At 73.4% G+C, this 49,894-nt stretch carries 51 protein-coding genes, 1 other RNA gene and 2 pseudogenes; 19 read left to right on the plus strand and 35 right to left on the minus strand.

The features are described 5' to 3' along the window. Both C1I92_RS18890 and C1I92_RS18895 read right to left on the minus strand, forming a co-directional pair. Nucleotides 1-365, minus strand: a 365-nt coding sequence (locus tag C1I92_RS18890) for an Ig-like domain-containing protein (RefSeq protein WP_146605196.1), incomplete at its 3' end; no start/stop codon positions are given. A gap of 91 nt (nt 366-456) precedes the next feature. Then, complete coding sequence (locus C1I92_RS18895) at nt 457-645, minus strand: hypothetical protein (protein ID WP_111256205.1); 189 nt, start codon at nt 643-645, stop codon at nt 457-459. 76 nt (nt 646-721) lie between these two features. Between C1I92_RS18895 and map the strand changes: the two genes are divergently transcribed. The 5 genes from map (at nt 722) to C1I92_RS18920 (ending at nt 3,562) form a co-directional block, all read left to right on the plus strand. Next, entirely contained in the window at nt 722-1,570 is an 849-nt protein-coding gene (gene map, locus C1I92_RS18900) for a type I methionyl aminopeptidase (RefSeq protein WP_111256206.1), read from the plus strand. A gap of 47 nt (nt 1,571-1,617) precedes the next feature. Next, complete coding sequence (gene ppgK, locus C1I92_RS18905) at nt 1,618-2,373, plus strand: polyphosphate--glucose phosphotransferase (protein WP_199521361.1); 756 nt, start codon at nt 1,618-1,620, stop codon at nt 2,371-2,373. 23 nt (nt 2,374-2,396) lie between these two features. Further along, an RNA gene (rnpB, locus tag C1I92_RS18910) (RNase P RNA component class A) lies at nt 2,397-2,770 on the plus strand. A gap of 52 nt (nt 2,771-2,822) precedes the next feature. Further along, nucleotides 2,823-3,248 carry a helix-turn-helix domain-containing protein gene (locus C1I92_RS18915; RefSeq protein ID WP_158564199.1) on the plus strand — a complete coding sequence of 142 codons (426 nt, stop codon included), beginning with the start codon at nt 2,823-2,825 and terminating at the stop codon, nt 3,246-3,248. A gap of 41 nt (nt 3,249-3,289) precedes the next feature. Next, nucleotides 3,290-3,562, plus strand: a complete 273-nt coding sequence (locus C1I92_RS18920; protein ID WP_111256209.1) for a SinR family protein — start codon at nt 3,290-3,292, stop codon at nt 3,560-3,562. A gap of 61 nt (nt 3,563-3,623) precedes the next feature. Here the strand turns inward: C1I92_RS18920 and C1I92_RS18925 are convergent, their stop codons facing one another. Further along, nucleotides 3,624-4,403, minus strand: coding sequence for an LPXTG cell wall anchor domain-containing protein (locus C1I92_RS18925; protein WP_146605197.1), 780 nt, complete (start codon nt 4,401-4,403; stop codon nt 3,624-3,626). A gap of 66 nt (nt 4,404-4,469) precedes the next feature. Between C1I92_RS18925 and C1I92_RS18930 the strand changes: the two genes are divergently transcribed. Further along, nucleotides 4,470-5,099 carry a class I SAM-dependent methyltransferase gene (locus C1I92_RS18930; RefSeq protein ID WP_111256211.1) on the plus strand — a complete coding sequence of 210 codons (630 nt, stop codon included), beginning with the start codon at nt 4,470-4,472 and terminating at the stop codon, nt 5,097-5,099. On the opposite strand, the gene C1I92_RS18935 is transcribed toward C1I92_RS18930, so the two are convergent. Both C1I92_RS18935 and C1I92_RS34520 read right to left on the minus strand, forming a co-directional pair. Continuing rightward, nucleotides 5,100-5,963 carry a cation diffusion facilitator family transporter gene (locus tag C1I92_RS18935; RefSeq protein ID WP_199521362.1) on the minus strand — a complete coding sequence of 288 codons (864 nt, stop codon included), beginning with the start codon at nt 5,961-5,963 and terminating at the stop codon, nt 5,100-5,102. Between the two features lie 92 nt (nt 5,964-6,055). After that, nucleotides 6,056-6,337, minus strand: coding sequence for a hypothetical protein (locus C1I92_RS34520; RefSeq protein WP_199521363.1), 282 nt, complete (start codon nt 6,335-6,337; stop codon nt 6,056-6,058). A 120-nt stretch (nt 6,338-6,457) separates the two neighbouring features. Between C1I92_RS34520 and C1I92_RS18940 the strand changes: the two genes are divergently transcribed. Continuing rightward, entirely contained in the window at nt 6,458-6,832 is a 375-nt protein-coding gene (locus C1I92_RS18940; RefSeq protein ID WP_111256212.1) for an ArsR/SmtB family transcription factor, read from the plus strand. Here C1I92_RS18940 and C1I92_RS18945 read toward each other — a convergent pair. Beyond that, nucleotides 6,829-7,881: an iron-siderophore ABC transporter substrate-binding protein gene (locus C1I92_RS18945; RefSeq protein ID WP_111256213.1), complete on the minus strand. Its 1,053-nt coding sequence runs from the start codon at nt 7,879-7,881 to the stop codon at nt 6,829-6,831. The genes C1I92_RS18940 and C1I92_RS18945 overlap by 4 nt on opposite strands. 60 nt (nt 7,882-7,941) lie before the next feature. On the opposite strand from C1I92_RS18945, the gene C1I92_RS18950 reads away from it, so the two are divergent. Beyond that, a complete protein-coding gene (locus tag C1I92_RS18950) occupies nt 7,942-8,790 on the plus strand; it encodes an MBL fold metallo-hydrolase (RefSeq protein WP_111256214.1) in 849 nt (282 codons plus the stop codon). Nucleotides 8,791-9,056: 266 nt separating this feature from the next. Here the strand turns inward: C1I92_RS18950 and C1I92_RS18955 are convergent, their stop codons facing one another. Both C1I92_RS18955 and C1I92_RS18960 read right to left on the minus strand, forming a co-directional pair. Further along, complete coding sequence (locus C1I92_RS18955) at nt 9,057-12,062, minus strand: glycine--tRNA ligase (protein ID WP_111256252.1); 3,006 nt, start codon at nt 12,060-12,062, stop codon at nt 9,057-9,059. Between the two features lie 18 nt (nt 12,063-12,080). Continuing rightward, a complete protein-coding gene (locus tag C1I92_RS18960; protein ID WP_111256215.1) occupies nt 12,081-12,905 on the minus strand; it encodes a methyltransferase domain-containing protein in 825 nt (274 codons plus the stop codon). Between the two features lie 40 nt (nt 12,906-12,945). Between C1I92_RS18960 and yaaA the strand changes: the two genes are divergently transcribed. After that, on the plus strand, nt 12,946-13,740 hold the full coding sequence (gene yaaA / locus C1I92_RS18965) for a peroxide stress protein YaaA (protein WP_111256216.1): 795 nt from the start codon (nt 12,946-12,948) through the stop codon (nt 13,738-13,740). Between the two features lie 253 nt (nt 13,741-13,993). Here the strand turns inward: yaaA and C1I92_RS18970 are convergent, their stop codons facing one another. From C1I92_RS18970 to C1I92_RS18980, 3 genes are read right to left on the minus strand one after another with little or no spacing between them, the layout of a single operon-like run. After that, nucleotides 13,994-15,079 carry a bifunctional RNase H/acid phosphatase gene (locus tag C1I92_RS18970; protein ID WP_111256217.1) on the minus strand — a complete coding sequence of 362 codons (1,086 nt, stop codon included), beginning with the start codon at nt 15,077-15,079 and terminating at the stop codon, nt 13,994-13,996. Then, nucleotides 15,076-15,819 carry a zinc ribbon domain-containing protein gene (locus C1I92_RS18975; protein ID WP_111256218.1) on the minus strand — a complete coding sequence of 248 codons (744 nt, stop codon included), beginning with the start codon at nt 15,817-15,819 and terminating at the stop codon, nt 15,076-15,078. Before C1I92_RS18975 ends, C1I92_RS18970 begins: the two co-directional genes overlap by 4 nt. Then, nucleotides 15,809-16,669 carry a Nif3-like dinuclear metal center hexameric protein gene (locus C1I92_RS18980; RefSeq protein ID WP_111256219.1) on the minus strand — a complete coding sequence of 287 codons (861 nt, stop codon included), beginning with the start codon at nt 16,667-16,669 and terminating at the stop codon, nt 15,809-15,811. Before C1I92_RS18980 ends, C1I92_RS18975 begins: the two co-directional genes overlap by 11 nt. A gap of 699 nt (nt 16,670-17,368) precedes the next feature. Here C1I92_RS18980 and C1I92_RS18985 point away from each other — a divergent pair. The 3 genes from C1I92_RS18985 (at nt 17,369) to C1I92_RS18995 (ending at nt 20,086) form a co-directional block, all read left to right on the plus strand. Beyond that, nucleotides 17,369-17,920 (plus strand): hypothetical protein, encoded by a 552-nt coding sequence (locus C1I92_RS18985; RefSeq protein ID WP_111256220.1) that lies wholly within the window; start codon nt 17,369-17,371, stop codon nt 17,918-17,920. Further along, nucleotides 17,920-18,195, plus strand: coding sequence for a hypothetical protein (locus C1I92_RS18990; protein ID WP_111256221.1), 276 nt, complete (start codon nt 17,920-17,922; stop codon nt 18,193-18,195). Before C1I92_RS18985 ends, C1I92_RS18990 begins: the two co-directional genes overlap by 1 nt. Nucleotides 18,196-18,364: 169 nt before the next feature. Beyond that, nucleotides 18,365-20,086: a PHP domain-containing protein gene (locus tag C1I92_RS18995; RefSeq protein WP_111256222.1), complete on the plus strand. Its 1,722-nt coding sequence runs from the start codon at nt 18,365-18,367 to the stop codon at nt 20,084-20,086. A gap of 520 nt (nt 20,087-20,606) precedes the next feature. On the opposite strand, the gene C1I92_RS19000 is transcribed toward C1I92_RS18995, so the two are convergent. Further along, nucleotides 20,607-20,903: a hypothetical protein gene (locus C1I92_RS19000; RefSeq protein WP_111256223.1), complete on the minus strand. Its 297-nt coding sequence runs from the start codon at nt 20,901-20,903 to the stop codon at nt 20,607-20,609. 403 nt (nt 20,904-21,306) lie between these two features. Between C1I92_RS19000 and C1I92_RS19005 the strand changes: the two genes are divergently transcribed. From C1I92_RS19005 to C1I92_RS19015, 3 genes and pseudogenes are all read left to right on the plus strand, one after another. Continuing rightward, complete coding sequence (locus C1I92_RS19005) at nt 21,307-22,062, plus strand: SDR family oxidoreductase (protein ID WP_111256224.1); 756 nt, start codon at nt 21,307-21,309, stop codon at nt 22,060-22,062. 22 nt (nt 22,063-22,084) lie between these two features. Beyond that, the gene (gene sigJ, locus C1I92_RS19010; protein ID WP_199521365.1) at nt 22,085-22,948 is read left to right on the plus strand and encodes an RNA polymerase sigma factor SigJ; all 864 of its coding nucleotides are present in this window, start codon (nt 22,085-22,087) and stop codon (nt 22,946-22,948) included. 106 nt (nt 22,949-23,054) lie between these two features. Beyond that, nucleotides 23,055-23,700 (plus strand): annotated as a pseudogene (locus C1I92_RS19015) (helix-turn-helix domain-containing protein); the annotation flags it as partial. A gap of 141 nt (nt 23,701-23,841) precedes the next feature. Here C1I92_RS19015 and C1I92_RS19020 read toward each other — a convergent pair. The 10 genes from C1I92_RS19020 to C1I92_RS19060 all read right to left on the minus strand — a co-directional run bounded on the left by C1I92_RS19020 (nt 23,842) and on the right by C1I92_RS19060 (nt 34,034). After that, on the minus strand, nt 23,842-24,351 hold the full coding sequence (locus C1I92_RS19020) for a PadR family transcriptional regulator (RefSeq protein WP_199521367.1): 510 nt from the start codon (nt 24,349-24,351) through the stop codon (nt 23,842-23,844). A gap of 104 nt (nt 24,352-24,455) precedes the next feature. Continuing rightward, nucleotides 24,456-25,307, minus strand: coding sequence for a PHP domain-containing protein (locus C1I92_RS19025; RefSeq protein WP_111256227.1), 852 nt, complete (start codon nt 25,305-25,307; stop codon nt 24,456-24,458). After that, a complete protein-coding gene (locus C1I92_RS19030; protein WP_158564200.1) occupies nt 25,297-26,832 on the minus strand; it encodes a metallophosphoesterase in 1,536 nt (511 codons plus the stop codon). Before C1I92_RS19030 ends, C1I92_RS19025 begins: the two co-directional genes overlap by 11 nt. Next, the gene (locus C1I92_RS34525; RefSeq protein ID WP_233507086.1) at nt 26,829-27,647 is read right to left on the minus strand and encodes an ATP-binding cassette domain-containing protein; all 819 of its coding nucleotides are present in this window, start codon (nt 27,645-27,647) and stop codon (nt 26,829-26,831) included. The genes C1I92_RS19030 and C1I92_RS34525 overlap by 4 nt, the downstream gene beginning before the upstream one ends. Further along, on the minus strand, nt 27,644-28,501 hold the full coding sequence (locus C1I92_RS34530; protein ID WP_233507091.1) for an ABC transporter ATP-binding protein: 858 nt from the start codon (nt 28,499-28,501) through the stop codon (nt 27,644-27,646). Before C1I92_RS34530 ends, C1I92_RS34525 begins: the two co-directional genes overlap by 4 nt. Next, nucleotides 28,501-29,370 (minus strand): ABC transporter permease, encoded by an 870-nt coding sequence (locus C1I92_RS19040; RefSeq protein ID WP_111256229.1) that lies wholly within the window; start codon nt 29,368-29,370, stop codon nt 28,501-28,503. Before C1I92_RS19040 ends, C1I92_RS34530 begins: the two co-directional genes overlap by 1 nt. Next, nucleotides 29,367-30,374, minus strand: coding sequence for an ABC transporter permease (locus tag C1I92_RS19045; protein WP_111256230.1), 1,008 nt, complete (start codon nt 30,372-30,374; stop codon nt 29,367-29,369). Before C1I92_RS19045 ends, C1I92_RS19040 begins: the two co-directional genes overlap by 4 nt. Before the next feature lie 7 nt (nt 30,375-30,381). Further along, on the minus strand, nt 30,382-32,025 hold the full coding sequence (locus tag C1I92_RS19050; protein ID WP_111256231.1) for an ABC transporter substrate-binding protein: 1,644 nt from the start codon (nt 32,023-32,025) through the stop codon (nt 30,382-30,384). A gap of 232 nt (nt 32,026-32,257) precedes the next feature. Further along, complete coding sequence (locus C1I92_RS19055; protein ID WP_111256232.1) at nt 32,258-32,947, minus strand: MgtC/SapB family protein; 690 nt, start codon at nt 32,945-32,947, stop codon at nt 32,258-32,260. Nucleotide 32,948: 1 nt separating this feature from the next. Beyond that, entirely contained in the window at nt 32,949-34,034 is a 1,086-nt protein-coding gene (locus C1I92_RS19060; RefSeq protein WP_111256233.1) for an ROK family transcriptional regulator, read from the minus strand. A gap of 51 nt (nt 34,035-34,085) precedes the next feature. Between C1I92_RS19060 and C1I92_RS19065 the strand changes: the two genes are divergently transcribed. Next, nucleotides 34,086-35,132: an iron-containing alcohol dehydrogenase gene (locus tag C1I92_RS19065; protein ID WP_111256234.1), complete on the plus strand. Its 1,047-nt coding sequence runs from the start codon at nt 34,086-34,088 to the stop codon at nt 35,130-35,132. After that, nucleotides 35,125-36,030, plus strand: coding sequence for an ROK family protein (locus tag C1I92_RS19070; protein ID WP_111256235.1), 906 nt, complete (start codon nt 35,125-35,127; stop codon nt 36,028-36,030). The genes C1I92_RS19065 and C1I92_RS19070 overlap by 8 nt, the downstream gene beginning before the upstream one ends. Here the strand turns inward: C1I92_RS19070 and C1I92_RS19075 are convergent, their stop codons facing one another. From C1I92_RS19075 to C1I92_RS19125, 11 genes are all read right to left on the minus strand, one after another. After that, nucleotides 36,031-37,179 carry an ROK family transcriptional regulator gene (locus C1I92_RS19075; protein ID WP_111256236.1) on the minus strand — a complete coding sequence of 383 codons (1,149 nt, stop codon included), beginning with the start codon at nt 37,177-37,179 and terminating at the stop codon, nt 36,031-36,033. Between the two features lie 37 nt (nt 37,180-37,216). After that, the gene (locus C1I92_RS19080) at nt 37,217-38,260 is read right to left on the minus strand and encodes an ROK family transcriptional regulator (RefSeq protein WP_111256237.1); all 1,044 of its coding nucleotides are present in this window, start codon (nt 38,258-38,260) and stop codon (nt 37,217-37,219) included. A gap of 74 nt (nt 38,261-38,334) precedes the next feature. Continuing rightward, on the minus strand, nt 38,335-39,456 hold the full coding sequence (locus tag C1I92_RS19085; protein WP_111256238.1) for a C45 family autoproteolytic acyltransferase/hydrolase: 1,122 nt from the start codon (nt 39,454-39,456) through the stop codon (nt 38,335-38,337). Further along, a complete protein-coding gene (locus C1I92_RS19090) occupies nt 39,453-40,250 on the minus strand; it encodes an amino acid ABC transporter permease (RefSeq protein WP_111256239.1) in 798 nt (265 codons plus the stop codon). Before C1I92_RS19090 ends, C1I92_RS19085 begins: the two co-directional genes overlap by 4 nt. Further along, a complete protein-coding gene (locus tag C1I92_RS19095; RefSeq protein ID WP_111256240.1) occupies nt 40,247-40,891 on the minus strand; it encodes an amino acid ABC transporter permease in 645 nt (214 codons plus the stop codon). Before C1I92_RS19095 ends, C1I92_RS19090 begins: the two co-directional genes overlap by 4 nt. Nucleotides 40,892-40,904: 13 nt before the next feature. Further along, on the minus strand, nt 40,905-41,822 hold the full coding sequence (locus C1I92_RS19100; protein ID WP_111256241.1) for a transporter substrate-binding domain-containing protein: 918 nt from the start codon (nt 41,820-41,822) through the stop codon (nt 40,905-40,907). 16 nt (nt 41,823-41,838) lie between these two features. Then, nucleotides 41,839-42,585, minus strand: a complete 747-nt coding sequence (locus tag C1I92_RS19105) for an amino acid ABC transporter ATP-binding protein (RefSeq protein WP_111256242.1) — start codon at nt 42,583-42,585, stop codon at nt 41,839-41,841. Further along, nucleotides 42,582-43,730 (minus strand): C45 family autoproteolytic acyltransferase/hydrolase, encoded by a 1,149-nt coding sequence (locus C1I92_RS19110; RefSeq protein ID WP_146605198.1) that lies wholly within the window; start codon nt 43,728-43,730, stop codon nt 42,582-42,584. Before C1I92_RS19110 ends, C1I92_RS19105 begins: the two co-directional genes overlap by 4 nt. Continuing rightward, entirely contained in the window at nt 43,727-44,938 is a 1,212-nt protein-coding gene (locus C1I92_RS19115) for an ROK family transcriptional regulator (protein WP_111256244.1), read from the minus strand. Before C1I92_RS19115 ends, C1I92_RS19110 begins: the two co-directional genes overlap by 4 nt. A 95-nt stretch (nt 44,939-45,033) precedes the next feature. Then, nucleotides 45,034-46,191: a sensor histidine kinase gene (locus tag C1I92_RS19120; protein ID WP_111256245.1), complete on the minus strand. Its 1,158-nt coding sequence runs from the start codon at nt 46,189-46,191 to the stop codon at nt 45,034-45,036. After that, nucleotides 46,188-46,853 (minus strand): response regulator transcription factor, encoded by a 666-nt coding sequence (locus tag C1I92_RS19125; RefSeq protein WP_111256246.1) that lies wholly within the window; start codon nt 46,851-46,853, stop codon nt 46,188-46,190. The genes C1I92_RS19120 and C1I92_RS19125 overlap by 4 nt, the downstream gene beginning before the upstream one ends. 159 nt (nt 46,854-47,012) lie before the next feature. Here C1I92_RS19125 and C1I92_RS19130 point away from each other — a divergent pair, with 159 nt between their 5' ends. Together C1I92_RS19130 and C1I92_RS19135 are read left to right on the plus strand one after the other, a co-directional pair. Further along, complete coding sequence (locus C1I92_RS19130) at nt 47,013-47,354, plus strand: hypothetical protein (RefSeq protein ID WP_146605199.1); 342 nt, start codon at nt 47,013-47,015, stop codon at nt 47,352-47,354. Then, nucleotides 47,351-48,586 (plus strand): serine hydrolase domain-containing protein, encoded by a 1,236-nt coding sequence (locus C1I92_RS19135; protein ID WP_111256248.1) that lies wholly within the window; start codon nt 47,351-47,353, stop codon nt 48,584-48,586. Before C1I92_RS19130 ends, C1I92_RS19135 begins: the two co-directional genes overlap by 4 nt. A 4-nt stretch (nt 48,587-48,590) precedes the next feature. Here the strand turns inward: C1I92_RS19135 and C1I92_RS19140 are convergent, their stop codons facing one another. Both C1I92_RS19140 and C1I92_RS19145 read right to left on the minus strand, forming a co-directional pair. Beyond that, on the minus strand, nt 48,591-49,493 hold the full coding sequence (locus C1I92_RS19140) for a dihydrodipicolinate synthase family protein (protein WP_111256249.1): 903 nt from the start codon (nt 49,491-49,493) through the stop codon (nt 48,591-48,593). A gap of 53 nt (nt 49,494-49,546) precedes the next feature. Beyond that, nucleotides 49,547-49,894: pseudogene (locus C1I92_RS19145) on the minus strand (hypothetical protein); the annotation flags it as partial.

A 49,894-nucleotide genomic window follows, 5' to 3' on the forward strand; every position in this document is an offset into this window, starting at 1 on the left:
GTCGCCAGGTTCGAGATGCACCGCGCCGCCGGCGTGCCAGGCAGGTCGAGGATGCAGTACTGGAACGACGCCGTACCCGACGCGTCGACCGGCACCTCGTAGTCGATGCCGCCATCGGCGCGCAACGTCAAACCCTCAGGCGGCGTCGTCTGCCACTGCACCACCGCACCAGGAGCGATGTTCTCGTCGTTCACCAGCACCCCAGGAGCCGGCAACTCGAACGTCGTCCCCGCCACCACCTCGATGCTGTCATCCACCACCACAGGCGGATCGGCGGTCGTACCCGACCATGCGGGCGCGGCGACGACGAGCGCGAGTACGGCGATACTGGCCGTTCCAGCCACAACAGGGCGCAATACGCGCATGTTCGGTGGTCCTGTCTCGGAAGGTGCCGGGCGACGACCGCACAGATGGTACAGCGAGCGGCGGAGGTGTGGTGGTGGTCCGGCCGGCCGGCTAGTCCTGGTCCTCGTCCCAGGCCTTGTCGCGGGCGTCCTCCTGGGCGGTCCGCTCGCGCGCCCGCGCCAGCGCGTCCTCGGCCTCGGCGCGCGTCTCGTACGGACCGAGACGGCGGTCGTTGGGGCAGCCGTCCACCGGCTCGACCCGCGCGTGATCCAGGCACCAGTACCAGGGTCCGTCGGCCACGATGACTCCCTTCGCCGCTGCCGCACACTCCCCAGGCTTCGGCGGGGAAGCGTGGCTCAGCCTAGACTTTCACACCATGTCGCCCGTCGTACCCGGCATCGTGTCGCCCGAGCGCCCCGTCCCGCCGTCGATCCCCCGCCCGGAGTACGTGGGCAAGGCCCGGCCTGCCCCGTTCAGCGGCTCCGAGGTGAAGGACGCCGCCACCATCGAGCGGATCCGCGTCGCCGCCCAGCTGGCCGCGCAGGCGCTGGCCGAGGTCGGCAAGCACGTCACGCCCGGCATCACGACCGACGAACTGGACGCCATCGGGCACGAGTTCCTCGTCGAGCGCGGCGCGTACCCGTCGACGCTGGGCTACCGGGGCTTCCCGAAGTCGCTGTGCACCAGCGTCAACGAGGTCATCTGCCACGGCATCCCCGACTCCACCGTCGTCCGCGACGGCGACATCGTCAACATCGACATCACCGCCTACATCGACGGCGTGCACGGCGACAACAACGCGACGTTCCTGGCCGGCGACGTCGACGAGGAGACGCGGCTGCTCGTCGAGCGGACGCAGGAGGCGCTGAACCGCGCGATCAAGGCGGTCAAGCCGGGCCGCGCGATCAACGTCATCGGGCGGGTCATCGAGTCCTACGCGAAGCGGTTCGGCTACGGCGTCGTGCGCGAGTTCACCGGCCACGGCGTCGGCGAGGCGTTCCACTCCGGCCTGGTCGTCCCACACTACGACGACCCTGGGTCGACGACGCTGATCGAGCCGGGCATGGTGTTCACCATCGAGCCGATGCTGAACCTCGGCACCCACGAGTGGACCATGTGGGACGACGGCTGGACGGTCGTCACCGCCGACGGCCGCCGCTCGGCCCAGTTCGAGCACACGCTGCTGGTCACCGACGCCGGCGCGGAGATCCTGACGCTGCCCTGAACCACGCCCGGCTGGCCGCGGCGGGCGTCATGAGCCAAGCTTGGGACGTGACCTCGACGACGCAGGGCTTCGGCATCGACATCGGCGGCAGCGGCATCAAGGGAGCACCGGTCGACCTCGGCAGAGGCGAGTTCGCCGCCGAGCGCGTCCGCCTCGAGACCCCCGAGGAGTCCACCCCGGACAACGTGATCGCGGTGGTGCTGGAGGTGCTCGAGCAGTTCGGCTGGGACGGCCCGTTCGGCTGTACGTTCCCCGGCATCGTCCGGCGCGGCGTGATCGGTTCGGCCGCGAACGTCGACAAGTCGTGGATCGGCGTCGACCTGGAGAAGGAGCTCACCGAGCGCACCGGTCACCCCGTCAGCATCGTCAACGACGCCGACGCGGCCGGGGTCGCCGAGGACCGCTACGGCGCCGCCGCCGACGTCGACGGCGTCGTCATCGTCACCACCCTCGGCACCGGCATCGGCAGCGCCGTCCTGCACGACGGCAGGCTGCTCCCCAACACCGAGTTCGGCCACCTCTACCTGGAGCACCACCACGAGGCGGAGAAGTACGCGGCCGCATCCGTCCGCGAGGAGAAGGAGCTGAGCTGGGAGGACTGGGCCGAGCGGCTGCAGGTGTTCTACGCCCACCTCGAGTTCATCTTCTCCCCCGACCTGTTCGTCGTCGGCGGCGGCGTGAGCAAGAAGGCCGACCGGTTCCTGCCGCTGCTCGACCTCAGGACGCCGATCGTGCCGGCCGGGCTGCGCAACGACGGCGGGATCATCGGCGCGGCGCTGCTGGCCGCCGAACGCGCAGCGTAGGCGGTATCCTGGTCGACGGAGGACGAGTCGGCCGGGCGGCCGCGTCGGGTCCGTCAGGTCCCGCCGAGGAAGGTCCGGACTCCACAGGGCAGGGTGGTGGGTAACGCCCACCCGGGGTGACCCGCGGGACAGTGCCACAGAAAACAGACCGCCGTCCGCGCTCGCGCGGGCGGTAAGGGTGAAACGGTGGTGTAAGAGACCACCAGCGCCCCAGGTGACTGGGGCGGCTCGGTAAACCCCACCCGGAGCAAGGTCAGACAGGGAGCGTTCGAGGGCGGCCCGCCCGAGCTCCCGGGTAGACCGCTGGAGGCCGCCGGCAACGGCGGTCGTAGATGGATGGTCGCCGGTCCCGGTCCGCCGGGAACCACAGAATCCGGCCTACAGGCCGGCTCGTCCCCCGCCACCGCCGCCCTTGTCCCAAACGCGTCGCGTTACTAGTGTCTCTTCTCGTGGAGAATACCGGCCGGGAGGTCCTGCTCTCGTTCGGACGCACGGTGCGGCAGCTGCGCGAGGCGCACGAGTGGACGCAGGAGCAGCTCGCCAACCGGATGAGCACCGCCGGCTACCCCATGCACCAGGTCACCGTCGGCAAGCTGGAGACCGGCCGGCGGCCGACCTCCGTCGGCGAGGTGGTCGCGCTGGCGGCGATCTTCGAGGTCGATCCCGGCGAGCTGATCCGCTTCCCCTCAGCCGGTGACGGCGACGACGCGGCGATGGCGCGCATGCGGGCCCAGCAGGAGCTGCGCGAGCTCGACCACCGGATCGACCGCATGAACGTCGAACTCGACCTGCTCCAGGAGCGACGTGCGGAGGCCGCGGCCCAGCTCGCCCGCGCCGAGGCCGCCGAGGCCCGTTCTGTCCGTCCGGCGGGATAGCTTCGCCGCCTTGCCCCCGATCCTGTGGAGGACCGCCTGACATGGCGATGATCCTGGTCAGCTACGACGCGAACACGGCCGGCCACGACTACGACCGGCTGCTCGACGCGCTGGAGGGGTTCGGGGCGTACTGGCACTGCCTGGAGTCGACGTGGCTGGTCGAGACGAGGATGAGCATCGCCCAGGTCCGCGACTCGCTCTGGCTGCACATGCACCCTGACGACGAGCTCCTGGTCATGGACGTGACGAACGCACCGGCCTCGTGGGTCGGCTTCGGCCGCGAGTGTGGCGACTGGCTGCGCGACAACCTCTGACCCGCCCGGTGCGACGAGTGGTCCGGCGCCGCTGTGGCTGCGCCGGACCGCCCGTCCCCTGCTACCGCTGGGCCGCCGTCCGGCGGATCACCAGCAGCGCACCGGCGGCCAGAAAGGCCAGAGCCGCGAGCCAGAGCGGCCCCAGGTCGCCGGAGCCCGTGTTCGGCAGCGCCTCACCGTCGCCGCCGGTCCCGGCAGCGTCGTCATCGCCGGCAGTGCCGTTGTTGGACGGGTCCTCGTCGCCTTCCGCGTCGGCCTCGCAGCCGACACCGTCGACGTCGTCGTCCAGGTAGAACGGGTCGTCCTGCGCGTCGACCAGGTCCACCGGCCGGTGGGCGTCGTCGATGTCGCCGCAGTCGTAGTCGTCGACGCCGTCGGCACACCACGCCGCGGAGTCCACGTACGCCTCGCACGAGCCGGAGCTCTCCGCCGGCGGTTCCTCGGCGGGTGGTTCCTCGGCCGGCGGCTCCTCGGGTGGCGCGCCACCCGCGTCGCCACCCGAGGGGACCTCACATCCCTCGCCGTCATTGTTGTCGTCCAGGTCGAACGGGTCGGCACCGGGTACCGGAACCGGCTTCACACTGTCCGGGATCTCGGGGCAGTCGTAGTCCCCGTGTCCCGGGTCGCACCAGGCCTCCGAGCCCGGATAGGCGTCGCAGTCGCTTGCCTTGGTTTCCTGGACCTCTGCCACGGCGGGCATGGCGCCGCCGAACAGTAAGGCCAGGCCGGCCAGAATCGCTATGGTGACCTTTCGCAAGGTCGCCCCCCTTCGGGGCTTTGCTACATAGGCCGTAGGTACGGCCCGCTTCAAAGCCCCGGACGGTAGCGCGATCTTCGTCACGCCGGAAGCGGTTTCGCCCGGATCGCCGCGATTCTCATGAAGATCGACGGAGTAGCGTGACCGATCATGACCGGCAGCCGTGACAGCGACCCCAAGGAGATCGTCCGCCGCGGCTACGACGCCGTGTCGCACCGCTACCGCGCCGACGACGCCGACCCGGAGACGCACCGGCCGTGGGTCGCCGAACTGACCGAGCGGCTGCCGGCCGGCGCCGACGTGCTGGACCTGGGCTGTGGCAACGGCGTCCCGGTGGCCCGCGACCTGACCGCCGCAGGGCTCACCGTCACCGGCGTGGACCTCAGCGAGGTGCAGATCGCCCGCGCCCGCACGCTCGTGCCGGGTGCGACGTTCCTCGTGGCCGACGCCACCGCCGTCGACCTCCCGGCCGGCAGCTTCGACGCCGTCGTGTGCCTGTACGCGCTGATCCACATCCCGCTGGCGGAGCAGCCGCCGCTGCTGGCCCGGATCGCCGGCTGGCTGCGTCCGGGCGGGCTGTTCGTGGCCACCACCGGCCACGACGCGGTGACCGGCGCCGAGGACGACTGGCTCGGCGGCGGCGCGCCGATGTGGTGGAGCCAGGCCGACGCCGCGACGTACCGGGAGTGGCTCACGGCCGCCGGGCTCGCCGTCGAGCGGCAGGAGTTCGTCCCGGAGGGCGACGGCGGGCACGAGCTGTTCTGGGCGCGTACCGCCTGATCAGCCGGCCGCGTGATGCGCGGTCAGCTCGTGCGCGTGGTCGGGCACGACGCCGTCGTAGGCGGGGTTGACGTGGACGACGACGTGGCCGAGGTGGCGGACGCGGTGCAGCAGGGCGTGGTGGACGACCTCGGCGATGCGGTGTCCCTCGGCGACGGTGGCGGCGCCGTCCACGTTGACGTCGACGTCGGCCTCGAGGCGGTGCCCGGTCCACCGCGCGCGCACCCGGCCGACGCCGCGAACCCCGTCGATCCGGGCGACGACCGCCTCGATCGCCTCGACCGTGCCGTCGTCGACGCCGTCCATGAGCCGGCGGAAGATCGTCCGGCAGGAGCTGACCAGGAGCCACAGGATCGCCACGCCTACCACCAGGCCGACGACGGCGTCCGCCTGCGGGAAGCCGAGCCACGCGCCGGCGACGCCGACCACCACGACGAGCGAGGTGAGGCCGTCGGCGCGGGCGTGGTGACCCTCGGCGACCAGCGCGGCCGAGCCGATCCGGCGGCCGATCCGGATCCGGTACACGGCGACCGCCTCGTTGCCCGCGGCGCCGATCAGCGCGGCCGCCAGCACCCAGCCGAGGTTCGTCAGCTCGCGCGGCTCGACCAGCGCCCGCACCGCCTCGACGATGATCAGCGCCGCAGACACCGCGATGACCAGCGCGATCAGCACGCCGGAGAGGTCCTCGGCACGACGGAAACCGTACGGGTAGCGGCGGGTCGGCGCCCGGCGGCCGAGGCGGAACGCGATCAGCAGCGGGATCGTGGTGATCGCGTGGCCGAGATTGTGCACGGTGTCGGCCAGCAGCCCGACCGACCCACTCACCGCGACGATGACCAACTGCAGAGCGGCGGTCGCCATCATGCCGGCCAGCCCGATCCAGGCGGCCCGGATGCCGGCGCCGCTGGCCTGCTCCGCGCTCTGGATCGCCTCCGTCGCGTCGTGCGAATGCGGCGTCAGGGCGTGGCGCAGGCGCCCGATCCAGCCGCCGGCGCGCGGCTGATGCCCGTGGCCATGCCCATGACCGTGGCCGTGCCCGTGGTCATGGCCGTGCCCGGTTCCGGCGACGGGACGACCAGCCGGGCCGGCGGCGTGCTCGGGTTCGGCGCCGCCGGCCGACGGATGCCGGCCCAGCGCCTCATCGCCGCGCCCAGGCTCGGCTCGCCGGCAGGACCCGGACCCACTCTCACGTCCAGGCCCGGGTCCGCTCGCCCGGCGGCGCCCATGGCCGTTCCCATCGTCGTGGCCGTGACTGTGATCGTGGCCGTCGCCGGTTCCGTGTTGCTCCGCACTCCCCACAGCATCAGCATATCTGCGCACCTACGCAGGTATGCAAGTGCGCGGAGTAGACTCCCCTCGTGCACGAGACCATCGACGGCTTCGAGATGCCGGGCGCGGAGCAGGTCGAACGGGCCGCGGGCGCGCTGCGGATGCTCTCCGACCCGACCCGGCTCAAGCTGATGTGGGCGCTGCTGCAGGGCGAGTCGTCGGTGAACCACCTGGCCGAGCTGGTCGACGCGAGCCCGAGCGCCGTCAGCCAGCACCTCGCCAAGCTACGGCTGTCCGGCCTGGTGCGCAGCCGCCGCGACGGCACCTTCGTCTACTACCACGCGGCGGACACGCACGTCCGTCAGGTCCTGGAGCAGGCGCTCTTCCACGCCGACCACGCCCGCGGCGAGCACCCGCGCGAGGACGACCCGCACCACGTCCATGCGATCGGCGGCGCCTCCTAGCCGACGACCTCCGCCAGCTCCGGCACCAGGTGCTCCAGCGCGTACGGCAGGCTGAGCACCGTCGCCCACGTCAGGGCGCCCGACACCAGCGGGTCCTCGATGAACAGCACCCGGCCGTCCTGCACGACCTGCAGCTGGTCGTAGAGCGGCTTGGCCTCGATCTGCTCGCGCAGGCTGTCATCGTGGCCGACGTTCCAGATGAGCAGGTCGCGGTCGAGCTGGGTCATCAGCTCGTCGCTGATCGGCGCGCCGTCCAGGTCACCGGCCAGCTCGGCGATGTCGGCGGGCAGCACGAAGCCGAGCTGCGTCATGAAGACGGTGCGCGGGTCGGTGGCGCTGCGGGCGAACGACGAGCCGGGCTCGAACTGCTCGGCGACGACCATCTCGACGCCCTCGAACTCCGGGTGGGCCGCGGCGGCTTCGGCGAACTGCTGGTCGATCGCGGCGATGAGCTCCTCGGCGCGGTCGGCCTGGCCGAGGATCTGGCCGACCATCCGGGTGGTCTCCTGCCACGGCATGCCGTACTCGGGGTAGTCCGGCGACGACGCGACGGTCGGCGCGATGACCGACAGCGTGTCGTACTCCTCCTGCGTCATGCCGGTGTAGAGGCCGACGATGAGGTCGGGCTCCAGCTCGGCGATGGTCTCGTAGTCGAAGTCCTGCATGCCGGTGAAGGCGCCCTCGTTGAGCACGACCGGCTCGGCGTCGCCCAGCTCGTCCTGCGCCCACGGCCAGGTCGCGTGCGGGTGCTCGCCGTACCAGTCGGTGACGGCGACCGGCGCGATGCCGAAGGCCAGCACGGCGTCCTGGTCGCTGAAGCCGAGCGTGACGATCCGCTCCGGCGCCTCGGTCAGCTCGGTGGTGCCGTAGCGGTGCTCGACGGAGGCGGGGAACTCCCCGCTCGCCGCGCCGTCCGCGCCGTCCGCCGTCGCCGACGGGTCGCCGGTGGTCGCGCCGTCGCCGTCGTCGTCACCACCGCAGGCGGCGAGGAGCAGGAGCGGGACGGTCAGGACGAGGGCGAGCCGGCGGCGGGCGACGCGAAAGGACATGAGGGAAAGGATAGGCTCCCCTTATCGTCGCATCGCGGGCGGCCCCGATACGGTCGGCGGATGGCCGGCCTCGTCGAGGTGACCGGGGACGTCCTGGTCGCCACCCACGCGTTCTGCACCACCACGACGACCGTCGTGACCAGCGGCGACGGCGGCTGCCTGGTCTTCGACCCAGGTGTCACCCCGGCCGAGCTGGACGCACTGGCCGCCGAGCTGGCCGATCGGCGGTTGCGCGTCGCCGCCGGGTTCGCGACCCATCCGCACTGGGATCACGTCCTGTGGAGCCGCGCCCTCGGCGACGCGCCTCGGTACGCGACGGCGGCCGCGACGGTGGCAGCTTCGGCTGAGCGGGATGACGGGCTGGCGGCCGCTCTGGCGGAGGCGCCGGGCACCGACGGCGCGCTGTTCGGCCGGCTGACGGCGTTGCCTGACAGTGCCGGCGTTGGAGCAGGAGCGGATGCCGGCGCGGCCGCGGATGGGGCTGCCGGCGCGGCCGCGGGTGCAGGCGTCTCGTTGCCGTGGGCCGGGCCGCGGGTGGACGTCGTCGAGCATCGGGCGCACGCGCCCGGGCATGCGGCGCTGGTGGTGGCCGACGCAGGCGTGCTGGTCGCCGGGGACATGTGCTCGGACCTGGAGGTGCCGCTGCTGGACCTCGACGCCGCCGACCCGCTGGGCGACTATCACCGCGCACTGGACCTGTTCGAGGCGTTGGCGGCCGGCATCCGGTACGTCGTGCCCGGTCACGGCCACGTCGGTGACGGCGCGGAGCTGCGCCGCCGCCTCGCCGCCGACCGTCGCTACCTCGACGAACTGGCCGCCGGTCGCGGCGACGACGATCCCCGGCTCACCGCCGACTGGCTGATCCGCGACCACCGCGCCCAGCAAGCCGCCGTCAGCCGATCGCGGTAGTGACGAACGCCGGCATGACCCGCCCCTCTAGGGAGGGTGCCCACCCTACGGGCGGGCACCGACAACGTCGGCCGAACACCGCGCCGACCGAAACGATCAGGTGACGAACTCACCGCTTTTCCGGGGCGCTTCGTCACCTGATCGTTTGCGTCCGCATGCTGGAAACGATCAGGTGACCCAACGGCCCGCCCAGCGGCCGGTACGTCACCTGATCATCTCCGCGAAGATGATCAGGTGACCAAGCCGACGGGTGGCCCGGGGAAACCTCAGCCGAGGGCGGTGTCGAGGGCGGCCCAGTCCACCGCGGAAGGGCTGTGCGCGGCGATCGTCGCGAGCAGGCCGAGCCGGGACGCTCGCACCGCCGGGTCCTCGGCCATCACGAGGATGTCGTCGAAGAAGGCGTTCACCGGCTCGGCCAGCGCGCCGGCGGCCTCGGCGTAGTCGCCGACCGGGCGGCCGGACCAGTCACCCAGCGCAGCGACCGCCTCGGCCAGCCGCTGCTCGGCCGGCTCCGTCAGCACGCCGGCGTCGTACGAGGCCGGCGTCCCGGCGGGGACGATGCGGTTGATCCGCTGCAGCGCGGCGACCAGAGCGCGGAACGACGCGTCCCCGGCCCGGGCACGCAGCGACGACAGCGTCGCGACCGCCTGACCCGGAGCGTCCGCGCCGGGCAGGACGGCGGAGACGAAGTCGGCGGGGACGTCCTCGTCGCGCAGCTGCTGGGCGAACCGGGCGACGACGAACTCGCGGGCCGCCGCCACGGCGGCGTCGGACACCTCGATGCCCTGAGCCCGCAGCCGGTCAGCCGCGACCGCCAGGCCGCCGTCGACCGTGACACCGGACAGAGCAGGCGTCTCGCGCAGGATCCGCACGACGCCCAACGCCGCACGGCGCAGGCCGAACGGGTCGGAGCTGCCGGTCGGCTTGGCGCCGAGCGCGAACATCGCCATCAGCAGGTCGAACCGGTCGGCCAGCGCGAGCACGGCGCCGGGCGCCGAGACCGGCAGCGCGTCGGCGGTCGAGCGCGGCAGCTCCATCTCGAACAGCGCCTGCCCGACGGCGGGCGACTCTCCCGCGCGGACGGCGTACTCGCGCGCCATGACGCCGGCCAGGCTGGACAGCTCGACCACCATCTGCGACGACAGGTCGAACTTGGCCAGCGCGGCGGCCCGCTCCAGCGCCGCGACGTCGTCGGAGGACAGCTCGACGCCCTTGGCGAGGTCGGCGGCGATGGTCTCGATGCGGGCGGCCCGCTCGGCCATCGAACCCAGCTTCTCCTCGAACGTCAGCTTGGCCAGGCCCTCCTTGAACCGCTCCAGCGGCACCTCGAGGTCGGCCCGCCAGAAGAACGCGGCGTCCTCGTACCGCGCCCGCAGCACCGCCTCGTTGCCGGCGCGCACCGCGTCGGCCTCGCACGATCCGTTGGCGACGGCGACGAAGTGCGGCAGCAGCGCGCCGTCGGCCGAGCGGACCGGCAGGTAGCGCTGGTGCTTGCGCATGACCGTGGTGAGGATCTGCTCCGGCAGCTCCAGGTACCGCGTGTCGAAGCCGCCGAGCAGCGCGTTCGGCTCCTCGACCAGGTTCGTGATCTCGTCGATCAGCCCGGCCTCGGCCTCGGTCTCGACGACGCCACCCACCGAAGCGGCCAGCGACGACGCGGACGCGACGACGGCGGCGCGGCGCACGGCCGGGTCGGCGACGATGTCGTGCCCGGCGAGGAACTCCAGGTAGCCGGCGGCCGACGGGACCGTGACGACGGGCTCCGGCGCGGTCCGGTGCACCCGCGTGGTGCGGCCGCTGACCAGCGCCGACACCCGCACCGGAACGACGGTGTCGCCGAGCAGCGCGGTGAGCCAGCGGATCGGCCGGGTGAACGACAGCGCCGGGTCGCTCCAGCGCATGTTCTTCTCCGAGCGCAGCTCCTTGACGACGTCGGCGAGCAGGCCGGACAGCACCTCGACGGCGCCCCGGCCGGCGTCGACGACGCGGACGACGACGTGCTGGTTGCCGCCGAAGTCGGCGGTGGAGAGCTCGGCGAGGTCCTCGAAGCCCTGGCCGCGGGCGAACCCGAGCAGCGCCTTCGTCGGGTTGCCGTCCGCGTCGTAGGCGGCCTCGACCCGCGGCCCGCGGACGGTGCGGTCGGCGTCGGGCTCGCGCGGCTCGACCGCCTCGACCTGCACGACGATGCGCCGCGGCGTGCCGACCACCTCGATCGTCCCGTGCCCCAGCCGCGTGGCCGCGAGCTTCTCCGCGACCGCCGATCGGACCGCGGCGACGGTGTTGGTGACCTCGTGCGGCGGCATCTCCTCGGTGCCGATCTCGAACAGCAGCGGCGCGGCCGCGCTCAGCTCGGCCTGCGGCGCGTCCGGCAGCAGCGGCTCGGCGTCGTCGCCGTCGAGGCCGGGTCGCGACACGACACCCAGCGGGTGGCCGAGCTCCTCGCGTCGCGCCGTCCACAGCGACGACACCTCGCGGGCCAGGCCGCGCATGCGGGCGAACGCCTTGGCCCGCTCGGTGGTGCTGATCGCGCCGCGCGCGTCGAGCACGTTGAACGTGTGCGAGCACTTGAGCACGTAGACGTGCGCCGGGACCGGCAGCCGCTCGGCGATCATCCGCTCGGCCTCGGCGGCGTACGTGTCGAACAGCGCCCGGTTGGCGTCGATGTCGGCGTCGTCGAGGTAATAGCGCGACATCTCGTACTCGGACTGGCCGAACGCCTCGCCGTAGGAGATGCCGGGCGCGTACTCGATGTCCTTGAAGTGGCTGACGCCCTGCAGCGCCATGATGATGCGCTCGATGCCGTAGGTGATCTCGACGCTGACGGGGTCCAGCGTCTGGCCGCCGGCCTGCTGGAAGTAGGTGAACTGGGTGATCTCGAGGCCGTCGAGCCAGACCTCCCAGCCCAGACCCCACGCGCCGAGGGCGGGCGAGGCCCAGTTGTCCTCGACGAAGCGGATGTCGTGGGCGTGGATGTCGATGCCCAGCGCCTCGAGGCTGGCCAGGTAGATCTCCTGCGGGTCACCCGGGTCGGGCTTGAGGATGACCTGGAACTGGGTGTGCGTCTGCAGCCGGTTCGGGTTCTCGCCGTACCGGGCGTCGTCGGGCCGGACACTGGGCTCGACGTAGGCGACGTGCCAGGGCTCCGGACCCAGGACCCGGAGGATGGTGGCGGGGTTCATGGTTCCGGCGCCGACCTCGGTGTTGAACGGCTGCACCATGAGGCAGCCCCGGTCGGTCCAGTACTTCGTCAGCGCCAGCAGCGCGTCCTGCATCGTGAGCACCGGGAAAGCCTAGTGGGGCGAGGCCGATGGCACGAACTCGAACCCGGTGACCCGGGCCAGGATCTCGCCGTGTGGAACGAGGAACCAGCCGTCGTCGTGACCGGCCCACTCGCGCCAGACGGCGGCCAGCCGGTTCAGGTCCGCCGTCGTCGCCAGGGCCCGGGCGACGGCCTGCTCGGCGAACGCCGACGACGTGACCCGGTCCGCCCAGAGCCCGCCCCACCACGCCCGGTCCTCAGGCGTGCTGAAGCACCAGACGCTCGCCGTCGCGCTGACGGACGACAGCCCGGCCTCGTGCGCCCACGCCAGCAGCCGCCGTCCGGCGTCGGGCTCGCCGCCGTTGCCGCCGGCCAGCGTGCGGTACAGGTCCAGCCACTCGGACAGGCCGAGCAGCCGCGGGTGCCAGATCATGCCGGCGTAGTCGGAGTCGCGCGCCGCCACGACGCCGCCCGGCCGGGCGACCCGGGCCAGCTCGCGCAGGACGGCGACCGGGTCGGCGACGTGCTGCAGCAGCTGGTGCGCGTGGACGACGTCGAAGCTCGCGGCGTCGAACGGCAGCGCGGCGGCGTCGCCGGTGACGAACTCGACCGCGCCCGCACGGTCCGCCGCCTGCGCCGCGGCGATGACCTCGGCAGACGCGTCCAGCCCGGCCACGCGGCCCGGCGCCACCAGCCCGGCCAGCTCAACGGTGATCGTCCCCGGCCCGCAGCCCACGTCCAGCACGTCGGTCCCCGGTGTCAGCGCGTCGCGCAGGTACGCCGCGGAGTTGGCGACCGTGCGCCAGGTGTGCGAGCGCAGGACGCTCTCGTGGTGGCCGTGCGTGTACGTCGCCATGCCTCAACGGTATGAGGGGGTCGGCGGCTACCCTGCTGGAGTGCTGATCCTGCTGCCGCCGTCGGAGGGCAAGACCGCGCCGGGCGACGGAGCACCGGTCGACCTCGACGCGCTCTCGTTCCCGGAGCTGACCGGCGACCGCGTCGACCTGCTGGCGGCGCTGGTCCGGCTGTGTCGCACGGCGCCGGACGCGGCGGCGACGGCGCTCGGCCTCGGGCCGACCCAGGCCGCCGACGTCGAGCGCAACGCCGTCCTGCCCCAGGCCCCGGCCGCGCCGGCCCGCGAGATCTACTCCGGCGTGCTCTACGACGCGCTCGGCCTGCGCACGCTGCGTGGCGGCACGGCCCGCCGGGCGGACGCGTCGGTGCTGATCAGCAGCGGGCTGTGGGGACTGCTGCGGCCCTCGGACGTCATCCCGGCCTACCGGCTGGGCGGCGGCGTGAGCCTGCCCGGCGTCGGCCCGCTGGCCGCGTTCTGGCGCCGGCCGCTGGGCAAGAGCCTGCCCGCCGCGGCCGGCGACGAGCTGATCGTCGACCTGCGGTCCAGCACGTACGCGGGGTTCTGGCGGCCGCCGGCCGACCTCGCCGCGCGCACCGTCGTCGTCCGGGTGCTGCACGAGCACGACGGCCGGCGCACCGTCGTCAGCCACCACAACAAGGCCACGAAGGGCCGGATCGTGCGGCGGCTGCTCCAGGACGGCGCGACCATCGCGACGCCGAAACGGCTGGTCAAGGTGCTGACGCGGCTGGGTTGGACGGCGGAGCTGACCCCGCCGTCCGGGCCGGGCCGTCCGGCCACCGTCGACGTGGTGGTGACCGAGGTTCCGACGGCCTAGCTCGCCAGCGTTGGCAGCCGAAGTGAGGCTCTTCTGCTGCTTCCGTGGGTCGCCGGTCACGCGGGGACGCTGCGCCGGCCGCTGCCGCAACGGCGTCGCGCCCTCGCGGGACGTGCTCACCGGCGAGTGCGCAGGAGCCCACGACGGACGCAGCAGAAGAACCGGAAATGATCATGTTAAGCAGGCTGCCTACCGCATCCCCAGGCAAGCACTCCTGTTGAAGCGGGAGCATCCCTACTCAACGTGATCAATCTCAGGGGCGGTGGCCGAAGGACGGCATCGCGGTGCTGCCGTCGGCGTAGTACTGCAGCTCGGTGACCGAGCCCGGCGACGGCAGCAGCCGGAACAGCGACTCCATCGGCGCGCCGAGCGCCAGCCGGGTGAGCGTGCGCAGCGGGATCGAGTGCGTGACGACGACCACCGGCTGGCCGGGATGCGCCGCCAGCAACTCGTCGCGGGCGGCGACGACGCGCGGGGTGAGGTCGTCGAGGGACTCGCCGCCACCGGGCGGGCGCAGCGACGACGAGCCGTACCAGCGGGTCAGCGCTTCGGGATCGCGCTCGGCGATCTCGGCCAGCGTCAGCCCGTCCCAGTCGCCGAAGTGGCACTCGCGCCAGCCGGGCGCCACCACGGGGGTGAGGCCGAGCCGGCGGCCGATGATCTCGGCGGTCTCGCGGGTGCGCACCAGTGGCGAGCAGACGAGGGCGACGGCGCCGGACGTGCTCAGCAGCTCGGCCGCGCGGACCGCCTGCTCGCGGCCGGCCTCGTCCAGGCTCGGGCCGGGCAGACCACCGCCGGAGAACCGGCGGGCCGCCGTCAGCTCCGTCTGCCCGTGCCGCACGACGTGCAGCGTCGTCGGCGGCCCGAGCTCCGGTGTCCACGCCGTCAGCTTGACGACCGGGCTGGTGACGTCGGCCGGCGCCGGTAGCGGGCGGCCGTCGAGCGCGTCGTTGACCAGCCGGTCGGCGTGCGCGTTCCGCATCCGCGGCACCCAGACGTAGGCGACCCGGCCGGGCGGAAACACGTGGCCGGCCTCGTCGGCCAGCGGCCGCAGCTCGGCGTTCCTGATCTGCCAGCGGCCGGAGAGCTGCTCGACCACCAGCTTGGAGTCCAGCCGCGCCTCGACGACGGCGTCCGGGTCGACGCCGCGGGCGGCCCGCAGCCCGGCCAGCAGGCCGCGGTACTCGGCGACGTTGTTCGTCGCGACGCCGATGGCCTCGGCCGTCTCGGCCAGCACCTCGCCGGTCTGAGCGTCGCGCACGACGGCGCCGTAGGCGGCGGGACCCGGGTTGCCCCGCGACCCGCCGTCGGCCTCGACGATCAGCCGGCGACCGGTCACAGCCCCGACTCGGGGGTGCGGATCAGGATCCGCCGGCACTCTTCGTGCCGCACCACGAGGTCGGGCGCCAGGCCGCGGATCCGGCCCAGCTCGGCGGCGTCGAGCTGGATCATGCAGCCCTCGCAGCGCCGCTGGCGCAGCGCCGCCGCGCCGATGCCGCCGCGGTCGGCGCGGATCTTCTCGTACAGCGCCAGCAGGTCGGCGGGGATGCCGCCGGCCAGCTCGTCGCGCTCGGCCCGGGCGCTGGCGGCGTCGGCGTCGAGCTGGGCCCAGGCGGCGTCGCGCGCGGCCTGCACCTCCTGCGCCTTCTTGCCGACGCTCTCGCGCTCGGCGCCCAGCGCGGCGGCTTCGTTCTGCGCCACCTCCAGCCGCTCCATGATCTCGATCTCGGCGTCCTCGAGCACGCCCTGCCGGCGGTTCAGCGAGGCGATCTCGCTCTGCAGGCTCTCCAGCTCCTTCGCCGAGGACACCTGGCCGGCGTCGAGCCGCTTCTGGTCGCGGTCCTTGCGGGCGCGGACCTGCTCGACCTCGGCGTCGGCGCGCTTCTGCTCGCGCTCCAGGTCGGCGACGGCGGTGCCGGCGACGACCTCGGCGTCGCGTAGCCGGCTGTGCTCGGCGGCCAGCGTCTCGAGCTCGGCGGCCTCGGGCAGCGTCCGGCGGCGGTGCGCCAGCTGGTCCAGGCGCTGGTCGACCGCCTGGACGTCGAGCAGCCGCAACTGGACAGCGGGGTCAGCGTTCAGCGTGAGCTCCTTCGTCGGCGCCGGATTCGGGTGCGGTCCGGTGCAGTGTCCACGGGTCGGTCGGAGTGGTCGAGACGCGAGTCTCCACCGTAGCGCCTGCTCCGGACAACTCGGCCGTCAGCAGCGCCGCGGCATCGGGCAGCCACGGCCACTCGCTGGCCCAGTGCGCGACGTCGACGAGCGCCGGTCCGCCGGACTCCCCCGCCTCCGACGACGGGTGGTGGCGCAGGTCCGCCGTCACGTAGGCGTCGACCCCGGCGGCCCGGACGGTGGCCAGCAGCGAGTCGCCCGCGCCGCCGCACACCGCCACGGTCTCGACGACGGTGTCGGGGTCGCCCATGGCGCGCACGCCGGCCGCCGTCACCGGGAGCGCCGCGGCCACCCGGCGGACGAACGCCGTCAGCGGCTCCGGCTCCGGCAACCGGCCGACGCGGCCCAGGCCACGGGCCGGGTCGCCGTCGCCGGCCGGGACCAGCGGGTAGGTGTCGTGCAGTCCGAGCGCCGCCGCCAGCGCGTCGTTGACGCCGGGCGCGGCCCGGTCGGCGTTCGTGTGCGCGGTGAACAGCCCGGCGCCGGCTGTGATCAGCCGGTGCACGAGCCGGCCCTTCGGCGTCGTGGCCGGGACGCCGTGCACCGGGCGCAGGAACAGCGGATGGTGGGTGACGACCAGGTCGGCGCCCCAGTCCAGGGCCTCGTCCACCACGGCGGCCACGGGATCGACGGCGAACAGGACGCGCCGGACCTCCGCGCCGGGGTCGCCGCACACCAGCCCGACGGCGTCCCACGACTCGGTCAGCTCCGGCGGATACAGCCGCTCGAGGGCGGCGACGACGGCGTCGAGACGGACCACGGGAGCCGACTCTATCGATCACCGTGCCGGCCCCGCGCGAGCGCACCCGTGCTCCGGTTGACGCCGGGACGACACCGGTGTGACTCTCGTCCCCACGGGGGGCATCGCACGAGGAGGAGGCCCCGATCATCAGCACGCCACACCCCGCCGGCGGTCACCGCTGGTGCATCGAGCACGACCCGAGCGGCGCCTGCCTCGGTGGCCTCCACGAGCTGCCGGGCGGCAGCGCCGCGTGGCTGCAGGCCGACGCCGCCGACGGCGACGGCGAGCCGCCCGCGCCGGTCGTCGTCGTGGCGCTGGCCCGCCGGCACCCGCACCAGCCGCCGGAGTTCACCGCCGCCGAGACGCGCGAACTGGCGGCCGCCCTGACCGCGCTCGCCGACCAGCTGGACGGCGGCGGCGCCGGATAGAACTGACGGGTACACCCGTTTGCCTTTTCCCTTCCACCACTGTAAATATAGATCCATAGCGACCCACCCTCCCCGGAGGACTGGACGAATCGCTATCGAGCACGAGGCGCGGCAGCCGAGCCGGTCAGTCTCGTACCGGCCGCTCAGAGTGGGACGGCACGGCGAACCGAAGCGCATCCTCATGCCACCCCCTGCGGGGGACGGCTGCTGGGCGCCGCCGTCCCCATCCCCCGGCCACGACGGCTCCCGGCCTCATCCCAGCCCGTGAGCGACTCCCAGGAGGAGAACCGTGGTCAGCACCTCCACCACGGACCGGCGTGACGTCATCGTCCGGTCCGTCTTCCTCAGCGACAACGTCGGCGAGATGGTCGCCTGGCACGACGTCGAGGGCCCCGCCATCGACATCCACCTGGAGCCCCTGGACTCCGGCCAGCGCGTCGACCTGTCCATCACACCCGCCGAGGCCCGCATCGTGGCCGGTCAGCTGGCCGAGATCGCCGCGATCGCGCAGCGGGCCGGCTGGACCCCGGCCGTGCTGGCCGAGGTCCGCGAGCGCTTCCTGCCCGGTCTGACGGACGAGCAGATCATCGAGCGGCTCGACGCGCTGGCCGACCGGCTCGACGGCGGCGTGCTGGGCCACCGCGGCCACGTCGACTGGCGGGCCGGGCGGATGCTGGTGGCCGAGACCGGTGCGGAGCTGCTCGACCGCGCCGACACCGCCGTCGGCGAGGCCGAGCGGCACCTGGCCGGCTACCGGCAGGCGGTCGAGCGGCTCGGCGCGGTCAAGGCCGAGCTCGACCAGGTCCGCCGCTTCTACCGGGCCGAGAGCGAGGTGGCCTGATGAGCGCCGATCCGCTGTCCGACGAGTGCGTGCTCAAGTGGTGCAACGAGGCCGGCGACCACGTCGAGCACCGGCTCTACGTCACGTCCCTGTTCGCCTGGCGAAGCACCTGGCTGATCGGGGTCAACCTGGTCCAGGACGACACCGGCCCGCCCTACGTCGAGCTGACCGTCAGCGCCCGCTTCACCGCGCCGACGATCGTCAAGCTCAGCGCCGCCGAGGCCGAGGCCATCGGCAAGGCACTGCTGGAGGCATCCACCCGCGCCGTCCGCTGAGCCGGCCGCGGCCGCCGTCAACCCTGGAACGGCGGCCGCGGCGGCCGCCACCGGCCCGGGACCCTCACTGCCGCCGACAGTTCGTCCCGGCTGCCCCGAGTTGTCGCCTGGCGGTCACCTGCCGGAGACATAGTCCCGCCATCACTCGATCCGGGCAGGGAGGGTGGCCATGTGTCACACCCACGATCACGCGCACGAGCACGATCACCACGATCTGGGCGAGCCGACCGACGCGGAGACGTCCGCCGCGCTCGACCTCACCATCGACGACAGCGAGCTCTCGCCGGCCCAGCTGTCCCGCCGCGGGCTGTTCCGCTCCGCCGGCATCCTCGGTGGCGCCACCGCCCTCGGCATGGCCGGCGTCACGCCGGCGATGGCCAGCGGCGACGACGAGCGCACCGGCTCCGCTGGCGGCGGCGTCCGCACCTGGCTGGCCGGCGACCACCACATCCACACCCAGTACAGCTCCGACGCCATGTACCGGGTGCTCGACCAGGTCCAGCACGGCGCCGCGTACGGACTGGACTGGATGGTCATCACCGACCACGGCGGCGCGACGCACTCGCGCATCGGCGTCGAGCTGGTCAACCCCGACATCGTCGCCGCGCGCGAGCTGCTCCCCGACACCCTCGTCTTCCAGGGCCTGGAATGGAACATCCCGTCCGCCGAGCACGGCACCGTGTTCGTCGCGCCGGGCCGCAACGAGGTCGCCGTCCTCAAGCAGTTCGAGACCGACTACGACGGCTCGGTCAACGGCACCTCGTCGAGCAGCCCGGCCAACGAGGCGCAGGCGCTGGCCGCGATCACCTGGCTGGGCCGCCAGGTCGACCGCCGCCGCGTCGACGACGCGCTGTTCCTGGCCAACCACCCGGCCCGGCAGGGCATCGACAGCCCGCACGAGATCCGGGCCTGGCGCGACGCCGATCCGCGCATCGCCATCGGCTTCGAGGGCGCGCCCGGCCACCAGGCCGCCGGCCTGCCCGCGGGTATCGGCCCGGGCTCGGCCCGCGGGTTCTACGCGGGCTCGCCCGGCGCCAACTCCTTCCCCGGCTACCCGGTGGAGAGCTACCGCACGTGGGGCGGCTTCGACTGGCTGACGGCGACGGTCGGCGGGCTGTGGGACAGCCTGCTGGCCGAGGGCAAGCCGTGGTCGATCAGCGCCAACTCCGACTCGCACTCCAACTGGGGCGACACCAGCCGGCGGCCCGACGGCTCCAGCTCCGAGCAGTTCAACCGCGACGGCCGCTACGGCGACCCGGTCTACAGCGGCGGGATCAACCTCACCGCCGGCGACTACTGGCCCGGCCTGTACTCCCGCACACACGTCGGCGCGGCGCGGCGCGACTACCTCGCCGTCATGCGCGGGCTGCGCGACGGGCGCATCTGGGTCGACCACGGCCGGCTGGTCAAGACGCTGGACGTGACGGTACGGGTTCGGGGCGACCGCGGCTCGGCGGTCCCGCTCGGCTCGACGCTGCGGGCCCGCCGCGGCAGCCGGGTCGAGCTGGTGGTCCGGATCACCGCGCAGGACCTGCCGAACTGGTCGCAGTTCGTGCCCCAGCTCAACCGCGTCGATCTCATCCGCGGCACGGTCGAGCCCGGCCACGCTGACGACCAGCGCGACACCTTCGTCGCCCCCGACACCCGCGTCGTGCAGCAGTGGGACACCTCCGGCCGCACCGGCACGTACGAGATCGTGCACGACCTCGGCCGCGTCGACGAGCCGTTCTACGTGCGGCTGCGGGGTACTGACGGCAACCGCTCGCAGCCCGGCTTCCTCGGCGCCGCCATCGACCCCGAGGGCCCGGCCATCGACGTCGTCGGCAACGCCGACCCCTGGATCGACCTGTGGTTCTACACGAACCCGATCTGGGTGGCCCCGACGCGCTGACCCACGACACCGACGGCGGCCGGTCGCCTCACCGCGGGTGGTGACCGGCCGCCGTTTCGGCGCGCCAGGACGTGACGATGGCGGCCGGAGCCGGCGCCCGACCCGCTGGCCCGAGGCGCCGACGGCGGCAGCGCTGGTGCTCGACCCGTGGCCGCCTCACGCCGGCCTGGACCGCCGCGGTCCCCGGCCATCCGGGCCGGTAGAGCCCCGGGAATCCGGCGGATACCCGGGAATTCGGCGGATGCCTGCGAATCAGGCGGATGCCTCCCGCTCCGGACCGGCATCCGCCGGAACGCCGGGCATCGGCCGGACCGCCGGGCGTCCGCTCGGCCCGTGGGCATTCACCGGAACCGCGGGCATCTGCCCGGCCCGTGGGCATTCACCGGAACCGCGGGCATCTGCCCGGCCCGTGGGCATTCGCCGCGACCGCGGGCATCTGCCCGGCCCGTGGGCATTCACCGCGACCGCGGGCATCTGCTCGACCCGTGGGCGTTCACCGGGACCGCGGGCATCCGCGGGGCTACGACGGCCGGGTGCCGGCGCGTGGCGGGCGCTGGACCGGCATCCGCCGCGCCGATCGTGGCGCGGCCGCCAGCCGGACGTCCTGGGCGGCGGCGCACAGCGGGCCGATCAGCCCGGCCGACAGCTCCTCCACCCACAGCAGCATGTCCACATCAGGCGGCCGGGACGGATCGCTGAGCAGCGACTGCCGGTACCACCGGACCACCGACGGCGCCAGCGCCCGCAGCGCCGCGCGGCGTTCGTCCGCGCCGAGCGCTCCGAGCGTGCGGTCGAGCTCTGCGACGAGTTCCCTCATGGCTGCCCCCTTGCGGCGCCGGCGGCGGCGCGTCGTTGCGCCGGACCGCCGGCTTGCGCCTATGGATACCCCACCCGACGACGCCGTAGTCCGCCCGGACCGGACCACCCCGTTCGTCCGCCGGCCGCGGCGAGCCGATCGCTGTCGACCTGGCCGAGTCGGCTCACGGCCGGTTCAGGCGAGCGGGCCCGCGAGGGCTGGCGGCGGGTGGGACCAGCCGCGCTCTGCTTGACGCGTGCCCAGGAACAGGGCCGTCTGAAACCCGGTGCTCCCGCTCTGACCTCACGGCTCGGCCAGCGCTCGTCGGCGGCACAACCAGCTTGTCACGGATCGGCTGGCTGCGCGGTCGTCATGGTGGACGGCGGCCGACCGGCCGCCGCCGACCCACAGGAGAGGCTGCACCATGAAGATCGTCGTCATCGGCGGCACCGGGCTGATCGGCTCGGGCGTCGTCGCGCTGCTCGCCGAGCGGGGCCACGAGGCCGTGGCCGCCGCGCCGAACACCGGCGTGAACACGCTGACCGGCGAGGGGCTTGCGGAGGCGCTCGACGGCGCGGACGTCGTCGTCGACGTGTCGAACTCGCCGTCGTTCGAGGCCGCCGCGGCGCTGGAGTTCTTCCGGACGGCCACCGGCAACCTGCTCGCCGCCGAGGAGAAGGCCGGCGTCGGGCACCACGTCGCGCTGTCCGTCGTCGGCACCGACCGGCTGGCGGAGAGCGGCTACATGCGGGCCAAGATCGCCCAGGAGCAGCTGATCCAGGACTCGCCGGTGCCGTGGTCGCTCGTGCACGCGACGCAGTTCTTCGAGTTCCTCAAGGGCATCACCGACGCGGCCACGCACGACGGCGTCGTCAGTCTGGCGCCGGTGGGCATCCAGCCGGTCGCCGCGCGGGACGTCTCGGCGGCCGTCGCCGACGTCGCCACGGGCACGCCGCTGCGGTCGATCGTCGAGGTCGCCGGACCACAGCGGTTCCAGCTCGACGAGCTGGTCCGCAAGGCGCTGGCCGCCCAGAACGACCCGCGCGAGGTGCGCACCGACCCGTCGGCGCCGTACTTCGGCGCCACGCTCGGCGAGGACACGCTGCTCCCCGCCGACGACGCGCGGCTCGGCGGCACCACGCTGGCGGAGTGGAAGGCGGCGCAGTCGGCCCGGAGCTGATCGGGCCGGATAGATTGGCCCGGTGACGACGGACGGCGTTGCCGAGTTCCTGGACGTGCGGCCGCAGTTGTTCGGCATCGCGTACCGCATGCTCGGCAGCGTCGCCGAGGCCGAGGACGTCGTCCAGGACGCGTGGCTGCGCTGGCAGCGCGCCGACCGCGCCGAGGTGCGCAACCCGGCCGCCTTCCTCACCACGACGGCGACCCGGCTGGCGTTGACGGCGGCGACGTCGGCCCGGGCCCGCCGCGAGACCTACCCCGGTCCGTGGCTGCCCGAGCCGGTCGACACGACGGACGATCCGGCGCTGGGAGCAGAGCAGGCCGAGGCGCTCGACCTCGCCGTCCTGCTGCTGATGGAGCGGCTCGGCCCGGCCGAACGCGCCGTGTACGTCCTGCACGAGGCGTTCGACTACCCGTACCGGCGCATCGCCGAGATCCTGGAGATCACCGAGGCCAACGCCCGGCAGCTGGCCCGCCGGGCCCGGCTGGCGCTGGAGTCGGACCGGTCCGAGCCGGCGCCGCCCGCGGTGCGGCGCCGGCTGGTCGAGACGTTCACCGCCGCCGCCCGCGACGGCGACCTCGAGGCGCTGGAGCGGCTGTTCACCGAGGACGTCGTCGCGCAGGCCGACGGCGGCGGCAAGGTGCACGCGTCGCAGGTGGAGCTGCACGGCGCCGCGCGGGTGCTGCTGTTCATCGACAACATCCTGCGCAAGTACTGGCAGGACGCCACCTTCACCGTCGTCGACGTCAACGGCGGCGCCGGCCTGCTCGTGACCGACGCCGGCCATCCCGTCGCGCTGCTCGCGCTCGACGCCACCAGCCGCGGCGTCGAGCGCGTCCTCTTCGTCGTCAACCCGGACAAGCTGCGGCGGTTCGCGCCGGCCTAGGTGTACCCGGCCGTGAGGTTGGTGGCGGGCGTGTCGGGTTGAACGGGTGAGAGCCCCCGGGGGGTGTGGCTTGTCGAAGGCTGCACAACCCATCCGGAGGGCTCTCGTGTCTCACCGTAGTGCCCGCACGACCGTTCATGGCCGGTTGTTGATCGTTGAGCGTCACCGCGCCGGCTGGGCGCAGGCGCACATCGCCAAGGCGATGGGGATCTCACGCAAGTGTGTGAAGACCTGGCTGGACCGCTACGCCGCCGAGGGCGAGGCCGGTCTGCATGACCGGTCCTCGCGCCCGCACACCAGCCCGAGCCGCACGCCGGCGGTGGTGGAGCGGCGCGTGCTGGCGCTGCGCCGGCGGGAGCGTCGTGGGCAGGACTGGCTCGGCCCCGAGCTCGGGGTGCCGGCCCGCACGGTGTCACGAATCCTGCGCCGCCACGGCGTGCCCTACCTGCGTGAGTGTGACCCGCTCACCGGAGAGGTGATCCGGGCGTCGAAGACCACCGCGGTGCGCTACGAACGCGCCGCGCCGGGTGAGCTGGTGCACATGGATGTGAAGAAGATCGGCAAGATCCCCGACGGCGGCTGGCGCGCCCGGGGCCAGACCCGAGACACCCACCAGTCCCCGGGTGGACAAGTCGCCGATCGGATACGACTACGTGCACTCACTCGTCGATGACCACTCCCGGCTGGCCTACTCCGAAGTCCTGCCCGACGAGAAGGGCCCGACCTGCGCAGCGTTCCTGATCCGCGCGGCGGGTGGGTCCCGGCGGCGACGACGATGTGCCCGGCAATGACCGGCGTCAGCATGAACGTCGACCGCGCGGACCAGCCCGGCGCCGTGCCCGAAGCGCCCGAAGCGGCCTCCGCGCCGCGACGACGACGTCGCCGGTGGTCGACTAGGCCTCCGTTGCGCCCGAGCGCTGCCAGTGACGGACGCACAGGTCGAGCCACTCCAGGTCGGCCTCGAGGCGGAGGATGACGCCCGCCAGCAGCAGGGCCGGCGTCGCGTCCCCCGGGTGGGCCAGCGCCGTGCGCTGGGCGTCGGCGAGCCGGCGGATCAGCTCCGCCCGCTGGGCGTCGATCAGGGCGATCGGGTCGGCCAGCCCGCCGGCCGCGGCGACGAGCTTGAGGTGGAACTCGGTGGCCGGCTGCTTGTCCCAGGTGACGGCGGACAGCCACACCTGCACCCGGGCACGGCCCTTCGGCGTGACGGTGTACACCTTGCGGTCCAGCGCGTCATCGCGTTCGACCGTCGCCGCCTCGACCAGCTCGGCCCGTTCCAGCCGGCGCAGCGTCATGTAGACCTGGCCGGTGTTGAGACCGCCGCCCAGCGGCCCCAGCGAGGTCTGCAGCCGCGACCACAGTTCGTAGCCGTGGCAGGGCTCCTTCGCGAGAAACGCGAGCATGGCGTCCAGCACGGGATCCCTGACTGTCGGCGTCCAACCGCGGGCGCCACAGCTCAGCACCGCCACCTGCACCTGTCAAGGCGCGGTGCGACGCAGGGGCCGGCTCACCGCGTGGTCGCCGACGCCCGCGACGAGGTGGAGCCGGCGCGGCAGGCGGCATGCCGGCAGATCCGCCCGCCGTGGCCGGAGCAGGGTCCGAACCCGAGGCTCGCGAGCCGCGCCGCCACCGGTGCGAGGCCGGACCCGACCGCGTCGGGAGTGTGCGCGTCGCCGCCCAGGGTGACGGCGATCCCCGGGTCCTGGGCGCACCACTCGAGCAACTCGGTCGTGATGCTCGGCCCGCGCAGGTTCAGCTCGAGCGCGACGCCGAGCCGGCCGGCGCGGGCGATGATCTCGCGGTACAGCTTCTCGTGCCGGCGCGGGTCGTAGTCGCACCGCCCGGCGTAGCGGAGCGGGTAGGCGACGTGGGTGACGACGTCGATCGGCGGGGCCGCGTGCAGCATCGTGAGCACCTCGTCCAGGTAGCGCTCCATCGTGCCGTCGAGGCCGTGGTCGTCGAGCAGCGACTCGATGGGGACGAGCGCGCCGCGCACGACGACGGCGTGGACGGATCCGAGCACGACGTCGAGCGGGTACCGGCGGCGCAGGGCGGCCAGCTCGGCGCCGATCAGGTGCGGTTCGCCCACCTCCACGCCGGAGAGGACGCCGAGGCCGGGGAAGAGCGCGCGCACCTGCTCGACGTCGCGCAGGTAGCCGGGCAGGTCGATCCGGCCGCTGGGCCGGCGAACCTCCAGGCCGTCGATCTCGGCGCTGTCGAGGTGGTCGGTGAGCGCGACCCCGGTGAGCCCGGCCCGCACGGCCGCGGCGCACACGAGTGCCGGCGCCGCCGCCGCGTCCCAGGAGTGCGACGTGTGCACGTGCAGGTCCCACAGCCCACCCGGCGCTTCAGACTCCATGCGGCGGTCCGAGCCGGAGCAGCAGGTCGCGCCGGTCGTCGTGCTCGGGGCCGGGGAAGATGCGGCCGAAGTCCGCCTGGTTGGCGGCGAGGAGCCGGTGCAGCGACGCGAGGTCCGCGACGGCGTCGGCGCCGTCCGGCGACGCGGGGACGGCGAGGTCGTGCTTGTCGACGGTCACCGCGACGCTGCCGTCCGCGTGCTCGAACACCTCGACGGTGGTCAGCTGGCACGGCCAGTCGACGATCGCCGGGGCGGTGACCTCCCAGAACCCGCGGCCCGGGCCGGCCCGATGGGCGATCGCCTCCGCGTAGTGGGTGTGCCCGGTCAGCCACAGCACGACCTGCTCGTGCCGGCCGAGCAGCTGGACCACCTGCGCACCGGTGACCCGGCCGGCCGTCGCCGCGGCGGTGTGATGGTGGAGCGGGCCGTGGTGCGACGCGACGACCACCAGCGGCCGCGCCGGGTCGGCGGCGATCCTGTCGAGCACCCGCGCCAGCCAGTCGTACTGCTCGGCCGTGACGACGCCGTCGGGATGCCCGTGGTCGTCGACGGTGTCGAGGACCACCACCCGCAGCCGGTCGCCCATCGCCACGACGAAGTCGTGACCGTGCGCGTCCAGCGCCGGCGCCCCGATCGTGCGCGCGAACTCCGCGGCGGCGATCGGGCGCCGCGACGGGTCCGGCGTCACCGGGACGGCCCGGCCGGTGAAGAACGCGTCCGGGTCGGCGCGGAACGCGGCGGCGGCGTCGTCGAGCAGGTCGCGCGGCGGCAGCCCGCGCACCTTGCGGCCGCCGGCGGCCAGCGCCCTCGTGGCGGCGGTCCATGCGACGGTGCCGGCCAGCAGCGCGTCGTGGTTGCCCCGGGCCAGGATCGCCGGCACCGTCAGCCCGGACGGCGTGAACGGCGTGCTCACCGCCGCGAGCAGGCCGGGGTCGTGCGGGAAGCCGTACCGCGTGGCCCAGAGGCCGGCGGCGTCGGCCGGCTGCCACACCTGTGCGTCGCGCCAGTCCGCCGTCTCTGTCCCCTCGACCACCCCGGGCCACGACGACGCGCGCACCTCGGCGCCACGCAGGACCGCCTCCAGCCGGTCGAGCTCGTTGCGCTGCGCGTTGTCGACGAGGTCGCCGGTGAGCACCACGAACTCGACCGGCCGCCCGGACTCCGCGCTGGGGCCGAGCCGGCCGATCGTGTCGACGGCCGCGGCGGCGGCGTGCGTGGACAGCAGCTGCTGCGGCCGTGGCACCGGCAGCGCCTGCTCGTAGCGCGGGTCGGCGGCGTCGTCGATCATGAAGTCGAGCCTGGCCGGCGACTCGACGTCGGTGATGTGCAGGTCGCTGACGTGGACGAACCGTGCGACCGACGTGAACCGGTCCAGCGGCTGCGGCGGCGACGGGGCGAGGCCCGCGAGGTCGGCCAGCTCGGCGCGCGGGTCGCGCGGACGGGCGACGAGAGACCGGAACGGCGCTTGCGTGCCGGCGCGGATCGCGTCGCCGGCCACCAGGACCGGCCGGTCGGGGTGGGTCACCACGGGTCTCCTTCCGCGCCCGCCCCGGAGCGCGTCGCGTCGAGCTGACGGCCCGGCACCGCGTCGAGGAGGCGCCGGGTGTAGTCGTTCTGAGGACGGAACACGACGTCGTCGGCGCTGCCCTGCTCGACCATCCGGCCGCGGGAGAGCACGCCGATGTGGTCGGACATGTGGTTGACCACCGCGAGGTCGTGCGAGATGAGCAGGATGGTCAGGCCCTCGTCCTGCAGGTCGAGCAGCAGGTTCAGCACTTGCGCCTGCACCGACACGTCCAGGGCGCTCACCGGCTCGTCCGCGATCAGCAGCGACGGCTCGCACGCCAGCGCCCGGGCGATGGCCACCCGCTGCTTCTGGCCGCCGCTGAGCTGCCGCGGCCGACTGGCGTGCAGGTCCTCGCGCAGCCCGACCGACGCCAGCAGCTGCGCCGCGCGGGCGCGCCGGGCCTTCGCCGAGGACCCGGATGGGCGTAGCGCCTCCTCGACCGACGCGGCGATGGTGAGCCGCGGGTCCAGGCTGCCGTCCGGGTCCTGGAAGATCATCTGGATCTCCCGGTTGCGGCCGGGGCCGTCGGAGGCGATCGACCGGCCGCGGAACCGGATGTCCCCGCCGGAGATGCGGTGCAGTCCGGCGATCGCCCGCGCGATCGACGACTTGCCCGAGCCGGACTCGCCGACCAGCCCGAACGTCTCACCGGCGGCGACGGCGAACGTCACGCCGTCGACCACCGGCGCCGGGCGCCGGCCCAACCCGCGGCCGCCGCGGTAGGTGATCGAGACGTCCTGGACCTCGACGAGGGCAGCGTCCGAGCCGCTCACGAAGGCACCTCCTCTCGCTGGTCGCGCAGCACGAACCGGGACTTGCGCGGCCGGCGCAGGTCCGGTGAGGACTCCAGCAGGTCGCGCGTGTAGGCGGTGGCCGGCGCGGTGAGCACCCGGGCGGTGGGCCCGCTCTCCTTCACCTGGCCGTCGCGCATCACGACGATCGAGTCGGTGCGGCCCGCGGCGACGGCGAGGTCGTGGGTGATGAGGATGACGGCGGACCCGGCCTCGCTGGCGAGCTGGTCGATCAGGTCCAGCACCTGGGCCTGCACCGTGACGTCGAGCGCGGTGGTGGGCTCGTCGGCGATCAGCAGCCGCGGGCGCAGCGCCAGCGCCATGGCGATGAGCACCCGCTGGCGCATGCCGCCGCTGAACTCGTGCGGGTACGCGTCCAGCCGGTCCGCGGCCTCGTCGATGCCGACCATCGTCAGCAGCTCCGCGGCGCGGGCCCGGGCGGCCACGCGGCTCACCCGCTCGTGCGCCTGGATCGCCTCGACGATCTGCCAGCCGACGCGGCGGACGGGGTTCAGCGAGCCGAGCGGGTCCTGCGGGATCAGGCTCATGACGGACCCGCGGTAGCCGCGCAGCTCGTCGTCGGACAGCGCGGTGAGCTCGGCGCCGTCCAGTGTGATCGTCCCGGCGGTGATCCGCGCGCCGGGCGGGAGCAACCCGAGCACCGCCGTCGCCGTCATGGACTTGCCCGACCCGGACTCGCCGACGATCGCCAGCCGCTCCCCCGCGCGGACGGCGAAGGTCACCCCGCGGACGGGGATGGTGTGGCGCGTGCGGCCGCGGATCTCGATCGTCAGCCCGTCCACGCCGAGGAGAGGTGCTGTCATCAGGACGCTCATCAGTCCTCCTCGACCGCGTGCCGCAGCCCGTCGCCGAGCACGTTGAACGCCACCGCTGTGATCACGAGGGCGATGCTGGGCCAGACCAGCAGCTGCGGCTCGGTGCGCATGGTGAGCGTCGCCTCGGTGAGCATGCTGCCCCACTCGGCCTCGCGGGGGTCGGCGGGACCGAGCCCCAGGTAGCCGAGCGCGGCCACCTCGATCACCGTCGTGGACAGCATCAGCGTGGCCTGCACGACGATCAGGTGCGCCGAGTTGGGGATCAGGTGCCGCAGCAGGATCCGCCCACGGCCGGAGCCGTACATCCGGGCCGCGCTGACGTAGTCCAGGCCGGTCTGACGCTGCACCTCGCTGCGCACGAGCCGGGCGAACACCGGGACCGTGGTGACGCCGACGGCGATGACGACCTGGGTGCGGCCCTGCCCGAAGGCGGCCACGATGCCCAGGGCCAGCAGCAGCGACGGGAACGCCAGGAGCAGGTCGACGACGCGCATCGTCGCGTTGTCGACCACGCCGCCGACGGACCCGGCGACGGCGCCGACGAGCGTGCCGATGAGCGCGCCGACGAGCACGGCTGAGATGCCGACGGCGAGCGTGAGGCGGGTCCCGGCGATCATGCGGCTGAGCACGTCGCGGCCCTGCCCGTCCAGGCCCAGCGGGTGGTCGAGCGACGGCGGCGCGAACGCGGCGGCCAGCCCGCCGGGCACCGGCTCCGTCGGCGAGTGGGGCACGAGGAGCGGGCCGGCGACCGCGACCAGCAGGAGCAGCACGACGACCGCTCCCCCGACCACGGCGCCCGGCGTGCGCAGCGCCGTGTGCAGGACGCCGGTGCGCCGCGCCACCGCGGGGCTGATCAGCTCGGGGGTCATCGCGCACTCCTCAGCCGGGGGTCGATGCGCGCGTTGACGACGTCGACGGCCATGTTGACCAGCACGTAGATGAGCGCGAGGACCAGCAGCCCGGACTGGATCACCAGGTAGTCGCGGGTCCGGATGGACGAGACGACGAGGCTGCCCAGGCCGCCCCAGCCGAAGATGTTCTCGGTGATGATGCCGCCGGACAGCAGCGCGCCCAGCTGCAGGCCGATCACGACGACCAGCGGCGGCCAGGAGTTGTGCGCGATGTGATCGCGCCGCACCTTCGCCGGTGCCAGCCCCTTCGCCAGCGCGATCCGGACGTGCGGACGGCGGCTCTCGGCGAGGTACGCCGCCCGGGCGATCCGGGCCGTGACCGCCATCGGCACCGCGGCCAGCGTCACCGCGGGCAGGACGAGGTGGTGCAGCCCGTCCAGCAGCAGGTCCGGGCGCCCGGACAGGATCGCGTCGAGCAGGACGAAGCCGGTGATCCGCTCCTCGGCGCCGCTGTTCGTCACCCGCCCGATCGCCGGGAACCAGTTGAGCAGGACGGCGAACACATACTGCAGCGTCAGCCCGAGCACGAACACCGGCACCGAGACCGCGACGACCGCCACGACGGTGCTGGTCGCGTCGGCCGCCGAGCCGGCGCGCCGGGCCGAGAACCGGCCCAGCGCGATCCCGAGCGGCACGCCGATGAGCAGCGCGGCCACCGACAGCTCGATCGTGGCCGGCAGCCGCGCGCCGATCTCGCCGGCGATCGGGCGCTGCGACACCGCCGAGGTGCCCAGGTCGCCGCTCAGCAGCCCGGCCAGGTACTCGCCGTACTGCTGCGGCAGCGGCAGGTTCAGTCCCAGCGTCTCGCGCAGCCGCTCGATCGACTCCGCGGACGCGTTGGGGCCGAGGATGGCCACCGCCGCGTCACCGGGCAGCGCCCGCACGAACAGGAACGCCAGGACGGTGAGCGCCAGCAGGGTCGGGACGAGCAGCAGCAGGCGGCGGGCGACGTAGGCGGTCATGGGGCGGTCAGTCGCTCAGCCAGACGTCGTCGAGGTGCTCGACGAGGACCGGGTTGGGCTCGTAGCCGTGCACGCGGGTGCTGAACGCCAGCGAGGACGAGCCGTGGACGAACGGCACCACCGGGAGGTCGTCGTAGACGATCCGCTGGACCTGCGCCCACGCCGCCTCGCGCTGATCCTCCGGCGCGACCTGCGCGGTCTCGAGCGCGGCCACGAACTCGTCGCTGGTGTACTGGTAGCGCGGGTTGGGCGCGCTGTCGATGTAGCCGAACGCGCCGCCGTAGAAGTTGTCCGCGGCGCCGTAGTCGCAGCTCCAGCCCAGCAGGAACAGGCCGTACGCGGGGGTCTTGGAGTCCTGCAGATAGGCCGTCCACGTCGCGCTGCGCGGGGTGACCTGGAAGCCGACGGCCTCGAGGTCGGCGGCGATCGCCTGGAAGATGCCCTGCGAGTCCGGCAGCCACGGACGCGTGACGTCGGTGGGGTACCAGAAGTCGACGACCGGGTTCGGCTCGCCCGCCTCTGCCAGCAGCTCACGCGCGAGGTCGGGGTCGTACTCGGGGTTCTCCAGCGAGTCGTCGTGGAACGGGATGCTCTCCGGCATCAGCAGCCAGGCCGGCTCCCCGGTCTCGCCGAAGAAGCGGTCGACGATGGCCTCCTTGTTGATCGCGTGGCTCACGGCCTGGCGCACGCGCGGGTCGTCGAAGGGCTCCTGGTCGCTCTTGAACGCGACGAACCCGGAGTTGCACGAGCCGCGCAGCGCGAGCTGCAGCGACGAGTTCGCCGTCACCGCCTCCACGTCCCGCGGGTTGATCATGTCCGCGCCGTCGACGTCGCCGGCCTGCACCGCGTTGAGCCGGGCGGCGGCGTCGCTGATGGCCTTGAACACGATGCGGTCCAGGTGCGCCGGCTCGTCCCAGTAGTCCTCGTTGCGGACCAGCTCGACGCGGTCGCCGTGGGTCCAGGAGTCGAAGACGAACGGGCCGGTGCCGACCGGGTGCTCGTTGGCGAACTCGCTCGACGCGGCGTCGACCTCGTCGGCGCCGTACTCCTGCAGCGCCGCCGGGCTGGCGATGCTGAACACCGGGAGGGTCAGGGTGATCGGCAGGTCCGGCCGCGGCGCGCTCAGGCGCAGCCCGACGGTGCGCTCGTCGACGACGTCGACCGACTCGAGGATGCCGGCGTCGCCGAACCCGCCGAACACCGTGCCGTAGAGCTCGGCGCGGCTCTGCAGCGCCTCGGGGAAGTTCTTCCAGCGGTCGAAGTTGAACTTCACGGCCGCGGCATCGAACGGCGTCCCGTCGTGGAACGTCACGCCCTCGCGCAGCTGGAACGTCCACTCGGTGGCGTCCTCGTTCGGCGTGTAGGACGTCGCGAGCGCCGGGACGACCTCGGAGGTCGTGCCGGGGGCGAGCGTCACGAGGGTCTCGTAGATCTGGGCGTTGATGCGGTACGAGTCGCCGTCGAAGACGAGCGCGGGGTCGAGGCCCGCGGGCTCGGCGACGGTCGCGAGCCGGAACACGCCGCCGTCGACGGGTTCGGAGCTCTGGCTCTGCGAGTTCGAGTCGGCGGACGCGCACGCGGACAGCGCCAGCGACAGTACCGCCGCGACGACGAGCAGCCGGCCCCTCGGGCGGCTCTTCCGGTCCTGCATGACCACTCCTGGTGTGGTGGAAGGGAGTCTTCCAGGCTGCAACTATTGGGAGAATAGGACCGGAGCCTGACGCGGTCAAGGCTGGAGGGGAACTGTTCACTTCGGCGACACCGACGGGCGGCTCGATCCACCCACGAGCCCGGCTGAGGTGCTGATATCGCTGGTCAGGCAGGTCGAGACTCGGCCGGACCGGTGAGGCAGGTGCGGCCGTCAGATCGGTGCCAGATTGAAACTATGCAGCCGTTGAGTCCTCGAAACGCAGGGCGATCGACGACACCGCGCCGATGTTGGACAGCGCGAGCATGAGGTCCTCCGGCCGGGTCGCGGCCGGGAGGGCGAGCCAGAGGCTGAGCCGGCGCGTGGGGCGCTCGTCGTCCTCGTCGTCGGTGACCTCGACGCCCTCGACCCGGGAGCCGGCCTCCCGGACCGCGTCGACCACCGGCGCCAGCGTCCCGGTCCCGCGGGCGTACTCGACGTCGAGCTGCAGCCGCCGCCAGCTCCCCCGCCGCCGCGGGCGCAGCAGCCGCAGCCCGACGAGCACGACCAGGACGAGCGCGGTCCCGACGCCGACCTCGAGGTAGGCGCCCGCGGCCGCGGCGACGCCGCACGACGCGGACAGCCACACCGTCGCGGCCGTGGTGAGGCCGCGGATCGATCCCCGGTCGCGCAGGATCGCGCCGGCGCCGATGAAGCCGATGCCCGAGGCCACCTGGGCGGCGATGCGGGCCGGGTCGGCGTTCGGGCCCCTGACGGCGTCGGCGAACCCGTAGGCGCCGGTCAGGGTGAACATGGCGGCGCCGATGGAGACCAGCACGTGCGTGCGCATGCCGGCCGGGTGGCCCTTGAGCTCGCGCTCCAGGCCCACGACCAGGCCGGCCGCGGCGGCGACCGCCAGCCGGAGGGCCAGCTCCGCGAGCTCCATCTCAGGCGCCGATCAGCCGGTCGACCAGGGACCGGTGGGCCGTGGCCAGCGCGCCGACGACCGGACCGGACTCCCCCAGCTCGCTGGCCGTGACCGCGAGCTCGAGCGGCACCGGCTCGATGAGCTCCCGCACCCGGGTCAGCACGTCCTCGCGGGAGCCGACGGGGCCGGTCAGGACGTGCAGCTCGACGTCGAGGACGCTCTGCACGGCGAGGATGGCCGAGGCGATGAGCGTCGCCAGCGGTTCGAGCAACTCGGCCGGCAGCGCCACGTCCGGGTCCCGCCGCAGCAGCGCGTCGACGTCGGCGAAGACCTGCTGCGACTCCAGCGCGCCGCGACGGGCGTGACGAGGGTCGAGCGGGTCGGCGCCCAGCGGCAGGTAACCGATCTCGCCCGCGGCGCCGTGCACGCCGTGGACGGGCCGCCCCCCGATGACCACGCCCATGCCGATGCCCTTCCCGAAGTGCAGGACGGTGTAGTTCTCGCTGCCGGCGGCCGGCCCCTGCCACCCTTCGGCGACGGCGGCCAGGTTGACGTCGTTGGCCAGCACGACTTCACAGCCGAGCGCCCGCCCCAGCAGGTCCTCGAGGTCCGCCGACGCCAGCGCGGGCGTGTTCGCGGCCAGCCGGATGCCGCCCGGGTGCGGAACGCCCGGCACGGACACGACCGCCAGCCGCAGCTGATCGCGGCCGACGCCCGTGTTCTCGCAGGCCTCTTCGGTCAGAGCGCCGATCAGGTCGAGGAGCCGCGCCGTGGACCGCGGCGTCGCGCGCGGCTCGCCGAGGAACCGCGTTCCGCCGATGTCGGCGATGCCCACCCGGACCCTCGACGGGTCGATGCTGACGCCCAGCCCGGCTCCGGCGGCGACGCCGAACCCGAACGCGGGCGGCTTCGCGCCGTCATCCGTCGGCCGCAGCCACGCCTCGCCCACCAGCCGCTCGACGATCGCGTTGACCGTCGGCTTGGACAGCCCCGTCTCCCGCGACAGCGCGGAGCGGGTGAGCGGGCCGCGGTGGTACAGCGCCCGCAGCACCTCTGTCTCGTTGTGCTTGCGGACGATGCCGTGCCGGCGCGCGTGACCCTCCATGCGGGTAAATAGTATTGACGCCCTCCTGAGCGGTCAATAGTATTTACCGCCGTGACCATCGACTTCACCACCGTCTTCGGACGCGGGCTGCTCCCCGAGATCGGGAAGATCGCCAACGCGCCGTTCGCCGTCGTGTCCATGCCCGACCTCGCCTCGGTGCATCGGGGCCGCCTCGGCGCCGAACCGGCCCTGGTGCTCGACGCCGGGCTCGACCGCGGCCACCTCGAGGAGCTCGTCGGCCGCTGCGCGTCGATGCGCACCATCGTCGGCATCGGCGGCGGCCAGGCGCTCGACGCCGCCAAGTACCTCGCCTGGCGGCTTCGCCTGCCGTTGTTCCAGGTCCCGACGGCGCTCAGCGTCAACGCCGCGTGGGGTCACCGGTCGGCGGTGCGCACCGACGGGATCGTCCAGTACGTCGGCTGGGCCGTGCCGGAGGCGGTGTTCGTCGACTTCGACCTCATCCGTGCGGCTCCGCCCGTGCTCAACTGGTCCGGCGCGGCGGACGTGCTGTGCTACCACACCGCGCTGTGGGACTGGCGGTTCGCGGCCGGGACCGGCAAGGTCGAGGCCGCCTGGCCGTACGACGAGCGGCTGGCCGCGGCGTCGGACGAGGCGCTGCGGCGCGTCGTGGACCACGTGGACGAGATCCACGCGCTCACCGACGACGGCATCCGGAGCCTGGTCGCGAGCCTCGCCTACGGAGGTGGCGCGTTCGCGGCGGCCGGCTGGAACCCGCGGCACATCGAGGGCGCCGACCACTTCCTCTTCTACGCGCTGGAGTACGTGACCGGCCGGTCCTTCCTGCACGGGCAGGCCGTGGGCCTGGGCATCCTCATCGCCAGCGCGCTGCAGGGCAACGAGCCGGACCGGATCCGCGGTGTCCTGGACCGGCTCGGACTCCCCTACCGCCCCGCCGACATGGGCATCACCTGGGACGACGTGAACGCGGCGTTCGACCGCGTCCACGACGTCATCGAGCTGAGCGGGCTCTGGTACACGATCCTGTCCGCCCGCCCGATCACGCCGGCGTTCCGGGCCGCGATCCGGGAGTGGATCGACGCCGCCGACCCCGCGCCCTGGGCGGACCCCGATGCCTGACCTGGCACCCGGCCTCGTCCTCGGCATCGACTTCGGCGGCACCAAGATCGACCTCGCGACGGCGACCGCCGGCGGCGAGATCGTCGACCGGGTCCGCATCGCCACCGAGGCCGCCGACGGCGCCGAGGCCGTCGTCGCCCGCGCGGTGCGGCAGGCCCGGGAGCTGATGGACGTGACGCAGGCGTGGACGGGCCTGCGTCCGGTGGCGGCCGCCGCCGCGACCCCCGGCATCGAGAGCGACGGCGGCATCGCGCTGTCGCCCAACATCCCGGGCTGGGACCGCCTGCCGTTGCGCGACCGGCTCAGCACCGGCCTCGGCCTGGAGCGGCTCACCGTCGACACAGACGTCAAGCTGGCGACCCGCGCCGAGTACGAGCTCGGCGCGCTGAGCGGCGCGGATCCTGGGCTCTACCTCAGCGCCGGCACCGGCGTCGCGGCCGGCATCGTCGTCGGCGGGACCGTCCTGCGCGGCGCGAACGGCGCTGCCGGCGAGATCGGCTACGCGCCGGCGTCGTCGGGGTCGGCCGGCGCGAATCTCGAGGACGTCGTCGGCGGGCGGGCCATCGAGGAGCGGGTGGCGGCGGAGACCGGCGCCGTGCTGCGCGCCGGCGAGGTGCTGCTGTCGGACCAGCCGTGGCTGCGCGCGCTCGCCGACGGTGTCCTGACGCAGCTCGGCGCCGCGGTCGCCGGCCTCGTCCTGGCCGTCGACCCGGCGGTCGTCGCGATCGGCGGCGGGCTGATGAGCGCGTCGGAGCCGATCCTGCGGGCGGTCGAACGCGCCGTCGCGGGCACGCCGTTCCCGCCGCCGATCCGGCCCGCGCGATTCCTCCACGACGGGTCGCTGCGTGGGGCGCTGCTCGCGGCCGCCGGTCTCGTCGCACCGGCGGCCGCCCGCTGATCACGGCCCGATCATCGTCCGCAGCTGGCCGATCGCCGTCGTCACCTCGGCCGTGGCCAGCGTGGAGCGGGCCACGCCGAGCGAGGCGAACGCGCGGTCGACGGACAGCGCGAGGGTCCCGGCGACGAACGCGAGGTCGCCCAGCGACGTGACCATGACACGCGTGTCGGCGCCGAACCGGCGCCGGATCGTCTCGGCGACGGCGTCGATCTCGTCGGCCAGCGGCTCGCTCAGCGCGCCGCCGACGATGAGCGTCGACGCCTCGTAGGCCACGACGGCGATGGACGCCGCCAGCTCCAGTCCCGCGTGGGCGCGCCGGCGCAGCTCGCGGTGGCCATCCGACGTGCCGCGCAGCAGATCGGCGGGGGTTCCGGGGCCCAGCGACCGCGACCGCGCGAAGGCTGCGACGCCGGCGCCGCTGAGCACGTCCTCGATGCGGTCCGGGCCCACTCCCAGCGGGATCATGCGCAGCTCGCCGACCCGGCCGTCGCGGCCGCGCAGCAGCTCACCGCCGAGGATCACGCCCGCGCCGATGCCGGTGCTCAGCGTCAGCATCACGGTGGTGCTGTCCGGGCCGAAGCCGTTCCACACGTGCTCGCCGAGCACGGCGAGATTGGCGTCGTTGTCCAGCCGCAGGTGCTCTGGCCACTCGGCCTCGAGCGCGTCGAGGAAGACGCCGGACTCGACGGCCGGGAGGTTCGGCGCCTCGGTGATCATGCTCGTGTGCGGGTCGACGACCCCGGGGACGCCCATGGTGATGAACCGCGGCCCGGGCCGCCCCGACGTCACCTCGGCCACGTTGGCAACGATCCAGGCCGCGAGGCCGGCCGGGTCCGCGTCCCGCGGCGTCGGCTGGGCCGTGAAGCCGACGACCTCACCGTGCGCGTTGATGACGACGAAGCGCGCGCTCGTGGCGCCGAGGTCCACGCCGCAGGCGGCGAACGCGTCGGCGTGGACGCGCAGCGTCTCGGGCTGGCTGCCGTCGCTGACGACGAGCCCGTCGTCGAGCAGCTCCCGGGTGACGCGAGAGATCGAGGCCTTGCTCAGCCCGGTGGCGGCGACCAGCTGCGAGCGAGCGATGCGGCCCTGCGCGACGATGGCAGCCAGCACCCGGGCCCGGTTCAGGCTGCGGATGTCCCGGTTCTCCACCCCGCTATAGTTTCAGCCTGACCCGCGCCATGCAAGGCTAGGCGAGCAGCCGTTCCTGCACCCTCCGCACGGAGAGCCCCAGCGCCCCGGCGACCGTGGCACCGGCGCCGAGGCCGCCCTCGACCAGCCGCGGCGGCGCGGCGATCTCGTCGGCCAGCTGGCGCGCGACCCGCGCCAGCGTCGTCCGCCCACCCACCGACGGCAGCTGGGACAACACGATGACGTCGGGCGAGTACGCCGCGCTGAGCACCATCGCGAGGAAGTAGACGATCTGCTCCTCCGCACGCCCGTCGTCGGCCCGCACGGCGTCGCGCAGTGCCTGCTCGGCGTCGACGCCGGCGGACACCGGCAGGTCGCCGAACTCGCCGACGAGCCCCGTCCGGCCGTGCAGGATCGCGCCGGACAGGTAGACGCCGCCGCCGGTCGTCTCGCCGATCATGAGGTAGACCGCGGTGCGCGCGCCGGCCGCGGCCTCGCCGTGCTCGCGCTCGCCGAGGATCGCGAGGTCGGCGTCGTTCTCGACGACCACCTCCGCGCCGAGCTCGCGGGAGAGTTCCGCTGCCAGCGGGTGCCCCTCCAGCTCCGCGTAGCCGGCCGCGTCCAGCAGCAGGCCGTCGGCGCCGACCCGGGCCGGCACGCCGACGGTCACCGCGACCTGCTGGGCGGCGCCGGGCAGCCGCGTGCGCAGCTGGGCGACGACCAGATCGCGCAGCTCGGCGGGTCCCGCCGCCGCCACCGGCACGCTCCAGCGCTTGGTCTCGACCCCGCGCACGTCGGCGGCCAGGAACCGGCACTGCGTGCGCGACACCGAGACGCCGGCTGCCCAGCCCAGAGCGCCGTTGAGCACCAGGGCGGTGGTGGGCCGCCCCGCCGCGCCGGGCCCGAGCGTCGGGCCTTCGACGAGCACGCCGTCGGCGAGCAGCTCGCGCACGACCCGCGACACCGTCGCCTTGCTCAGGCCGGAGAGGGAGGCGATCTCGTGGCGGGTGAGCACACCGCGCTGCAGCGCCAGCCGCACGACGGACTGGCGGTTGTACGGCCGCGCGTCCGTCGTCGCCTGGAGTCCTGCCGACGCCACCATGTCACCTCACCCACCCTCGGCCGGCCGTGATCGGCACGCTAGCACGCGGATTAGTTTTAGTGTGGAACAGGATCTCACTCGGGCGTCGCTGGACCGTCGTACAGGTTCCGGGGCAGCAGCCGGTAGGCGTGGCGACAGGGTGGCCCGTCGGTGAAACGGTACTCGCCCGTGGTCAGGTCGACCAGGCTCGAGGTGAGCGTCTCTCCCCTGGCCACCTCCGCGCCGGTCGGGTCGGGGTGGTTGCAGACCGAGTGCGGCAGGCTGAAGTGGTCGCTCATCGTCGCCCGGACGATGTCGGCGACCTGACCGGCGGTGGTGGTCTGCCGGCACGGCCCGAGGCCGGCGCCGACGCGCTCGCCACGGAACAGTGAGTCAGGTGACGGCCGATAGTCGTCGCCGATGCCGGCGGGCCGGAACGAGACGAAGTGGTTCGCGTGGGCCAGGACGCCGTCGCGCGGGTAGCTCCAGCCGTGCCGGTCCGGCGTCGTCTCGACGTCGATGACGAAACCGTCGCGGTGGGTCAGCAGCAGGTTGTTCGGCCGGGCCTGGTCGACGTCGAACACCGCGCGCAGCGCCTCGTTCAGGCTCCACGAGTTGAGCACCTTGCGCCGGATGTAGGTCTGCGGAACGCCGGGCCGGGTGCGGATCTGCGAGCGCAGGCCGTTGGCGTTCAGCGCCAGGCCGGCGGAGTTCGCGCCGTGCCGGCCCACCTGCCCGGCCTCGGCGACCATCATGATCGTCGGCCGGCCCGGCTGGGCGATCCGCAGCGCCACCAGGGACGGCCGGGTGCCGCTGTAGAAGTCCCAGTTCTGCCCGCAGTACGTGTGCCCGGTGCCGCTGGCCTCCCCGGTGAGCGCGAACGAGGTGCACTCGTCCGGCGCCGTCCCCGTGTAGGGGCCCTGGTCGTCGAGCTCGGACCGGCCGTTCAGGGCGAGGATCTCCTCGAAGCGGCGGCCGCTGCCCTCGGCGATGCCGTCGATCTCGTCCAGGGCCTCGGGCAGATAGGACTCGATCCACGGGATCCAGTCCGTGGCCCGGGCGCAGACCTCCGACCACGGCCGGCCCTTCATGACGCCGAACAGCTCGGCGTAGAACTCCACGCTCGCCGCGATGCGGTCCGCCGCGGCCTCGCCGTGTGCCCGTCCGCACTCCCGTGCTGTGCCGGAGAGCTCGACGAACGGAATCGACTCGGTCACGTCTTCGACCTCCGGTCCAGGTACTCGGCCAGCTGGGACAGTGCGATGTTGACCGCGACGAAGAGCACGGCGACGCCGATGTAGGCCTGCAGGAAGTCGCCGGTGAACTCGCCGAGGATCTTGCCGGAGTACAGCAGCTCGGGATAGCTGACGACGTAGCCGAGGCTGGTCTCCTTGATGACCCGCACGACCTGGCTGACCAGCGCCGGCCGCAGCGACCGCAGCACCTGCGGCAGCACGATCAGCGTGGTGGTCCTGGTGTGCGTCAGCCCGATCGCATAGCCGGCGTCGACCTGGCCGCGGTCCAGTGACAGCACGCCGGCCCGGACGATCTCGGCGAACACGGCGCCGGCGTGCAGCACGATCGGCACCGTCAGCTGCCAGAACGTCGGCAGCACGACGCCGGCGGCCGGCAGGCCGAGCAGGAAGAAGTAGATGAGCAGGATCAGGGGGATCGAGCGCAGGAACTCGATCGCGGCCGTCGCCGGCGCGGCGATCCACCAGCGGCGCGACAGCCGCATCAGGCCCAGGACCGTACCGAGCGGCAACGACAGGACGACGGCGACCGCGCCGGCTCGCAGCGTCGAGACGAAGCCGTCCAGCAGGAACCTCTGGTAGTCCCACTCGGTGAACACGCGCCACCGGACCGGGTCGAGCTGGCCGGCCGCGGACAGCTGCGCCAGCACGACCGCCACGACGCCGGCGATGCCGGCCGCCGTCCACAGCGTCACCGTCCGGATCCTGCGATGCGCCCGCGGTCCCAGGTGGTCGAAGAGGACGTCCTCGGTGGTCATCGCACCACCCGAACGCGCCGCTCGATGACGCCCGCCGTGTGCCCGATGGTCAGCGTCATGACGAGGTAGCCGAGGCCGGCCAGGGCGAAGCAGAGGATGGGCTGCGCCTCGAGCAGGTTGACCGAGCGGACCGTGCCGGTCAGCTCGTGCACCCCCATCGCGGCGCCCAGCGCGGACCCGAGCACGATGTTGATGAAGATGGTCGCGAGCGGCTGCACCATCGACCGCAGCGACTGCGGCAGCACGACGGTCCGGAACACGGCGCTCGTGGCGAGGCCCAGCGCTCGGGCGGCCTCGATCTCGCCCACCGACACCGACCGGATGCCCGACCGGACCGTCTCGCACACGTAGCAGGCGAAGTACATGCTCAGCCCCACGACGACGCAGGTGAACAGCGGAATGGTCAGGCCGACCTCGGGCAGGCCGAAGACGATGACGGCGATCAGGACGAGCACCGGCGCGTTGCGCACGACCTCGACGTAGGCGGTGCCGACGGCCCGCAGCAGCGGCACCGGGCACAGGCGCAGCACACTGAGCAGGACGCCGAGGACGAAGGCCAGCGGGAACGTCACGATCGACAGCTGGATCGTCGTCAGCATGCCGCCCAGCAGCTCGTCCTGATAGTCAGCGATGACGGACATCGGCGGCGCCCGATCAGGGCGAGCCGGGCGTCGGCAGCACCGGCGGCTCGTCCTGGACGACGCCGACGGTGTCGTCCCAGAGCCGCTGCCAGGTGCCGTCGGCGACGATGGTCCGGACGAACTCGTCGACGATCTCCTTGAACTCGGGGTCGTCCTCGGACATCCCGATGCCGAACTCCACCGTCCCGTAGGTGGCGGGGAGCAGCATCACGTCCGTCTCCTGGACGATCTTGCTGAGCAGGCTGGCGTTGTTCTGCGACCAGGCGTCCACCCGGCCCTGCCGCAGCGCCTCCAGGCACTCCGACGACGTCTCGAACAGGATGGGCTCGGCCTCGGGGATGCCCCGGCGCAGCGCCTCCTCGGCGGCGCCGGGCTGGGTGGCCACCTTCATCCCGGCCAGGTCGCCGGCGTCCTCGATCCGCGTCTCGTCGCTGCGCACGACGATGCCGCTCTGCGCGATGTAGTAGGGCGTGGAGAAGTCGATCAGCCGGTCCCGTGCCTCGGTGATGCTGTAGGTGGACACGACCACGTCGACGGAGCCGTTCTGCAGCAGCGACTCCCGCGTCTCGGCGCCGCTGGTCTTCGTCTCGACGTTCGGCTCGCCCAGGATGTATTTGGCGAGCAGCTGGGCGATCCCGGCGTCGAAGCCGGAGATCCGGCCGGTGGCGGGGTCCTGCAGCGCGAAGACCGGCGAGCTGAGCACCCCGGCGGCCACCAGTGAGCCGCGTTCCCGGATGCGCTGGACGGTCGGTGTCAGCGGCAGGTTCTCGCCCACGGGTCCCTGCTCGACGGCCGCGGATTGGTCGACCTCGGCCAGGACGTTGGTAGCGGATCTCTCCGCCGGCTCCGCGGAGCTGGAACACGCGGCGGCCACGAGCAGCGCGGCCAGCCCGGCCACGGCCGGGACGAGCCGGTGACGGCGACGAGCCATGGTCTGTCTCCCCTTGCTAGTGGTGGAGCACCCGCGACAGGAAGTCCCGGGCGCGGTCGGTCTGCGGGTTGTCGAAGAACTCCTGCGGGCTGCCGGCCTCCAGGACCCGGCCGCCGTCCATGAACAGGACGCGGTCGGCGGCGCGGCGGGCGAAGCCCATCTCGTGGGTGACGACGATCATGGTCATGCCGTCGCGGGCCAGCGAGGTCATCACGTCGAGGACCTCGTTGATCATCTCCGGGTCGAGGGCGGAGGTCGGCTCGTCGAAGAGCAGCACCTTCGGCTCCATCGCCAGGGCACGCGCGATGGCGGCGCGCTGCTGCTGCCCGCCGGACAGGTGCGCAGGCATCTTGCCCGCCTGGTCGGCGATGCCGACCCGGTCCAGCAGGGTGCGAGCCCGCTGCTCGGCCTCGCGCCGCGGCAGCTTGCGCACCTTGACCGGCCCGAGCGTGACGTTGTCCAGGATCGTCTTGTGCGCGAACAGGTTGAAGGACTGGAAGACCATCCCGACGTCGGCGCGCAGCGCGGCCAGCGCCCGGCCCTCGGCCGGCAGCGGCACCCCGTCCACCGCGATCGTGCCCGAGTCGATCGGCTCCAGCCGGTTGATCGAGCGGCACAGCGTCGACTTGCCCGAGCCGGACGGCCCGATGATCACGACCACCTCGCCGCGGCCGACCGACAGGGTGACGTCGCGCAGGACGTGCAGCGAGCCGAAGTACTTGTTGACGCCGTCCAGCGCGACGAGCGGGGGTCGGTCGGTCATCGGGTGCCGTCCTCGTCCTCGTAGAGGTTCCAGGGGATGAGCTCGTGGTCGTACTCGCAGGGGTTGCCGGCGGCCAGCCGGTGCTCGCCGGTGGTGAGGTCGGTGATCGACGAGCGGAGCGTCGCCATGCCGTCGTCGCCGGGCCAGCGCTGGTCGTCGTGGCGGCACACCGCGGCCGGGTAGCCGACGTGGTCGCTCAGGGCGCCGGCGACGGCCCGCAGGACGCCGCCGGAGCCAACGGCCAGGCGCGCGGCGGCCGCCCGTTGCCGGACGATCGGCACGCGGTACAGGGAGTCGACGATCACCGGCCGGTGGTCGTCGCGCAGGTCCGCCGGCAGCTCGTCCTGGTGATGGTCGCCCTGCACGAGCACGCCGCCGTCCGGCTGACGCCACCGCGCTCCGGCCGCCTGGGACTCCAGGGCGACGGCCGCGCCGTCGCGATGCGCCAGCAGCAGGCTCGCCGGCGCGCATCGCGGCATCAGCAGCACGGCACGCAACGCCCCGTGCAGGTCGTGGCAGTCGAGGATCGCCCGCGACAGGACGGCGCGCGGCAGGCCGCTCGCCGCGCCGGGACCGTCCAGGCCCGTGACGGCGAGCGCCAGCCCGGCCGAGTTGGCGCCGTCGCCGCCCACCTGACCGGCCTCCGCCTCGACGATCAGCGTCGGCTTCGGCGGCTGCACGATGCGCAGCACCACGGACCACTCGCCGGCGTCGGGATACCAGTCCCAGTTGCGGGCCACGTACACGTGCTCGTCGCCGGTGGCCGCGCCGAGCAGCGCCAGCGACGACCCCCGGTCGCGGTGGCGGCGGGCCTCGGTCCTCGTGGCGGCGGGCTCCCGGAGGTGGCCGAGGTCGGCCCGGGCGTTGAGCAGCAGCACCGCGTCGGCGCTCACCCCGGCGCCTTCGGCGATGCCGTCCATCTCGTCGAGCAGGTCCGGCGCCTGCCGGCCGATCTCGGCCCGCCAGCCGCCGATCCGATCTGCGTGATCCGCCAGGTCGCGGCCGGACAGCCGCCGGCTGTGCTCGGTGTAGAAGTCCACGGCCGCGCGCACCTGGGATCGGGCGCCTTCGCCGTGGCGGCGTCCGCGCTCACGGGCACTGCCGGACAGCTCCAGGAACAGCGGTGCGGTCGCGCCCACCGTCACGCCCTCACCGGTGCGGCGCCGGGCGCGGCGGGGCTGACGTCGCGGCGTCCGAACAGACCCTCCCGGGCCTCCTGCACGCCCAGGGCGATGGCGCCGGCGATGGACGCGCGGGCGCCGAGCGTGCTGGTCTCGACGGCGGGCGGCCGCGGCACCAGCCGGTCGAGGTAGCCGCGGACCGGCTGGAGCAGCGCCGGCTGCAGCCCCACCTCACCGCCGAGGATGAGCAGCTGTGGCTCGACGATCGTGGTCACCGAAGCCAGCGCCATGGCGATGCCGTACGCCTCGCGGTCGACCACCTCGGCCGCCAGCGGGTCGCCGTCGCCGGCCCGGGCGAAGACCTCGGCGACGGTGATCGCCGGCCCTTCGCCGCCCCGCCGCTCCCGGTACCGCTCGGCCAGGCCGTGGCCACCGATCGCGGCCTCGAACGCCCCGTTGTGGCGCGAGCCCGGGGCGAGCGGGTCGCCGCCGAACGGGAGCCAGCCGATCTCACCCGCCGCGCCGGTCCGGCCGACGCACAGCCGTCCGTTGATCACCAGCCCGAGGCCGGTGCCGGCGCCCACGTGCATGAAGCCGTAGTCGTCGATGCCCTGCGCCAGGCCGCTGCTCCCCTCGGCGATGGCGGCCAGGTTGACGTCGTTGTGGACCAGCACCCGGGCGCCGATCCGCTCGCTCAGCTCCGCCTGGACGTCGCGCGGGCCGAAGTCGGGCAGGTGCGGCATCAGCGCGACCCGGCCCGTGCCCGGCTCGACCGTCCCGGGCACTGCCACCAGCGCGGCCGCCACCTTGTCCGTGGCCACGCGGGCCCGCGCCTGGACGGTCTGGACGGCGGCGACCACCTGGTCCAGCAGCGCGGCCGCCGACGAGGTGTCGGTGTCCTCCTCGTGCGCGGCGAACTCCACGCCGAACACGTCGGCGAGCACCGCCGACACGGACGCGGGCCCCACGTCGACCCCTACGACGTAGCCGACCTCGCGGTTGATCGCGAACAGCGCGGCCGTGCGGCCGATGCGGCCGCCCGCCTGCCCCGACTCCACGACGAGCCCGGCAGTGGCCAGGCTCTCCACGATCGAGTTGGTCGTCGGGCGCGAGAACCCCAGCAGGTCGGCCACCTCACCGCGCGTGCACGGCCCGTGCCGGTACAGCGCCTGGAGAACGGCCCGCTCGTTCATCAGACGAGCAGTGGTTCGGGTGTCGGAGGCGGTTCGCATGATCCTTCTTTAAGTAGGTTTCTTAATGAACGGCGCGATAGTTGCACACCGGGGCGCGTGCCGTCAATGAATGGACGGAACTCGTCCCCGGGCGGCTAGTGACTCGGCAGCCGCACGGTGAGGTCCAGGCCGCCCTCGGGCCGGGCGACGGTGGTCAGTGTGCCGCCGTGCGCCTCGACCACCGCAGCGGCGATGGACAGTCCCAGGCCGAGGCCGTCGTCGTCGGCGCCACGTCGGTCGCCCAGCCGTTGGAACGGCTCGTACAGGGCCGGCACGGCGCCGGCGGGGACGACCGGCCCGCTGTTGACCACCCGTAGCGTCGCCTCGCCCGCCTCGCCCGCCGTCGACACCCGGACCCAGCCGCCCGGGCCGTTGTGCCGTACCGCGTTGTCCACCAGGTTGCGGATCAGCCGTTCCACCAGCTCCTGGTCCCCCGCGACCGGCACTGGGAGCAGAGTGGCCGCGACCTCGACGCCGCGGGCGGCGGCCTCGGCCGCCACGTCCGCCAGGACGTCGCCGGCCGACTCGGACAGATCGACGCGCCGGCGATCCAGTAGCCCCGGCTGGCTGCGCGCCAGCGTCAACAGCGCCTCGATGATCCGCTCCTGCCGGTGGGCGGCAACCCCCACCCTGGCCAGCGCGGCTCGCAGCGTCTCCGCTGTGGCGGCCGGGTCGCCCAATGTCACGTCCACCACCGCACGCTGCAGGGTGAGCGGAGTGCGTAGCTCGTGCGAGGCATGGGCGACGAAGCGGCGCTGGGCGGCGAAGGCCGACTCCAACCGCGCGAGCAGGTCGTCGAACGTGCCGGCCAGCTCGGTGAGCTCGTCGTCCGGCCCGGTGACGCCCAGGCGCTGGTCCAGTGCATCGGCAGAGATGCGGCGGACCTGGACGGTCATCCGGCTGAGCGGTCGTAGCACCCGGCCGGCGACCACCCAGCCCAGCACGAACGAGACGCAGGAGAGCGCCGCCAGCGCGATCACTGACGCGGTCAGCAGCCGGCGGACATCCTCGGCACGCTGTCGTTCCGCCTGTTTCCGCAGGTCACCGGCCAGTTCCGGTGGCTCGATGGCGACGTCGCCGGCGTTGGGCGGCTGGGACGGCGCCGGCGGCTCCCCGAGGAGCGGACCGTGCGCGACGAGCACGTAGACGAGCCCGATCAGCACAGCTCCGGTCGCCAGGAAGAGGCCGCTGTAGAGCAGGGTGAGCCGGAGCCGGACGGTGGGCCGCCGCCAGGCCGGTCGCCGACGGATCATGACAGTGCGGCGATGCGGTAGCCGGCCTGCGGCACGGTCTCGATCAGCGGCGGGTCGCCGATCTTGCGCCGCAGCCGGCTGACCGTCACCTTCACCGTCTGGGTGAACGGGTCGGCCGCCTCGTCCCAGGCCTGCTCCAGCAGCTGCTCCGCCGAGACGACGGTCCCGCGGGCGGCGAGCAGGATCTCGAGGACGGCCAGTTCCTTCGGCGTGAGGTCGAGCCGGCGCCCGTCGCGCGACGCGGTGCGCCGGGCGGGGTCGACGCGGAGCCCGCCGTGCACCAGCGTGGGTGGGATCGCCGTCGCCGGCCGGCGGGCCAGCGCCCGGATCCGCATGACCAGCTCGTCGAACGCGAACGGCTTCGGCAGGTAGTCGTCGGCGCCGTACTCGAATCCCGCCACCCGGTCGGCCAGCGAGCCGGCCGCGGTCAGGATCAGGATGCGACCGGGATACCCGCCGTTCACCAGCGACCGGCACACGTCGTCGCCGGAGATCCCCGGCAGGTCTCGGTCGAGCACGACGACGTCGTACCGGTGCACGGACGTGTGGTACAGCGCGTCCTCGCCGTCGAGAACGAGATCGACGGCCATGCCCTCGCGGCGCAGGCCGGTCGCGACGGTCTCGGCGAGCTCGCGGTGGTCTTCGACTATCAGTACGCGCATCGGCGGCTCCGTGATCCAGGGTGTCCGGGATCGGGTTACAGCGAGGTGACAGCGGCTGTTCCGCTCCCGCAACCGGTCACGGGCGAGGCTTCCGGTGTCAGCCGAACACGACTGCTCGGAGGAGACATGAAACGTTCATCGATCATCGAGGTCGCCGCGATGGCTGCGATCCTATCGGTCGGACCGGCGGCCCCGAACGCATTCGGCGCGACCGACGCCGGGTCGGCCGGTCCGGCCGGCGAATCCGCGACGGAGTTCAGCAGGTGCATGCGTGAGCAGGGGCTCGACGACTTCCCCGACGCACACGTGGGCGAGAACGGGCTGGTACAGCTGGACCGCGATGGCTCGTGGGTGGACCCGTTCTCGGCCGGGTACCTGGCGGCCCTCGAGGAGTGCGGGGGCGTGCTGCCGGACGCCACCACGTTGCCCGGCAGGGTCGAGCCGCCCGCACCCGAGCCGCCGTCGCTCCCGTCCTTCGCGGCTCCCGAGGTGCCGGCATGAGACTCACGACCGTCCGCCTCAGCCGCCGCGCCGTGCTGCGCGGCTCGGCAGCGGCGGCGACGGGGCTGGCGGCGTCGGCGTTCTCGATCTCGCCGCGAGCGTGGCCAGGCGAAGACTCCGGCACGGGCCCAGAAGGGCTGCAGCAGGCCCTCGACGGGCTGGTCGGCACCGCCGCGGATCCGGCCGACCAACCGGTCGCCGCACTCGGGATGGTCCGTGACGGCGGCGAGCTCTGGCGCGGGGCCGCCGGCTACGCCGACCGGGACGCCCAGCGCCTCGCGCACCCGGCGATCGACTATCGGTTCCGGATCGGCAGCGCCACCAAGACGTTCACCGCGACGATCGTGCTGCAACTGGTGGGCGAGGGCCGGATCGGCCTGGACGACCCCATCGGCCGGCAGCTGCCCGGGCTCGTCCCGGGCGAGGATCGCATCACCGTACGCAGCCTGCTGAACATGACCAGCGGCCTACCCGACTTCCTGCCGATCCTGCTGCCTTCGCTTCGCCATGGCATCTCCAGCTACGAGGAGTACCGGCGAGCGTCCTTCCGTCCGATCGAACCGCGCGACGTCATCGGCCAGGCCGTCGCCGCCGGGCCCCGGTTCGAAGCGGGCACTGCCTTCGACTACAGCACGACCAACTACCTGGTGCTCGGTCTGCTGATCGAGCAGGTGACGGGGCGTCCGTACCGGACGGTTCTGCACCACCGCATCATCCGTCGTCTCCGCCTGCTCCAGACGGATCTGCCCGCAGGGCCAGCGCTCCGGCCGCCGTACCTGCACGGCTACGCGCACTTCCACGACCTGGCCGAACAGTGGACCGACGTCACCCGCAGGTTCGAACCGGGCTGGTCCGGCGGCGGGATGGTCTCCACGCTCGCCGACCTCTCCCGGTTCTTCTCCGCTCTGCTCTCCGGCGACCTCCTGCGGCCGGACCTGCTGGACGCGATGACGACCACGTCGGGCGCCCCACCCGCCGCGTCCGGCGCACCACCCGGCGCGCCGGACGGAGGCACCTATGGCCTCGGACTCCAGCGTGACGACCGAAGCCTTCGGCACCCGACGTGGGGCCACGGCGGAGACACCCACGGCTACAACAACCGTGTCCACACCACAGCGGACGGCGCCGCCCAGCTGCTTGCCGCCACCACCGGCTTCCCGGCCCGCACACCCCGCCATGGGCCACCGTACGAGCCGTTCATCGACGCCGCCTTCGCCGCGATCGGCTCTTGATGCGTCAGGCGGTCACCTCCACCAGGCCGGCCGCCACCAGGACTCGGTGCACCTCGTTCAACCCGTCGGCGTCGGGCGGGGCGAGCGCCTGGCCGGCGGTCGAGCCGACGATCCCGAGTTCGGCCAGGGCGGCCTTGAGCGAGGTCAGCCAGAACCCCGAGCTGTACACCGCGCACACGTCGTCGAGCTGAGCCTGGAGCGCTGCGGCCAGGGTCGTGTCGCCGTCCAGACCGGCCTGGACGAGCCTGGCGGCAAGGCCGGGGACCACGTTGGCGATCCCGGGCACGGCGCCGTGCGCCCCGGCGGCGAGACTGCGGGCGATGAGCGCCTCAGCGCCCTGGAACACGCGAAGTCCCGCGGCGCCGGCCACGTCCGCCAGAGCGGCATAGGTGTCCCACTCGCCCGACGACTCCTTGAGCGCCACGACGGAGTCGATCGCGGCGATCTCCCGAAGCGCCCGGGGCGTGATCGGATGGTGCGTCAGGTGCGGGATGTTGTAGACGACGAGGGGAAGGCTGGTCCGCTCCGCGAGGGCGGTGACGTGCCGGATGACCGCGCTGTCGGTGTCGGCGTTGAAGTACATGGGCGCCATCAGCACCAGCGCGTCGACACCGATCTGCTCGAAGTCCTGGCCGGCCCGGAGAGCTCGCTCCGTGCTCGTCTCGCCGACGCCGGCGAGTACCGGAACCGATCCGGCGACGGCGTCGACATACGCCCTGGTGATCTCGCTGGCGACCCCTGGCTCGAGTGTGGGTCCTTCGCCGCAGGACCCGAGGACGAACAGCGCCGACGCACCTCCGTCCCGGACGTGCGCGGTAAGCCTCTCCACGGCACCGATATCGGGACGGTGATCCGGGGTCAGTGGCGAGACGACCGGTGGAATCATTCCGGACAGGTGCAGGTTCATGATGCCCCCTAGGGTTCGGTGCAGCGGTCGAGTTGCGGACGGCGGAACTGCGGTCAGGTCATGGCCTTACGCGGAGCGGTCACTCGGCCGGCGGCGCGGGCTTCGGCGGTGTCGCGTTGGGCGTCGATCTCGGCGGTGAAGCGGGCGGCCAGGCCGGTGAGGTGGTCCAGGACGTCGGGGTGGCGGTCCTTGAGGTCGTAGGTCTCGCCCGGGTCGAGCTCCAGATCGAACAGCTGCGGCAGCTCCCGGCCCTGCGCCCGGTTGGGGTCGCGGGGGAACCGGTCCAGGTGCAGCTTCCACCGCCCCCACCGCACCGCGTTCAGCGTCCACCAGTGGAAGAAGAACAACGCCCGCCGCACCGGCAACGACCCACCGGCCAGGACCGCCGCGATGTCCACCCC

The organism is Jiangella anatolica, assembly GCF_003236295.1.
Taxonomy (GTDB): Bacteria; Actinomycetota; Actinomycetes; order Jiangellales; family Jiangellaceae; genus Jiangella; species Jiangella anatolica.

What these genes read in the sequence shown, in the direction of transcription:
- C1I92_RS18995 (WP_111256222.1), top strand. Translation starts at nt 18,365, where the DNA reads ATGTGTCACACCCACGATCACGCGCACGAGCACGATCACCACGATCTG.
- C1I92_RS19105 (WP_111256242.1), bottom strand. Translation starts at nt 42,585, where the DNA reads ATGACCGACCGACCCCCGCTCGTCGCGCTGGACGGCGTCAACAAGTAC.
- C1I92_RS19020 (WP_199521367.1), bottom strand. Translation starts at nt 24,351, where the DNA reads ATGCTCGCGTTTCTCGCGAAGGAGCCCTGCCACGGCTACGAACTGTGG.
- C1I92_RS19025 (WP_111256227.1), bottom strand. Translation starts at nt 25,307, where the DNA reads ATGGAGTCTGAAGCGCCGGGTGGGCTGTGGGACCTGCACGTGCACACG.
- C1I92_RS19005 (WP_111256224.1), top strand. Translation starts at nt 21,307, where the DNA reads ATGAAGATCGTCGTCATCGGCGGCACCGGGCTGATCGGCTCGGGCGTC.
- C1I92_RS18920 (WP_111256209.1), top strand. Translation starts at nt 3,290, where the DNA reads ATGGCGATGATCCTGGTCAGCTACGACGCGAACACGGCCGGCCACGAC.
- C1I92_RS19135 (WP_111256248.1), top strand. Translation starts at nt 47,351, where the DNA reads ATGAGACTCACGACCGTCCGCCTCAGCCGCCGCGCCGTGCTGCGCGGC.
- C1I92_RS18955 (WP_111256252.1), bottom strand. Translation starts at nt 12,062, where the DNA reads ATGCAGGACGCGCTGCTGGCGCTGACGAAGTACTGGACCGACCGGGGC.
- C1I92_RS19080 (WP_111256237.1), bottom strand. Translation starts at nt 38,260, where the DNA reads ATGGTGGCGTCGGCAGGACTCCAGGCGACGACGGACGCGCGGCCGTAC.
- C1I92_RS34530 (WP_233507091.1), bottom strand. Translation starts at nt 28,501, where the DNA reads ATGAGCGTCCTGATGACAGCACCTCTCCTCGGCGTGGACGGGCTGACG.
- C1I92_RS19055 (WP_111256232.1), bottom strand. Translation starts at nt 32,947, where the DNA reads ATGGAGCTCGCGGAGCTGGCCCTCCGGCTGGCGGTCGCCGCCGCGGCC.
- map (WP_111256206.1), top strand. Translation starts at nt 722, where the DNA reads ATGTCGCCCGTCGTACCCGGCATCGTGTCGCCCGAGCGCCCCGTCCCG.
- C1I92_RS19140 (WP_111256249.1), bottom strand. Translation starts at nt 49,493, where the DNA reads ATGAACCTGCACCTGTCCGGAATGATTCCACCGGTCGTCTCGCCACTG.
- C1I92_RS18960 (WP_111256215.1), bottom strand. Translation starts at nt 12,905, where the DNA reads ATGGCGACGTACACGCACGGCCACCACGAGAGCGTCCTGCGCTCGCAC.
- C1I92_RS19095 (WP_111256240.1), bottom strand. Translation starts at nt 40,891, where the DNA reads ATGTCCGTCATCGCTGACTATCAGGACGAGCTGCTGGGCGGCATGCTG.
- C1I92_RS19000 (WP_111256223.1), bottom strand. Translation starts at nt 20,903, where the DNA reads ATGAGGGAACTCGTCGCAGAGCTCGACCGCACGCTCGGAGCGCTCGGC.
- C1I92_RS19045 (WP_111256230.1), bottom strand. Translation starts at nt 30,374, where the DNA reads ATGACCGCCTACGTCGCCCGCCGCCTGCTGCTGCTCGTCCCGACCCTG.
- C1I92_RS19100 (WP_111256241.1), bottom strand. Translation starts at nt 41,822, where the DNA reads ATGGCTCGTCGCCGTCACCGGCTCGTCCCGGCCGTGGCCGGGCTGGCC.
- C1I92_RS19120 (WP_111256245.1), bottom strand. Translation starts at nt 46,191, where the DNA reads ATGATCCGTCGGCGACCGGCCTGGCGGCGGCCCACCGTCCGGCTCCGG.
- C1I92_RS19050 (WP_111256231.1), bottom strand. Translation starts at nt 32,025, where the DNA reads ATGCAGGACCGGAAGAGCCGCCCGAGGGGCCGGCTGCTCGTCGTCGCG.
- C1I92_RS18935 (WP_199521362.1), bottom strand. Translation starts at nt 5,963, where the DNA reads ATGATGGCGACCGCCGCTCTGCAGTTGGTCATCGTCGCGGTGAGTGGG.
- C1I92_RS19130 (WP_146605199.1), top strand. Translation starts at nt 47,013, where the DNA reads ATGGCTGCGATCCTATCGGTCGGACCGGCGGCCCCGAACGCATTCGGC.
- C1I92_RS19125 (WP_111256246.1), bottom strand. Translation starts at nt 46,853, where the DNA reads ATGCGCGTACTGATAGTCGAAGACCACCGCGAGCTCGCCGAGACCGTC.
- C1I92_RS18930 (WP_111256211.1), top strand. Translation starts at nt 4,470, where the DNA reads ATGACCGGCAGCCGTGACAGCGACCCCAAGGAGATCGTCCGCCGCGGC.
- C1I92_RS19090 (WP_111256239.1), bottom strand. Translation starts at nt 40,250, where the DNA reads ATGACCACCGAGGACGTCCTCTTCGACCACCTGGGACCGCGGGCGCAT.
- C1I92_RS18945 (WP_111256213.1), bottom strand. Translation starts at nt 7,881, where the DNA reads ATGTCCTTTCGCGTCGCCCGCCGCCGGCTCGCCCTCGTCCTGACCGTC.
- C1I92_RS19040 (WP_111256229.1), bottom strand. Translation starts at nt 29,370, where the DNA reads ATGACCCCCGAGCTGATCAGCCCCGCGGTGGCGCGGCGCACCGGCGTC.
- C1I92_RS18990 (WP_111256221.1), top strand. Translation starts at nt 17,920, where the DNA reads ATGAGCGCCGATCCGCTGTCCGACGAGTGCGTGCTCAAGTGGTGCAAC.
- C1I92_RS34520 (WP_199521363.1), bottom strand. Translation starts at nt 6,337, where the DNA reads ATGGGAACGGCCATGGGCGCCGCCGGGCGAGCGGACCCGGGCCTGGAC.
- C1I92_RS19115 (WP_111256244.1), bottom strand. Translation starts at nt 44,938, where the DNA reads ATGCGAACCGCCTCCGACACCCGAACCACTGCTCGTCTGATGAACGAG.
- C1I92_RS19060 (WP_111256233.1), bottom strand. Translation starts at nt 34,034, where the DNA reads ATGGAGGGTCACGCGCGCCGGCACGGCATCGTCCGCAAGCACAACGAG.
- C1I92_RS19070 (WP_111256235.1), top strand. Translation starts at nt 35,125, where the DNA reads ATGCCTGACCTGGCACCCGGCCTCGTCCTCGGCATCGACTTCGGCGGC.
- C1I92_RS18950 (WP_111256214.1), top strand. Translation starts at nt 7,942, where the DNA reads ATGGCCGGCCTCGTCGAGGTGACCGGGGACGTCCTGGTCGCCACCCAC.